The sequence below is a fragment of the Agrobacterium sp. CNPSo 2736 genome, assembly GCF_004005385.1.
GTDB lineage: Bacteria > Pseudomonadota > Alphaproteobacteria > Rhizobiales > Rhizobiaceae > Agrobacterium > Agrobacterium leguminum.
In genome coordinates this window covers 113,256-170,926 of record NZ_RZTX01000009.1, presented here as the reverse complement: position 1 = coordinate 170,926, position 57,671 = coordinate 113,256, and the positions used below count along the sequence as shown (strand labels likewise).

At 60.4% G+C, this 57,671-nt stretch carries 52 protein-coding genes and 1 other RNA gene (2 of these 53 cut by a window edge); 40 read left to right on the top strand and 13 right to left on the bottom strand.

The genetic code is table 11. The features are described 5' to 3' along the window. The 5 genes from EM858_RS16540 to EM858_RS16515 form a co-directional block, all read left to right on the top strand. A protein-coding gene (locus tag EM858_RS16540) for an iron-containing alcohol dehydrogenase (protein ID WP_127757286.1) crosses the window boundary here: on the top strand, positions 1-268 show its end. 878 nt of this gene lie to the left of the window's left edge; the window shows 268 of its 1,146 coding nt (coding positions 879-1,146); its start codon lies beyond the left edge, outside the window; the stop codon is at positions 266-268. A 12-nt stretch (positions 269-280) separates the two neighbouring features. Then, positions 281-661 (top strand): hypothetical protein, encoded by a 381-nt coding sequence (locus EM858_RS16535; protein ID WP_127757285.1) that lies wholly within the window; start codon positions 281-283, stop codon positions 659-661. Between the two features lie 166 nt (positions 662-827). Then, on the top strand, positions 828-1,544 hold the full coding sequence (locus tag EM858_RS16525) for a ParA family protein (RefSeq protein ID WP_127757283.1): 717 nt from the start codon (positions 828-830) through the stop codon (positions 1,542-1,544). Positions 1,545-1,689: 145 nt separating this feature from the next. After that, positions 1,690-2,337, top strand: coding sequence for a TetR/AcrR family transcriptional regulator (locus EM858_RS16520; RefSeq protein ID WP_080818665.1), 648 nt, complete (start codon positions 1,690-1,692; stop codon positions 2,335-2,337). Between the two features lie 46 nt (positions 2,338-2,383). After that, positions 2,384-3,589, top strand: a complete 1,206-nt coding sequence (locus EM858_RS16515) for an MFS transporter (RefSeq protein ID WP_020813639.1) — start codon at positions 2,384-2,386, stop codon at positions 3,587-3,589. Between the two features lie 70 nt (positions 3,590-3,659). Here the strand turns inward: EM858_RS16515 and EM858_RS16510 are convergent, their stop codons facing one another. Further along, entirely contained in the window at positions 3,660-5,048 is a 1,389-nt protein-coding gene (locus EM858_RS16510; RefSeq protein WP_080816439.1) for a L,D-transpeptidase, read from the bottom strand. A 155-nt stretch (positions 5,049-5,203) separates the two neighbouring features. Between EM858_RS16510 and EM858_RS16505 the strand changes: the two genes are divergently transcribed. The 3 genes from EM858_RS16505 (at position 5,204) to EM858_RS16495 (ending at position 6,894) form a co-directional block, all read left to right on the top strand. Then, positions 5,204-6,037 (top strand): aldose 1-epimerase family protein, encoded by an 834-nt coding sequence (locus tag EM858_RS16505; RefSeq protein ID WP_127757282.1) that lies wholly within the window; start codon positions 5,204-5,206, stop codon positions 6,035-6,037. Between the two features lie 127 nt (positions 6,038-6,164). Further along, complete coding sequence (locus tag EM858_RS16500) at positions 6,165-6,503, top strand: TIGR01244 family sulfur transferase (RefSeq protein WP_003522797.1); 339 nt, start codon at positions 6,165-6,167, stop codon at positions 6,501-6,503. 49 nt (positions 6,504-6,552) lie between these two features. Further along, positions 6,553-6,894, top strand: coding sequence for a RidA family protein (locus EM858_RS16495; RefSeq protein ID WP_003494829.1), 342 nt, complete (start codon positions 6,553-6,555; stop codon positions 6,892-6,894). A gap of 268 nt (positions 6,895-7,162) precedes the next feature. Here EM858_RS16495 and EM858_RS16490 read toward each other — a convergent pair whose 3' ends face one another. The 4 genes from EM858_RS16490 to EM858_RS16475 all read right to left on the bottom strand — a co-directional run bounded on the left by EM858_RS16490 (position 7,163) and on the right by EM858_RS16475 (position 12,213). Further along, entirely contained in the window at positions 7,163-7,927 is a 765-nt protein-coding gene (locus EM858_RS16490) for a HugZ family protein (protein ID WP_127757281.1), read from the bottom strand. A gap of 189 nt (positions 7,928-8,116) precedes the next feature. Beyond that, positions 8,117-9,784 carry a thiamine pyrophosphate-binding protein gene (locus tag EM858_RS16485; RefSeq protein WP_164865455.1) on the bottom strand — a complete coding sequence of 556 codons (1,668 nt, stop codon included), beginning with the start codon at positions 9,782-9,784 and terminating at the stop codon, positions 8,117-8,119. Next, on the bottom strand, positions 9,781-10,983 hold the full coding sequence (locus EM858_RS16480) for a CaiB/BaiF CoA-transferase family protein (protein WP_127757280.1): 1,203 nt from the start codon (positions 10,981-10,983) through the stop codon (positions 9,781-9,783). The genes EM858_RS16485 and EM858_RS16480 overlap by 4 nt, the downstream gene beginning before the upstream one ends. A gap of 252 nt (positions 10,984-11,235) precedes the next feature. Further along, positions 11,236-12,213: an alpha/beta hydrolase gene (locus tag EM858_RS16475; protein WP_164865457.1), complete on the bottom strand. Its 978-nt coding sequence runs from the start codon at positions 12,211-12,213 to the stop codon at positions 11,236-11,238. Between the two features lie 147 nt (positions 12,214-12,360). Here EM858_RS16475 and ettA point away from each other — a divergent pair, with 147 nt between their 5' ends. From ettA to metF, 3 genes are all read left to right on the top strand, one after another. Continuing rightward, the gene (gene ettA, locus EM858_RS16470) at positions 12,361-14,010 is read left to right on the top strand and encodes an energy-dependent translational throttle protein EttA (RefSeq protein ID WP_127757278.1); all 1,650 of its coding nucleotides are present in this window, start codon (positions 12,361-12,363) and stop codon (positions 14,008-14,010) included. Positions 14,011-14,170: 160 nt separating this feature from the next. After that, positions 14,171-15,184 (top strand): metalloregulator ArsR/SmtB family transcription factor, encoded by a 1,014-nt coding sequence (locus EM858_RS16465; protein ID WP_127757277.1) that lies wholly within the window; start codon positions 14,171-14,173, stop codon positions 15,182-15,184. Position 15,185: 1 nt separating this feature from the next. Further along, positions 15,186-16,079: a methylenetetrahydrofolate reductase [NAD(P)H] gene (metF, locus tag EM858_RS16460; protein WP_164865454.1), complete on the top strand. Its 894-nt coding sequence runs from the start codon at positions 15,186-15,188 to the stop codon at positions 16,077-16,079. Between the two features lie 465 nt (positions 16,080-16,544). On the opposite strand, the gene EM858_RS16455 is transcribed toward metF, so the two are convergent. From EM858_RS16455 to EM858_RS16425, 7 genes are all read right to left on the bottom strand, one after another. After that, on the bottom strand, positions 16,545-17,771 hold the full coding sequence (locus tag EM858_RS16455) for a lytic murein transglycosylase (protein ID WP_127757276.1): 1,227 nt from the start codon (positions 17,769-17,771) through the stop codon (positions 16,545-16,547). A gap of 122 nt (positions 17,772-17,893) precedes the next feature. Continuing rightward, the gene (locus EM858_RS16450) at positions 17,894-18,673 is read right to left on the bottom strand and encodes a GH25 family lysozyme (RefSeq protein WP_035239183.1); all 780 of its coding nucleotides are present in this window, start codon (positions 18,671-18,673) and stop codon (positions 17,894-17,896) included. A 215-nt stretch (positions 18,674-18,888) separates the two neighbouring features. Continuing rightward, positions 18,889-19,608 (bottom strand): class I SAM-dependent methyltransferase, encoded by a 720-nt coding sequence (locus tag EM858_RS16445; RefSeq protein ID WP_164865453.1) that lies wholly within the window; start codon positions 19,606-19,608, stop codon positions 18,889-18,891. After that, a complete protein-coding gene (locus EM858_RS16440; protein ID WP_127757275.1) occupies positions 19,605-20,855 on the bottom strand; it encodes a DUF3419 family protein in 1,251 nt (416 codons plus the stop codon). Before EM858_RS16440 ends, EM858_RS16445 begins: the two co-directional genes overlap by 4 nt. A 199-nt stretch (positions 20,856-21,054) precedes the next feature. Next, positions 21,055-22,140 carry a lytic transglycosylase domain-containing protein gene (locus EM858_RS16435; protein WP_127757274.1) on the bottom strand — a complete coding sequence of 362 codons (1,086 nt, stop codon included), beginning with the start codon at positions 22,138-22,140 and terminating at the stop codon, positions 21,055-21,057. A gap of 136 nt (positions 22,141-22,276) precedes the next feature. Next, positions 22,277-22,912 carry a LysE family translocator gene (locus EM858_RS16430; protein WP_127757273.1) on the bottom strand — a complete coding sequence of 212 codons (636 nt, stop codon included), beginning with the start codon at positions 22,910-22,912 and terminating at the stop codon, positions 22,277-22,279. A gap of 52 nt (positions 22,913-22,964) precedes the next feature. Beyond that, a complete protein-coding gene (locus EM858_RS16425) occupies positions 22,965-24,176 on the bottom strand; it encodes a pyrophosphate--fructose-6-phosphate 1-phosphotransferase (protein ID WP_065655955.1) in 1,212 nt (403 codons plus the stop codon). Between the two features lie 327 nt (positions 24,177-24,503). On the opposite strand from EM858_RS16425, the gene EM858_RS16420 reads away from it, so the two are divergent. The 21 genes from EM858_RS16420 (at position 24,504) to EM858_RS16320 (ending at position 46,011) form a co-directional block, all read left to right on the top strand. After that, positions 24,504-25,244 carry a DnaJ family molecular chaperone gene (locus EM858_RS16420; protein WP_003522185.1) on the top strand — a complete coding sequence of 247 codons (741 nt, stop codon included), beginning with the start codon at positions 24,504-24,506 and terminating at the stop codon, positions 25,242-25,244. Continuing rightward, the gene (locus EM858_RS16415) at positions 25,241-26,020 is read left to right on the top strand and encodes an N-acetylmuramoyl-L-alanine amidase (RefSeq protein ID WP_127757272.1); all 780 of its coding nucleotides are present in this window, start codon (positions 25,241-25,243) and stop codon (positions 26,018-26,020) included. Before EM858_RS16420 ends, EM858_RS16415 begins: the two co-directional genes overlap by 4 nt. Before the next feature lie 248 nt (positions 26,021-26,268). Then, complete coding sequence (locus EM858_RS16410; protein ID WP_127757271.1) at positions 26,269-26,808, top strand: transglycosylase SLT domain-containing protein; 540 nt, start codon at positions 26,269-26,271, stop codon at positions 26,806-26,808. A 92-nt stretch (positions 26,809-26,900) separates the two neighbouring features. Continuing rightward, positions 26,901-28,088: an FAD-dependent oxidoreductase gene (locus tag EM858_RS16405; protein WP_127757270.1), complete on the top strand. Its 1,188-nt coding sequence runs from the start codon at positions 26,901-26,903 to the stop codon at positions 28,086-28,088. Positions 28,089-28,147: 59 nt separating this feature from the next. After that, on the top strand, positions 28,148-29,338 hold the full coding sequence (locus tag EM858_RS16400; RefSeq protein WP_127757269.1) for an FAD-binding oxidoreductase: 1,191 nt from the start codon (positions 28,148-28,150) through the stop codon (positions 29,336-29,338). 56 nt (positions 29,339-29,394) lie between these two features. Next, positions 29,395-29,796, top strand: an RNA gene (gene rnpB, locus EM858_RS16395) — RNase P RNA component class A. Between the two features lie 111 nt (positions 29,797-29,907). Further along, a complete protein-coding gene (locus tag EM858_RS16390) occupies positions 29,908-30,186 on the top strand; it encodes a type II toxin-antitoxin system ParD family antitoxin (RefSeq protein ID WP_127757268.1) in 279 nt (92 codons plus the stop codon). Between the two features lie 89 nt (positions 30,187-30,275). Continuing rightward, the gene (locus EM858_RS16385) at positions 30,276-30,629 is read left to right on the top strand and encodes a type II toxin-antitoxin system RelE/ParE family toxin (RefSeq protein ID WP_080816468.1); all 354 of its coding nucleotides are present in this window, start codon (positions 30,276-30,278) and stop codon (positions 30,627-30,629) included. Positions 30,630-31,059: 430 nt separating this feature from the next. Next, complete coding sequence (gene mraZ / locus EM858_RS16380; protein ID WP_003522190.1) at positions 31,060-31,500, top strand: division/cell wall cluster transcriptional repressor MraZ; 441 nt, start codon at positions 31,060-31,062, stop codon at positions 31,498-31,500. 14 nt (positions 31,501-31,514) lie between these two features. After that, entirely contained in the window at positions 31,515-32,540 is a 1,026-nt protein-coding gene (gene rsmH / locus EM858_RS16375) for a 16S rRNA (cytosine(1402)-N(4))-methyltransferase RsmH (protein WP_003522191.1), read from the top strand. Between the two features lies 1 nt (position 32,541). After that, positions 32,542-33,096, top strand: coding sequence for a hypothetical protein (locus tag EM858_RS16370; protein WP_020811527.1), 555 nt, complete (start codon positions 32,542-32,544; stop codon positions 33,094-33,096). Continuing rightward, positions 33,096-34,838 (top strand): penicillin-binding protein 2, encoded by a 1,743-nt coding sequence (locus EM858_RS16365; RefSeq protein WP_003522193.1) that lies wholly within the window; start codon positions 33,096-33,098, stop codon positions 34,836-34,838. Before EM858_RS16370 ends, EM858_RS16365 begins: the two co-directional genes overlap by 1 nt. Positions 34,839-34,895: 57 nt before the next feature. Continuing rightward, positions 34,896-36,365, top strand: coding sequence for a UDP-N-acetylmuramoyl-L-alanyl-D-glutamate--2,6-diaminopimelate ligase (locus tag EM858_RS16360; protein WP_127757267.1), 1,470 nt, complete (start codon positions 34,896-34,898; stop codon positions 36,363-36,365). Further along, positions 36,362-37,795, top strand: coding sequence for a UDP-N-acetylmuramoylalanyl-D-glutamyl-2,6-diaminopimelate--D-alanyl-D-alanine ligase (locus tag EM858_RS16355; protein WP_127757266.1), 1,434 nt, complete (start codon positions 36,362-36,364; stop codon positions 37,793-37,795). Before EM858_RS16360 ends, EM858_RS16355 begins: the two co-directional genes overlap by 4 nt. Positions 37,796-37,818: 23 nt before the next feature. Next, the gene (gene mraY / locus EM858_RS16350; protein ID WP_127757265.1) at positions 37,819-38,919 is read left to right on the top strand and encodes a phospho-N-acetylmuramoyl-pentapeptide-transferase; all 1,101 of its coding nucleotides are present in this window, start codon (positions 37,819-37,821) and stop codon (positions 38,917-38,919) included. A gap of 3 nt (positions 38,920-38,922) precedes the next feature. Beyond that, complete coding sequence (gene murD, locus EM858_RS16345) at positions 38,923-40,332, top strand: UDP-N-acetylmuramoyl-L-alanine--D-glutamate ligase (RefSeq protein WP_127757264.1); 1,410 nt, start codon at positions 38,923-38,925, stop codon at positions 40,330-40,332. Positions 40,333-40,337: 5 nt separating this feature from the next. Beyond that, the gene (gene ftsW, locus EM858_RS16340) at positions 40,338-41,492 is read left to right on the top strand and encodes a putative lipid II flippase FtsW (protein ID WP_003522198.1); all 1,155 of its coding nucleotides are present in this window, start codon (positions 40,338-40,340) and stop codon (positions 41,490-41,492) included. Between the two features lie 6 nt (positions 41,493-41,498). Beyond that, entirely contained in the window at positions 41,499-42,635 is a 1,137-nt protein-coding gene (gene murG, locus EM858_RS16335) for an undecaprenyldiphospho-muramoylpentapeptide beta-N-acetylglucosaminyltransferase (RefSeq protein ID WP_127757263.1), read from the top strand. Continuing rightward, positions 42,632-44,047 carry a UDP-N-acetylmuramate--L-alanine ligase gene (gene murC, locus EM858_RS16330; protein WP_003522200.1) on the top strand — a complete coding sequence of 472 codons (1,416 nt, stop codon included), beginning with the start codon at positions 42,632-42,634 and terminating at the stop codon, positions 44,045-44,047. Before murG ends, murC begins: the two co-directional genes overlap by 4 nt. Next, positions 44,044-45,009 carry a UDP-N-acetylmuramate dehydrogenase gene (gene murB, locus EM858_RS16325; RefSeq protein ID WP_020810676.1) on the top strand — a complete coding sequence of 322 codons (966 nt, stop codon included), beginning with the start codon at positions 44,044-44,046 and terminating at the stop codon, positions 45,007-45,009. Before murC ends, murB begins: the two co-directional genes overlap by 4 nt. Before the next feature lie 192 nt (positions 45,010-45,201). Continuing rightward, a complete protein-coding gene (locus EM858_RS16320; RefSeq protein WP_031233977.1) occupies positions 45,202-46,011 on the top strand; it encodes a GGDEF domain-containing protein in 810 nt (269 codons plus the stop codon). 116 nt (positions 46,012-46,127) lie between these two features. On the opposite strand, the gene EM858_RS16315 is transcribed toward EM858_RS16320, so the two are convergent. Beyond that, positions 46,128-47,432, bottom strand: coding sequence for an MFS transporter (locus tag EM858_RS16315; protein WP_003522203.1), 1,305 nt, complete (start codon positions 47,430-47,432; stop codon positions 46,128-46,130). 543 nt (positions 47,433-47,975) lie between these two features. On the opposite strand from EM858_RS16315, the gene EM858_RS16310 reads away from it, so the two are divergent. The 8 genes from EM858_RS16310 to ligA all read left to right on the top strand — a co-directional run. Then, complete coding sequence (locus tag EM858_RS16310; protein WP_127757262.1) at positions 47,976-48,902, top strand: D-alanine--D-alanine ligase; 927 nt, start codon at positions 47,976-47,978, stop codon at positions 48,900-48,902. Further along, positions 48,899-49,822: a cell division protein FtsQ/DivIB gene (locus EM858_RS16305; RefSeq protein WP_271040151.1), complete on the top strand. Its 924-nt coding sequence runs from the start codon at positions 48,899-48,901 to the stop codon at positions 49,820-49,822. Before EM858_RS16310 ends, EM858_RS16305 begins: the two co-directional genes overlap by 4 nt. After that, on the top strand, positions 49,819-51,150 hold the full coding sequence (gene ftsA / locus EM858_RS16300) for a cell division protein FtsA (protein ID WP_003522206.1): 1,332 nt from the start codon (positions 49,819-49,821) through the stop codon (positions 51,148-51,150). Before EM858_RS16305 ends, ftsA begins: the two co-directional genes overlap by 4 nt. 92 nt (positions 51,151-51,242) lie before the next feature. Continuing rightward, positions 51,243-53,003, top strand: coding sequence for a cell division protein FtsZ (gene ftsZ, locus EM858_RS16295; protein ID WP_127757261.1), 1,761 nt, complete (start codon positions 51,243-51,245; stop codon positions 53,001-53,003). A gap of 265 nt (positions 53,004-53,268) precedes the next feature. Then, positions 53,269-54,228: a UDP-3-O-acyl-N-acetylglucosamine deacetylase gene (gene lpxC, locus EM858_RS16290; protein WP_127757260.1), complete on the top strand. Its 960-nt coding sequence runs from the start codon at positions 53,269-53,271 to the stop codon at positions 54,226-54,228. A 233-nt stretch (positions 54,229-54,461) separates the two neighbouring features. Next, on the top strand, positions 54,462-55,328 hold the full coding sequence (locus EM858_RS16285; protein WP_127757259.1) for an outer membrane protein assembly factor BamD: 867 nt from the start codon (positions 54,462-54,464) through the stop codon (positions 55,326-55,328). Positions 55,329-55,343: 15 nt separating this feature from the next. Continuing rightward, the gene (gene recN / locus EM858_RS16280; protein ID WP_020810274.1) at positions 55,344-57,017 is read left to right on the top strand and encodes a DNA repair protein RecN; all 1,674 of its coding nucleotides are present in this window, start codon (positions 55,344-55,346) and stop codon (positions 57,015-57,017) included. Positions 57,018-57,131: 114 nt separating this feature from the next. After that, positions 57,132-57,671 carry the 5' portion of an NAD-dependent DNA ligase LigA gene (gene ligA / locus EM858_RS16275; RefSeq protein ID WP_127757258.1) on the top strand. Its footprint extends 1,635 nt past the window's final position, so the window shows 540 of its 2,175 coding nt (coding positions 1-540); its start codon is at positions 57,132-57,134; its stop codon lies beyond the right edge, outside the window.

Sequence of the window (57,671 nt, the reverse complement as noted above, 5' to 3'; positions counted from 1 at the left end):
GCTGCGCTTCAATCGTCCGGCCATCGAAGACAAGATTGCCCGCGCGGCCGCCTATCTCGGTATCTCCGGCGGTTTCGACGGTTTTTATGATTACGTGCTGGAGCTTCGCAAGGAACTCGGCGTACCGGAAAACCTGACCGCCATGGGCATCAAGCCGGATCGTATCGACGAACTGGCGGCGGAAGCGATCAAGGATCCGAGCTGCGGTGGTAATCCGGTGCCGATGACGCTGGAAAATACCAGAAAGTTGTTCGAGGATTGCTTTTAAAGGGTGGCCAGGGTGACCGCGAGATTCTCACTTTTTTCGTTACTGATCGCGGTGGCGTTGTTGGGGGCGCCTGTCGTTGCGCAGGCTGCTTCTTTTAAGGAACTTTCAGGGCAGGGCTACAAAGTTGGAGCCCTCTCGAGCAACAAGGCGGGAATTCGAGGCTGGAACCTTTCTAAAGGTTCTGACCGCTATTTTTGCGAGATGCGCGCGACCATGGCCTATTCCGGAAAAAATGGCATGGTGTCCTTCACCAGTGCCGGGCGCATGATTTCGCTTGATCGCAATACCGTTGAGAAAAGGCTGGGCGGTTCGCTAAATCTGCCCAAATATGAAGATCTTAAAGCCGGCCGGTTGCGTACGGACGATGTGGGCTCCTGCCGCAAGCTGATGTAATCCACTGAACTGAGAAGCCCGCGACGACCCGGTCGCGGGCTTTTCGGTGCGCGGCATAACCGTTCTTAGCCTTTTATTAACCCTGTTCGTTAAGATTGTGGAAAGCACCATGAATTGCTTCGGTGCGTGAATGAGCATGAAACGGCTCTGACCAACAGGGGGTATCATGTCAGTCATCACTTTCGCCAATACCAAGGGCGGTGCCGGAAAAACCACGGCCGTGCTGCTTCTGGCAACCGAACTGGCCCGCAGCGGCCATCGCGTGACGGTTCTGGATGCCGATCCGCAATTGTGGATTTCCCGCTGGTACGAATTATCAGGCGATATCGAAAATCTTTCGGTGATTTCGCATGTGACGATGGCGTCGCTTGAGGGCCATATTCGCGAGAATAAAACCAGCACCGACTGTTTCATCATCGATCTGCCGGGAGCGAAGACCCCGCTTCTGACCATGGCTCTCGGCATTTCCGATCATGTGCTGATCCCGGTTCAGGGCTGCGCCATGGATGCCCGCGGGGCCGCCGAGGTTCTGGACCATATCGAATTTCTGAACCGCAAGATGGGCAAGGAGATTGCCCATTCCATCGTGCTGACGCGGGTCAACGCCATGGTGGCGACGCGTTCGCTGCTGCTGGTCAAGATGCTGCTGGCCGAGAAAAATGTCTCGGTTCTCAACACACCGATCGTTGAGAGAGCCGCCTATCGCGATATTTTCGACCTTGGCGGCACGCTTCTCTGTCTCGATAAGACCAAGGTGAGCAATATCGACAAGGCGGTCGAGAATGCCAGAGCATTCGCGGGCGAAGTGCTTGACCTGCTGCCGAAACGCCTGTTGCGGCTCGGTACGCCACCCGCGCGCCTTTTCACCCGTAAAGCCGCCTGAAATATTGCTTTCAACTTTCGATCCGTCTGCGGCGGTCATAACCGCAGACGGATGATGCTGCCTCGGACCATCGGCGGCCATCAGGCTTGCCGGCGTGTCAGTCGTCGCTTTTCAGCGATGGCTTCATTATTTGCTTGATTTGGAAATGATCGTTTCCTATATTCCGGCCATGAGCAATATCAACCAGACCCTTTCACCGGAGCAGCGCCATCGCGGCAGGCCGCGCGAGTTTGACGTCGACCGTGCGCTCGATGGGGCGATCCGTGTTTTTTCGCGACGCGGTTATCATGCCACCTCCGTCGGTGATCTTACCGATGCGATGGAACTGGCGCAGGGCAGTCTTTACAAGGCTTTCAAGGACAAGAAAGCCATCTTCATCGCCACGATGGAACGCTACAGGATCGTGCAGACCGAGCGTTTCGAGGCGGCGGTGGCCGGTTGTGACACCGGTTATGAGCGTCTGAGGGCGGGCCTGATGTTCTATGCGGAACGGTCGCATGGCGGTGTCGGCTCTGACGGATGTCTGGTGGTTGGTGCTGCTGCCGATCTGGCGGCTCTGGATGACGATATTGCAATCGTGGTGGAGCGGGCGGTGAAGGCGAGGGAGCGAATTGTCGCCCGCCTCGTTGCCGAAGGGCAGAAGGATGGTTCCGTGCGTTCGAAGGCCGATCCCGATGATCTCGCCCGGGCGATGCTGTGCATGATGTACGGCATGCGCGTGGTGGGAAAGACGGGGCGCAGCCTCAAAGACATGGTGGCCGTGGTGGATATCGCCATGAAGCTTGCCGATTGATTTTGTGACTATTTAGGAAACGATTGTTTCCATATTGGAGAAAATGATGACGACGCGTGTAATTGAAGGGGATGATGTCGAGGCAACATCCATTTCCCCGGCCTTGACGTTCCTCTTGGCGACAGCCTGCGGACTGATTGCCGCCAATCTTTATTATGGCCAGCCGCTGGCCGGCATCATCGGGGCGGAACTTGGTCTTTCTGCCGGCGCGACCGGACTGATCGTGACCCTGACCCAGATCGGTTACGGTATCGGTCTGCTGTTTGTCGTGCCGCTCGGCGATCTCGTTGAAAACCGCAAGCTGGTGGTCAGCGCTGTCGCTATGGCGGTGCTTTCCCTTGTGGCGGCGGCATTCGCGCCGCATGCGGCCCCGTTTCTGATTGCGGCCTTTCTGGTCGGCGTCAGTTCGGTCGCGGTGCAGGTCATCGTTCCCTATGCCGCCCATATGGCGCCGCACGCCATTCGCGGCCGGGTGGTCGGCAATGTCATGAGCGGGCTGATGGCCGGCATCATGCTGGCGCGGCCGGTTTCCAGCCTGTTATCGGAAGTGGTCTCCTGGCGGGGTGTGTTTCTGACCTCGGCGGCCGTCATGGCGCTTCTTGCCGTGGTGCTTTTCCGGCTTCTGCCTGCCCGTATGCCCGATGCGCGGCTCAGCTATGGGGCCTTGATGGCTTCGATGGGCCGGCTGGCGCTTCACACGCCGATCCTGCGGCGGCGGGCGATCTATCACGCCTTCCTGTTTGCGGCTTTCAGCCTGTTCTGGACCACGACGCCGCTTTATCTGAGCGGACCGCATTTCAATCTGAGTCAGGGTGAGATCGCGCTCTTCGCACTGGCCGGTGCGGCCGGCACCGTGGCCGCGCCGATTGCCGGGCGGATGGCTGATCGTGGCTGGACGCGTGCGGCCACCTTTTTTGCCCTGGTGGCGGTGGCGCTCTCCTTCGCCGTTACGCATCTTGCACCGGAAGGCTCACATCTGGCGCTCGCCATTCTGGTCGTCGCCGCCATCGTTCTGGATTTCGGCGTCACCACCAATCTGGTGCTTGGCCAGCGTGCCATCTTCACGCTCGGAGCGGAATTCCGCAGCCGCCTGAACGGTATCTATATGGCGACATTCTTCATGGGCGGCGCAATCGGTTCCGCCGTTGGCGGCTGGGCCTATGCCGTCGGCGAATGGCAAGCCGCCTCGTGGATCGGCTTCGCCTTGCCGGTGGCAGCCCTGCTTTATTTCCTCACGGAAAAACGCGACTGAAAAGCCTTTAGATGAAAAAAAGCCCGGCGGACCAAACCGCCGGGCTTTTTCTCTTTTCTTTCGGTCGATCCTATTCCGCGAATTCGACCACCACGCCGGGGCGGACCATTTTCGCCAGTTCGGTCGCATCCCAGTTGGTCAGGCGGATACAGCCGTGGCTGTTGGTCTTGCCGATCTTCGAGGGTTCCGGCGTGCCGTGAATGCCATAGGTCGGCTTCGACAGCGCAATCCAGACCGTGCCGACCGGGCCGTTCGGACCCGGCGGAATCTGCAGGATCTTGTCGTTCTGGCCCTGCTTGAAGTTGATCTTCGGATTATAGGTATAGCCGGGATTGAGCGCGATGCGCTCCACCGTGTGCGTGCCGCTTGGCGAGGGCGTGTCCGTGGAACCGATGGTGGCGGGATAGGCGGCGATCAGATTGCCGTCCTGACCGTAAGCGAAGACCTGCTTGATGCCCTTATGTGCGACGATGCGGGCAACCTGTCCCTTTTTCGTCTCGCCCGGATTGACGACCTTGATGATGGTGCCGGGCACGGAGAAATCGATGCCGGGGTTCAGTTCCTTCAGATAGTTCTCATCCATGTGGAAGCGTTCGGCGAGCGCTTCCGAAGTCGAGGTGAAGGAGAGGGCAGGCAGCTGCGATTTCTCGGCATAGTCGTCCGGGATGGAGGCGACATAGGGGCCGGCGGCGTCGGCGGCGGTGATGGTGTAGTCGACGATCGGCATACCGCCGGAAGCGCGCAGACGCTCCAGAATGTCATCGGAATTGTTGGGGTCGAGCTTCTCGCCGGTCATGTCCTGCCAGGCGGCAATCGCCTTGTTGACGTTGTCGCCCATCTTGCCGTCGATAACGCCGGGCGAAATGCCTTCACGGTCGAGGAATGTCTGGAGCGCAACGATTTCCTGGCGCGAGCGATTGACCGGCGTTGTCACCGGTGTATGGCGCTCGATCAGGTGGTCCGGCTGCGGCACGGCGGCCGTGGTGCTTTCGCCCGGCATCGGCTGGCCGAGCGGACCGCTTTCCACCGCACCGGGTGCGGGAACGGAGCCGGTGTAGAAATTCTCGTCGGAACCGTCGCCGCGATATTCGCGGTAATCGCGCACGCTGCCATTGTCCTGATAGCCGTAATCGCGCTGCGGCTCACGATACTGGCCGCCGGGGGCGGGCGGATAATAGGTGGTGTCGCGCTGGCGCGCCTGCTGCCGCTGCTGGTAGCCGGAGGGCATTTCGGTGGCGAGGAGATTGCCGTACTGGTCGTAAAACACCGTGCGTCCCATCGCATCGCGGCTGATGACGATATCGCCGCGCTCCGGCATGAAGTCGAGCACGCGACCGTCCGGGGTCACCAGCATCGTCTGCTGATCGCCATAACGCTGCTGCGCGCCAGCCTGTAGCGGGGCGATAGCTGCCACCAGCGCGACTGTCAGACCCAGAGCTGCGTTAAGAAACTGTTTCACGATTCTGCTATCCCTTGCTTGTTCACCGATAAACACACCGCAATCTTGACCCTATTGTGAAAAAGGTGAATTCGCGGTTAATGCAATCTTAATTTCCGTCACGACTAGTAGCGTTTCCGTGATTCATGCGTTTTTACTGCCACAGGGAGGTTGTCTTGCGTTCGTTTCAGGCCGGCAGATCGCCACGCATTTTCCTCGATGAAACCTCCGTTTTCGATATCGGCGCCTGTGTTGTCGATGGCATCGACATCGCGCCCGGCCGCGCCATCCCCGATGATGGCGATGCGCGCATCGACCATTCGCTGGAAGGCTTTCTGTTCACCTGCGGCCCCGACCATATCCGCCATCCCGAGCCGATCCATGGCGACGGTGAGGGGCGTCGATATCCGCTGCATGGATCCTTTTCCTCCCATCCCGCGACGATCATCGCGTTCGATGTTCATGAGTCCAATGCACTGGCGCGCGTCGAGGTTCCCGTGAAGCTTGCCGATGGTGGCACCGCACTTCTGGAACGGACATGGCGTATCGACGGGGAAAGCGGCGAAGTCAGCCTCGATGACCGGATCGTTAACACGTCCGAGCGGCCGATCCCGGTGTTCCTGATGTATCACATGAATATCGGTGCTCGTCTGTTTGACGATGCCGTGCGGCTTAAGGGTGTGATGCTGGATGGCGGCGGCCATGGCTGGCGTTTCGGCGAGGAGCCGGGCAATGTTTTCTGTGTTCCCGCCGGCAATGATGATTGGGCGGAATTGAAGCTTGGTCCCGTCGCGGCCATTGGCGGGAAGACGCTGACCGTGCGTTTTCGCACGGAGACGCTGCCCTATCTGCAGATGTGGCGTAACCAGCAGGAGCCGGCCAATGTGCTCGGAATCGAGCCGGTTTCGCATCGCTGGGTGGGGCGGAGCGAACTTGAGGCTGCAGGCGAATTCAACATTATCCAGCCCGGTGAAAGCCGCTCCTTCGGCCTGCGTTTTTCCATCGTCTGAATGCCGTACCGAATGAGGACACCGCATCATTGACGCATGGGTTTTGAGCCCTTACATCGGATGCGGATTTCTAAGGGTGGCGAGAGCGTGCCAGCGGCGCGGATGCCGATTTCAGCGGAGGCATAAGATGGATATCAGGCGCATAGACGACGAATATTCGGTAACGGGACAGATCAGCGTCGCCGATCTCGACGAGATCAAGGCGCTCGGCTTCAAGTCGATCGTCTGCCACCGCCCTGACGGCGAAGAAGACGGCCAGCCGCTTTTCGCCGATATTGCCGAGCGTGCCGAACAGCTTGGCCTCACCATCATGCATGTGCCGGTCGGTCGCTATGGCGTCGACGCCGACGCCGTTGCCGGCATGGTGGATGCGCTGGACGAATTGCAGCGCCCGATGCTCGGCTATTGCCGTTCCGGCGCGCGCTCCACGGCGATTTACGAAAAGACCCATCACCTGCGCGGCTGATTTTTCGCGCTTCATTTTGTTTTCAAATGCCAATCAACAGGAGTTTTCCATGACCATCAAGCGTATCGAGCCGGGCAAGCGCATGAGCGGCGCCGTCGTTCACGGCAACACCGTTTATCTGGCCGGCCAGGTTGGCGAAGGCACGAGCGTTACGGAACAGAGCAAGTCCGCTCTCGCTGAAGTCGACCGCCTGCTGGCCGCTGCCGGTTCCGACAAGTCGAAGATCCTGCAGACGATCATCTACCTCTCCGACATGTCCACCTTCGGCGAAATGAACGCCGTCTGGGAAGGCTGGATCGACCCGGCAAACCCGCCGGCCCGCGCCACCAGCGGCGCACCATTGGCAACGCCGGACTACAAGGTTGAATTCATCGTGACCGCTGCTCTCTGAGCATCCGTCTGAGTTTTTAAGAAAGGGCCGGGTCGCGGAAAGCGGCCCGGCCTTTTTGATGGGATGGGGTCAAAAACGCTCCCCGTCATGCCGGGCTTGACCCGGCATCCAGCCACGGCGCGTCTGCGCCTTGAAAAGAGTCTTTCGCGATCAAGCACTTGATCGCGCTGGACCCGGATCTAGTCCGGGGTGACGGCGCGGCGTGGCGACATGGCCACAAAATGCCAAGTAGAAGCAATTTTCATGTTTTTTGAATCGCTTGCGTCCGTCACCTCACCGGCGAAGCAAGCGCGTTCTCAAACTGCTTCAACGTCGTCACCCGCTCCGTAAACCAAAGCCGGGCCAGATCGCTGGCCGAGGCGAGATCGATACCATCCGGGTCGATGGAGGTGATCGTCCAGCGGCCAGCCTTTGCGCCGGCGAGAACGGCAAGCCGGGATGCTTCGCCCTTGATGGCGTTAAGGCGGATCGATTCGCTTTCTGCCGCCGCCATCAGTTCGTCTGCGCCTGAGAGATCGGTGCGCAGATCGGCCGGGCTGATGTTGCTGGCGTTGCGGGCAGGGCCGCCATTGATCTGCACACCTTCCGTCCGCAGCCGATAAAGCCTCGTGTCGGGAAGGGAGAGATAAAGTTTCGCTTTGGGGTAGCGGGCAATGTAGCGCGCGATGGCGAGCGGCGCTTCATCCGGGCCGATTTGCTCCGCCTTGCCCACCAGTGTCAGGCGCGGCAGCGTCAGTGCATCGCCTTTGCCGAAGGGGGCGAGCGTCAGCGAGATGCGCGCGTCCGCCTCCATGTTGCGGGCATGCAGCGTCAGCCCCGCCGCGAAGAAGAACGGCGTGCCATCCGGTTCGATGCCGATATTGGTGGCGGTCGTGTAGGGATAGCCGCTGACGGGATCGAGGGTCGCAAGCGCTGCCGTGCGGGAAGTGTGCAGCACATCCCGGGCCACGCGCACGGCCTCGAAAGGCGCGCCCGCCGAGGGCTCGATTTTTGCGCCGCGCGGGGTGATGACGGGAGAGGCTGCATCCGGCATGTCGTTTCCTGATCCAAAGGGCTGCTGAAAGAAGTATGAGACCCCTCCTTCGTCATGCTCGGGCCTGTCCCGAGCATCTGCAACCGATGAACTTTACGATACGTGATTGGATCCTCGGGACAGGCCCGAGGATGACGTCGTGCGAGCGTCAGGATTTACACCATGCCGGAGCCGTGTCCATGCGTAATATCAGCTTCCGGTCCTGATCTGCGTCAGGGTACGCGTCGGCGTGATGGCTTCCGCATCCAGCTTCACCTCGATGATGGCCGGCTTGCCGCTGGCCCGCGCCCGTTCGAAGGCGGCGGCGAAGTCTTCGGTCTTCTCCACCGTTTCGCCGTGGCCGCCATAGGCTTTGGCAAAGGCGTTGAAATCCGGATTGACAAGATCGGTGCCGCTGACACGGCCGGGATATTCCCGCTCCTGATGCATGCGGATCGTGCCATAGGTGCCGTTATTGACCAGTACCGTGATGATCGGCAGGCCGTAACGGACCGCGGTGATGAATTCCTGTCCGTGCATCATGAAACAGCCGTCGCCGGCAAAGCAGATCACCTCACGCTCGGGGAAAAGGTGCTTCGCGGCGACCGCCGCCGGCAGACCGTAACCCATCGAGCCTGATGTCGGGGCCGATTGCGTGTTGAAGCGGCGGAAGCGGTGGAAGCGGTGCACCCAGGTGGCATAATTACCCGCTCCATTGGTGAAGATCGCATCCTCGGGCACATTGGTCTCGATCCAGTCCATGATCGGACCCATCTGCACCGCACCGGGGCCGGACTGCGGCGGGGTGGACCAGCTGAGATAAGCAGCGTGCATGGCGGCCGTGCGCTCGGCCCATGCTGTTTTTGCCGGAAGCGAGATGGAGGAGAGGGCAGCGACGAAATTTTCCGGTGCGGCGCAGATTGCGAGATCGGGACGGTAAACGCGGCCAAGCTCTTCGGCTTCCGGATAGATATGGACGAGTTTCTGCGACGGGTAGGGGATGTCGAGCAGCGTATAACCGGAGGAGGGCATTTCGGAGAGGCGGCCGCCGAGCAGCACCACGAGATCGGCCTCCTTGATCTCCTTGGCCAGCGCCGGATTGATGCCGATGCCGACATCGCCGGCATAGGAGGGGCTGAAGTGATCGAACAGCATCTGGCGGCGGAAGGAGCAGCCGACGGGCAGCTTGTTGTTTTCGGCAAAAACCTTGAAGCCCGCCACGCTTTCCTCAGACCAGCGTGTGCCACCGATGATGAAGACCGGGCGCTTCGCCTCGCCCAGCATTTTTGCGAAGGCGGCCATCTGCGACGGGCCGGGATGTGCCTCGACCGGAGTATAGGGCTTTGCCTCAGGCGCTTCGACCTCCTCGACCAGCATGTCCTCGGGCAGCGTCAGCACCACCGGGCCGGGACGGCCGGAGGTGGCAACAGTGAAGGCGCGGGTGACGAATTCGGGAATGCGGCGGGCATCGTCGATCTCGCCCACCCATTTGGCGAATTCGGTGAAGGCGCGGCGATATTCCACTTCCTGAAACGCCTCGCGCTCACGCGCTTCGCGCTGCACCTGGCCTATGAACAGGATCATCGGAATGGAATCCTGCCTTGCGATGTGCAGGCCCGCCGAGGCGTTGGTGGCACCCGGTCCACGGGTCACCATGCAGATGCCGGGTTCGCCCGTCAGCCGGCCCCATGTGTCGGCCATCATCGCAGCGCCGCCTTCCTGGCGGCAGACAACGGTTTCGATGCCGCTTTCATAAAGCGCATCCAGCACGGCGAGATAGCTTTCGCCCGGAACGCAGGAAACGCGGGAGACGCCATTGGCCTTCAGCGCTTCGACGATCAATTGCCCGCCTGTTCTTTTCATTCCGGCTGCAGTCATGGCGTCGTGGTCCTTTCGATGTTTTCCAGTTCGGCCAGCACCTGCGCCTGATGTTCGCCGAGCTTGGGGCTGGGGCGTTCATAACGCAGCGGCGTTTGCGACATGATAATGGGTGTGCGGACACCGGGGATGACGGTGCCGTCTTCCGCCTCCAGATCGACGCGGAGGCCGCGCGCCTTCACCTGCGGATCGGCGAACATTTCCTCGATGGAATTGATCGGCCCGGCGGGGACGGCATTCTTTTCGCAGGCGGTCAGAAGATCGCGCTTCTGCCATTTCAGCGTTTCGGTGGAAACGATCTGCCGCACCTCGACCTTATGGGCTACGCGGGCCTTGTTGGTCGCGTAACGTTCGTCATCGGCAATCGCGCCGATGCCGAGAATGGTGCAGAGGCGGCGGAACTGGCCGTCATTACCGACCGCGAGGATCAGGAAACCATCGGCCGTCGGCACCACCTCATAGGGGGAGATATTCGGATGGGCGTTGCCGAGCCGAACGGGAGGCTTGCCGGAAATCAGGTAATTCATGTTCTGGTTGGCAAGCACGGCCGATTGCACATCGAGAAGCGCCATGTCGATATGCTGGCCTTCGCCAGTGCGGATGGCATGGATCAGCGCCGCCTGAATGGCTGACACGGAATAGATGCCGGTGAAGATATCGGCAACCGCCACACCCGCCTTCATCGGCTGGCCGTCGGCTTCGCCGGTAATCGACATGAAGCCGGACATGCCCTGCACGATATAGTCGTATCCGGCGAGATCGGCATAAGGCCCGGTCTGGCCGAAGCCAGTGATGGAGCAATAGATCAGCTTCGGATTGAGCGCCTTCAGGCTTTCGTAGTCGAGGCCATATTTGGCAAGCCCGCCGCGCTTGAAATTTTCGATGACGACATCGGCGGTGCGCACCAGCCGGCGCACCAGCTCACAGCCTTCCGGTGTCTTCAGATCGGCGACGATGGAGCGCTTGCCGCGATTGGTGGCGTGATAATAGGCGGCGGAGAGGTTTTCTCCATCATCGCTTTCGACGAAGGGCGGTCCCCATGCGCGGGTATCGTCGCCGCCCTCGGGGTTTTCCACCTTGATGACGTCAGCCCCCATATCGGCCAGCATCTGCCCCGCCCAGGGACCGGCCAGAACACGCGCGAGTTCAATGACGCGGATGCCTGATAGCGGCGGTTTCCTGTTCGGCATGTCGGTCATCGGTCCCCCGGTCTTTTGTGCCTGCCGGTTATAGACCGGGCCTTGCCCCGCCGCATGTGATTTTATCTCATGGACTTATTCCGTTTTGGAACGGCACTAAACTGGGTCTGACACGGCAGCTTCGACATTCGTTGTGTTTTGAGAGTCGCCTAATTCCGTCATTCCGGCCTTGAGCCGGAATCCAGCCAGCCCAAGTCATTGGGCTGAAAAGACTCTTCTCGCCGCGCAGACGCGCGTCGGCTGGATTCCGGCTCAAGGCCGGAATGACGGGGAGGGCGTTTTACTGTCATCCACGACGCGGCCGCACCAGGCGGCGAAATCCGCTGCTACCGCCTGCCAGCCGATCTCGTTGAGGGTCTCGTGCCGCATGCCCTTGTAGATCGTGTGCTCGACATGGCTGAAACCTGCCTCCCGGAAACGTTCTGCCAGCCAGACGATCTCCCTGCCGTCATTGGTGGCGGCATCCTGATCGCCGCTGACCAGCAAAAGCGGCAATGTCTTCGGCAGGCGCTCGATGAGTTTCGGCGCGCGGTAGGAGAGTTCGAAGACGTCCTGCCACAGGGAAACGCTTGCCTCAAACTGGCAGAGCGGGTCTTCCACATACGCGTCCACCGCCGCCCGGTCATGGCTCAGCCAGTCCGCATGGGTGCGCCTTTCCGGCATTTTTGCGTTCCAGGCGCGGAATGTCGCCTTCGGCAGGATGGCGCTCGGCACATCCGAGCCCTTCAGCATCTTTTCGAGCCGCAACACCACCTGCGCGATACGGCCCATGAGGCCGGGATTGAGATTGGAATTCCAGATCGACAGGCCATCAAAGGCATCCGGATGGCTGACGGCGGTGTTAAGCGCGACGAGGCCGCCCATGGAATGGCCGAACAGGATCACCGGCAGGCCGGGATGTCTTTCACCGACCATCACGCGCATCGCCATGACGTCGGCCACGACTTTTTCAGCACCGTTCCTCCAGGCAAAACGGCCAAGAGGCGCATCCGCCGCTTTTGTGCGACCGTGGCCGCGATGGTCGTGGGCATAGACCTCGAAACCCTGCTGCGACATGACGTCGGCAAAACGGCGGTAACGGCCGGCATGTTCCACAAGACCGTGGCAGATCATGAGCACGCCGCGGGTGGGGAGGGCGGAAGGCTGATGACGGAAGGCGATGGAGGCGCCGGAAGGGGCCTCCAGTCTCTGGATCTGGCTGAACGCGAGGTTATCGGTCGTCTCATTCATCATCGCACCCATCGTCTCATCGCGCAGCTTGTCATAATCATGGGGTCATAATCGTGCCAGAGGTTGCCCCAAGGTCCTATTTACCCTACATAGCGGCAAATTTCCCGATACGTACTCTTAAAAATCCGATGTGGAGCATTCGCTACAATGGCACGTCAATTCATCTATCACATGGCCGGGCTGAACAAGGCCTACGGTGCGAAGAAGGTTCTGGAGAATGTGCATCTCTCCTTCTACCCCGACGCCAAGATCGGTATCCTCGGCCCGAACGGTGCCGGTAAGTCGACTGTTCTGAAAATCATGGCCGGCCTCGACAAGGAATATACCGGCGAGGCCTGGCTGGCCGAAGGCGCGACGCTTGGTTATCTCGAGCAGGAGCCGAAGCTCGACGAAAACAAGACCGTGATGGAAAACGTCATGGAAGGCGTGGCGAGCAAGACGGCCATCGTCGACCGCTACAACGAACTGATGATGAACTATTCCGACGAAACGGCGGATGAAGGCGCGAAGCTTCAGGACATCATCGACAGCCAGAATCTCTGGGACCTCGAAAACCAGGTCGAGATGGCCATGGACGCGCTGCGTTGCCCGCCCGGCGACTCGGCCGTAACGGGTCTTTCTGGTGGTGAACGCCGCCGTGTGGCGCTCTGCCGTCTGCTGCTGTCTCAGCCGGACCTGCTGCTGCTCGACGAACCGACCAACCACCTCGATGCGGAAACCATTGCGTGGCTTGAAAAGCACCTGCGCGACTATCCCGGCGCCGTGATGATGATCACCCACGACCGCTACTTCCTCGACAACGTCACGGGCTGGATTCTCGAACTCGACCGTGGCCGCGGCATTCCTTACGAAGGCAACTACTCCGCTTACCTGCAAGCGAAAGCCAAGCGCATGCAGCAGGAAGCCCGTGAAGACGCATCGCGCCAGAAGGCCATCAGCCGCGAAAGCGAGTGGATCGCCTCCAGCCCGAAGGCACGCCAGACGAAATCCAAGGCGCGTATCAAGGCCTATGACGAGCTGGTGGAAGCAGCGGAAAACCGTCGTCCCGGCGATGCGCAGATCGTCATTCCGGTTGCCGAGCGTCTCGGCCGCGTCGTCATCGAAGCCGACAATCTGACGAAGTCCTTCGGCGACCGCGTGCTGATCGAAAACCTCTCCTTCAAGCTGCCGCCCGGTGGCATCGTCGGCGTCATCGGTCCAAACGGTGCGGGTAAGTCCACGCTGTTCAAGATGATCACCGGTCAGGAAAAGCCGGATAACGGTTCTGTGACTGTCGGTGAGACGGTTCAGCTCGGTTATGTCGACCAGAGCCGCGATACGCTGGCGGGTGACAAGACCGTCTGGGAGGAAATCTCCGGCGGCAACGACATCATCAAGCTCGGCAAGTTTGAAGTGAACTCGCGCGCCTATTGCGGCGCCTTCAACTTCAAGGGCGGCGATCAGCAGCAGAAGGTCGGCAATCTCTCGGGCGGTCAGCGTAACCGCGTGCACCTCGCCAAGATGCTGAAGGCCGGCGGCAACGTGCTGCTGCTCGACGAACCGACCAACGACCTTGATACGGAAACGCTCGCAGCGCTCGAAGAAGCGCTGGAAGCCTTCGCCGGCTGCGCCGTTATCATCAGCCACGACCGCATGTTCCTCGACCGTCTGGCCACCCACATCCTCGCTTTCGAGGGTGACAGCCATGTGGAATGGTTCGAAGGCAACTTCGAAGACTACGAAAAGGACAAGGTCCGCCGCCTCGGCCCGGAAAGCATCAAGCCCGGCCGGGTGAGCTACAAGCGCCTGACGCGCTGATCCTTTTCCGCATCGCTTCAGAAAGGCCCGCCGCAAAGCGGGCCTTTTTCCGTGTAATAAGTTGACATGATCGTGTCACTGAACACTTTGCGCTTGCATCGAATGCTACATCGACATAAAGATATCTTTATATCTTGATTAGCTTGCGAGGCGCGGCAGAGTGGCGTTCGGTCTGGACAAATTGGTGGATCTTCTGAAGGCGGCGGGTGAGCCGACGCGCTTCCGTTTGCTGGCGCTTCTTTCGGCTGGCGATCTGACGGTTACCGATCTTACTGAAATCCTCGGCCAGTCGCAGCCGCGCATCTCCCGTCACCTCAAGCTTTTGACGGAAGAGGGGCTGATCGAGCGTTATCAGGAAGGCGCCTGGGCCTATTTCCGCTTGCGGCAGGATGGCGAGCCTGCGGGCGTTGTGCGGCAGCTGCTTGCCGCTGCATCGCCCTCCGACGCGGTTCTCCAGCGCGACAGCGAGCGGCTTGCCACCGTCAAGCGGGTGCGGGCTGAACGTGCGCAGGATTATTTCAGCCGCAACGCTTCCGCCTGGGACGAGCTGCGCCGCCTGCATGTCAGCGACGAAGCCGTGGAAGGTGCGCTCCTGAAGCTGGTGGGCACCACGCCGGTCGATTCACTGCTCGATCTCGGCACCGGCACCGGCCGCATCCTGCAGCTGCTGAGCGGTATCTATCGCCGCGCGATCGGCGTCGATGCCAGCCGTGACATGCTCTCGGTGGCGCGTGCCAATCTCGACAAGGCGGGGGTGGTCAATGCATCCGTCCGCCATGGCGATATTCTGAATTTGCCGCTGGAAGGCCAGGATTTCGATCTGATCGTCATCCATCAGGTCCTGCATTTTCTCGACCAGCCGGAAATCGCGCTGTCCGAGGCTGCGCGCATGCTGCGCCCCGGTGGGCGGCTGATCGTCATCGATCTTGCGCCGCATTCCTTCGAATATCTGCGCGACGAGCATGCGCATGTGCGGCTCGGTTTTTCGCATCCGCTGATGGAAGAATGGGTGAAGAAGACCGGGCTTTCTCTGGAGCGCGCCGTCGATCTTCATTCTGAAAAAGCGTCCGACGAAGCGCTGGACGTGACGATATGGGTTGCCCGAGACCAGCGGCTGCTGATGGCAGACGATGTGGTGCAAGAGGTGGTTTTACTTGGCTCCGGGAGGGCATGATATGTTGAGGTCGGAAACCGCGCGCCGTGATGGCGATATCCGGTTGTCTTTCGAATTTTTCCCGCCCAAGAATCCCGAGATGGAAACCCAGCTCTGGGAAACGGTTGCCGAACTGAAGAAATGGAACCCGGATTTCGTGTCCGTCACCTATGGCGCCGGCGGTTCCACCAAGGCGCCGACGCTGGATGCGGTGCGCCGCATGATCGGCGACAGCCATCTGGCGACCGCCGCGCATCTGACCTGCGTGGATGCCAGCCGTGAGGACGTGCATCAGGTCATTGACGAATTTCGTAATGCCGGCGTTCGTCATTTCGTGGCGCTGCGCGGCGATCCCTCCACGGGCATCGGCACGGCCTACAAGCCACATCCGGAAGGCTATGAGAACGCCGCCGCTCTGGTGAAGGGGCTGCGTGAAATTGCCGATTTCGAGATTTCCGTGTCGGCCTATCCGGAAAAACATCCGGAAAGCGCAAGCGAAGCGGTCGATATCGATATGCTGAAGCGCAAGGCGGATAATGGCGCGACGCGGGCGCTGACGCAGTTCTTCTTCGATAATGACGTGTTCGAGCGCTATATGGAGCGGGTGACAGCGGCGGGCATCACCATTCCGGTGGTTCCGGGCATCATGCCGATCCAGAACCTCACCCAGCTCAAGCGTTTCGCCGGTCGCTGCGGCACCAGCATTCCCGGTTTTCTGGATGAGCGTTTCGAGGGTTATGACGACGATCTGGAAGGTCGCGCCCGCGTGGCCGCGGAGGTTGCCGCCGAGCAGATCGCCGATCTGCAGCGGCGTGGCGTCAATGAGTTCCACCTCTACACCATGAACCGCGCGCCGCTGGTCGATTCGGTGCTTGAAAATCTCGGGCTGGAGCGTCTGCGCCGCAGCGCCGCCTGATTTTACACAGCGGATTACCGACATGAAAAAAGCGCAGGTCCCTCAGGGCCTGCGCTTTTTAAACTCGTGTCATCTACGGTTCTTATCTGCGTTTGGTCTTCACGTCTCGTCAGATGAAAAGCATCATCGCTACGAACAAAAACGCCAAACCGACTGCCAAGGCATTGAGAGATTTTGTAAGTCCCATGGGTGCCTCCTGTTGTTGACAGGTTCGATAATATGACCGTTTTGTGGCAGTTGAAAAGCGGTTTTTGTGATGCAGTGCAGCACGTCTCCGAACGACATAAAAAAGAAATTTCTGTAATTATTTGAAAATAAAAGATTATTTTCTTATCACGCAGTGCTTCATATGTTTAAAAAAAGTAAATGACCGGGGTGTTATCCCCAGTCATCAGGTCGAGATTAACACTTTATGCCTTGATTCCGTCCGACAGATTAAGGGCCGGAAGGCGCTGTTAAGATTGCTTAAAGCGCCTGCAGAAGTGCCGTCGAAGGCCAGCCATCGGCGGGCAGCCCGAGACGCTGCTGCTCCTTCTGGATGGCGACGCGAGTGCCGGAACCGAGAATGCCATCCACCTTGCCGACATTGTGTCCGCGCGCTTCAAGCTTGGTCTGAAGCTCCTTCATGGTCGCATCATCGAAACCGGGCTCCGGGTTGCCCTTGTTGTAGACGGGAGAGCCCATGAGGCGGGTGGCGAAATAGGCGGCCGAGGTCGTGTAGATGAACGACTGGTTCCATTCCAGATAGATGTTGAAGTTCGGATAGGTGATGAAGGTCGGTCCCTTGCGTCCCTGCGGCATGATGAGGGCTGCGGGCAGGGTGGCGAAATTCCTGTTGCCGTCGCGCGGGGTCACGCCCAGTGCGAACCAGTCACCGGCTGTCAGCGGGCCGCCAAGGCCGGATTTTTCCCAGGGCAGGTTTTCCGGCAGCGAGACTTCCTGAATCCAGGGTTCGCCCTTCTTGAAACCGAGATGCTGGATGAATTTCGCAGCCGTCAGGATCGCATCCGGGGCGCTGCTCTTGACGTTGATATGGCCGTCGCCATCGCCGTCGACGCCGAAGGCGATGATGTCCTTGGGAAGCATCTGCACCTGACCGATTTCACCGGCCCATGCGCCGGTATTGGCGGCGGGATCGAGATCGCCGTGCTGGACCATTTCGATCAGCGCCAGCAGCTGCGGGCGGAAGAGTTCCGGGCGGCGGCAATCATGCGAGAGGGTCACCAGCGCGTTGCGGGTGTTGAAATCGCCCTGAACCGCGCCGAAATCCGTTTCCATGGCCCAGAAGGCGGCGATGACGCCGGCGGGCACACCGAATTCGTTTTCGGCACGGGCGAAGGTGGAGGAGAGTTCCTGAAGTTTCTTGCGGCCGATATCCAGACGGGCCTGGCTGACCGTGCGCTGGGAGAATTCCAGGAAGGTCTGGCGGAAGACGCCCTGTGCACGGTCACGCGAGAGTACCTTCGGGTCGATCTGCGCGCCGGCAAGCGCCTTCTGGATCGCATCGGCCGGAATGCCCTTGGCAAGCGCATCGGCTTTCACACCTTCGAGGAATGCACCGAGATCGCCGCCGCAGGCAACCTGCTTGGGATCGTCAGGCGAAGCCACTGGCGGTGTGGCGAGGGCGGAGCCGGTGGAAAGAAGCGACAAAGCGGCGGCAAAAATGATGCTGCGCGACCGGAACGTGGGCATGGGAATTTCCTCGATAGGTTGTTAGCCCGCTTTACCCATATGTTTGCGACAAAAAAACGGACCGAATGATCTGGCGTTGCAGAACAACGCCGATTTTTCAAAAGTGTTGCTTCTTGGCCGTGTTATTTGGCGGAAGCAATCCATTTCCGCCAGTTTTTCTCCGTTCCGGCAAAGACATTGATGTCGGTCGGACCGTTCACGCCGGGCACGACGCCGGTTGCGGTATATTGCCAGAAGGCCCATTTGCGATCTTCGTAAATCTTGGCCGGATGGGCGGCGACGGAGCGGACCCAGAAATGGTAATCCTTGAACTGACCGACGAGGTTGTCGCGGTGGAAGTCCACCGAGGTATAGATGATCGGACGCTTGCCATAGTGGGCTTCGATGCGGTCGAGGAAACGCTGCATCTCGGCGCGAACGATGCCGGGTGCCGGGCGCGTCTTGCAGGTGGGCGAGGCCGGGTTCCATTCCACGTCGAGAACCGGGGGCAGGGTGACGGCTTCCTTCGGCACGTTGCGAATGAACCAGTCGGCCTGGGCGTCTGCTGTCGAACAGAAATAATAGAAGTGGTAGGGCGCGTGCAGAACATCTGCCGCCGCCGCGCTGCGCCAATGGTCGCCGAATTTCGGATCGATGCGGTCCGATCCCTCCGTCGCCTTGATGAAGACGAAGGACACGCCTGATTTGCGCACGGTCGGCCAGTCGACATCGCCATTCCATTTGGACACGTCGATGCCGTGCACCTCATGACGGTGCGGGTTGTTCGTGCCGAAATCCTGCGGATCGGTATCGGAAAATTTCGGCCTGGAAACGGATGCGGTTTCCAGCAGGTCATAGCTGGTGGAGGTGCAGCCGCCGATCAACAGCAAAGCCGACAATAGTGCCGATAAACGCAGCCGCATTGGAATCCTGATGAAAATGTTGCCCATCCCACGGCCGCAAAATGGCGCGCCGTATCTCCCGATTTACACATAACATGGTAAACAAACTGATATAGCAAGTGGCAACGTGCTTTTGCACCCGGCAAGTCGCTGGATTCGAAGCGATTTGCGGTTTCAGCGACGAAATCCGGCGTGGCAGGAGCCTCGAACGCGACGCCCCTTAGTACCGCCGTGAATCAGGCGTCGGCCAAGATGCGGTGGATTTTCGGCTGCTGCGCTTCGGCCGCCGGAAGCGTGATGACAGCCCGCCAGGCATAACCCCGGGCGATTTCCTCGAATTCGAGATTACCGTCAAAACGGCCGGCCATATTGGCCAGAACATAGCGGAGATTGGCGCGGGGCGTGACGTGGAAACGGGTAAGCCAGGCTTGCAGAAGGGTGCGGAACCACTTCGGCAATTGTTCCTGCTGGCCGAAATCGACGATGTGCAGCGAGCCGCCGGGTTTCAGCGCCGTGAGCGCCTGTTCGATCGCCTTTTCCCAGTCCGGTATCATCGACAGCGCATAGGGGATCATGACGCGGTCGAAGCCGTCGGGCTGGCCGAATTCGGAGGCGCGAAAAGCAGTGGCATCGGCCACGCGCAAAATGGGGCGCTCCGTCTTGCCGGCAAAATTTTCGGCGGCGGTCAGCAGCATTTCGGCGGAGATGTCGAGGCCGAACAGCCTTGCCTGGGGAAATTTGCGACTGGCCAGCAGCAGGTTGCGGCCGGTGCCGCAGCCGACTTCCAGGAGCGTGCCGCCCTTCGGCACGTCGAGGCCGGAAATGGTCCGGTCACGGCCGAGAAGGTAATATTTGCGGGTGATATCGTAGATATGCCGCTGGTGGCGATACATGCGGTCCATCAGGCTCGCATGCGTGCTATCTGCAAGGCCCACATTCTCGCCGATGGTTTTCATGCCATAGCCCTCTGATAGATATGGAAGCCGCCGTAGATAGCCGAGCGGTCCATGGCGTTGAGCTCGCTGGAGCGCTCTTCGAGATAGACCCACTGGTTGCGGATATCGGGCGAAAGCCGGCCTTCGATGACGCTCTTTTCGGCCGCGGTGCGGAAGATGACGCGCGCACTGGGCGCGGCGGTGCGGCTGATCTGCGACCACAATTCGTTGAGCTGCGTGTCCGTCATCCAGTCCTGCGCATCGAGGAGGATATAACGGTCGACGGCGCTCGCCGGCTTGCGCGAGAGAAGCTCGGTATAGGTGGCGTGGTGCACGGCGACGCGGGCGGTGTTGTTGCGGATCGTCTCGTAATATTCCGGCTTGAGATAGGCGGGCAGCGCGCCCTCGTGCGGCTCGGGATAACGGCGTGCAAAGGCCTGCCACGCGAAATAGTTGTCGCTGAGCGGAAAGTTGCAGGCGAGCTTTTCCAGACGCTCCTTGAGTACGGATGCAACTGTGCCATTGGCGGAAAGGCTGGCCAGCTCGTCATATTGCCGAGGCGGAATGCCAAGGCCGAAGAGCGAGCTTTTGCGCTTCGTCAGCCAGCGCACCACCGGCTTGTCGAACAGCGGCGCCACCTTGCTGTCGAAAAACTGGCGCTGTTCGTCCAGCGTGCGGGTATTGGCCATTTCGGTGAGCTTCACGCCGTGCAGCCGGGCCATGAGATGGCCGGCGCCGATGAAGCGGCCGAGCAGGCCGGTGCGATAGATGTTCCTGTCGAAGACAGAGATGCGGCGGCGACCGGAAAGGGTGCGCTTCGACCAGTAAGCCTTGGTCGTGGCGTCGAGATGCTCGGCGATGAAGCGGTCGTAACCGTGGCTGTTGCTGCGCGTATTGGCGCGGCCGAAGTGGCGCACCACGTCCTGATGGGCGGGCAGATGGCGGAAGGCGGCGAGCTTCAGCTTGTTCAGCGCGATGTGGTGCGGGTTGAGGTCCACGACATCGATGCTGGCCGGATTGCGGGAGAGATAGGCCAGCATGTTGCAGCCGCCCGAGCCGATGGTGACGATGCGGTGACCTTCGCCGAGCTCCATCGCTTCCATGTCGATTTCCGGGTCTTCCCATATCTGCGGATAGACGAGGCCGGAAAAGAGGACGCCGAAGAAGCGCTCGGACAGACCGCTTTTGGAGAGTGCCTTGTGCTGGAGCAATGCGGACTTCAGTTTCGTGTTCTTGCTGAAGCCGGTCTTGGGTGCCGCACTCGTCATATGTTCACCTCTCAGTCGATTGAGAGGCGTCTACAGCCGTGACACTACAATTTGATGACAGAGGCTGTGGGCAAAGCCGGGGAATAGGGGTGTCGGTGGAAAACCAGCGTGCGCCGCCCAATCAGGATGACGAAATGAAAACACCCGGCGGCTTAAGAAAAGCCGCGCGGTTGCATTCGCATAACAGAGCCTGAGGCAATCACTTGCGCAAAACGTGCAGCATGCCCTTGCGCTTGGCGTCGTAATAATAGCCGCGCGCATAAAGCCGGACCGCGTTGTCGCGGTCGTTGCCGGCCACAACCCATGCGCCGCGCAGATATTTGACGGCGTATTTGAGGTTGGTTTCGGCATCGAAAAGGCCGGAGGCGGGGCCATCGAAGCCCATGGAGCGTGCCGTGGCGTGCCGGATCTGCATCAGGCCGAAATTGCCGCTGCTATAGGCGCCGGGGTTATATCGGCTCTCGCGCTGCACGACGCGGTGAACCAGATCTTCCGGCACATCATACATGGTGGCGTATTTGGTAATAAGGCCGCTCAGCTTTTCGCGTCCGGCCGGCGCGGAATTGAGCGGCGCCGTCATCGATTCGTTCTGGCGGATGGCGGCCAGCGCGGCATTGGTGGGGCCGGCGGCATAGGCCAGAACCGTGCTGTCCGGCTTCGGCAGCGGAATGACTTTGCGTTCCGCCGTCAGTTCGGTGCCGATGGAGGGCGAGCCGGGCGGCGGCGGTGCGGGCGGGAAGCTGCCCTTGACGGCAACCACCTGCGGCAGATCGGCAGCGGCATTATGGGCAGCCGGCTTGGCCGCCACGTCAGCCGTTTCGATGGCTGCGGCCGCCGGAGTGGCGCTTGTCGGTGCGAGCGCCGTGGCCGTGGTCGGCGCAGATGTCGTCACACCAGCTTGGGCGACTTCGTTCTGCTGCGGCTGCATCTGGGCGGCGATGGCTGCGGCTGCAGCAATTTCAGAAGCCGGCGGCAGCGCCACGCGTCCGCCCTTGACGGCGACTGCGGTGGGAAGTGCTGCAGGCTGGGAAGAGGTTGCGGTTTCGGCGGTCTGCACCGTTGCTGCTGCTGCCGGGGTCGCGCCCGCTGCTGCTTCGGCCGTTGCCGGCTGCGCCGATGTTTGCGCAGGAGTGGTCGCGGGATTGACCGTTGCGATCTTCGGGCCGTTCGGCCCTTCCTTTGCGGTATATTCAACGCTGGTGCATGCGCTCAATGCCAGTGCCAGACCCACGGTGGAAGACAGAAGAAGTGCACTTCTTCCGCGGAATTTTCCCGAATTTCGCATGTTGCCGCCTTCGTTATGCCTGTCTTTCGATACCCCCGCGTCGAGCGAAGCAGGCAGTGTCCCGTCGAGCCTTCATTAACCTATTGTAAGGATAGCGGCAAGCCGGGACGTTTCTCCCCGGCTTTCGGGCGGTTTTTCAGGCCGCGATGCGCCTGTATCCAGCGCTGACGGCGCGGCCGGAAATGAAGTGGGTGCGGTATTTCGGCCGGATTTTCTTATCGCCCGACATGCGGCGCACCATCGCCAGAGTCGTGCCGGCAAACAACGCCTGCGCGGTCAGAATCACCAGCGCCAGAAGCAGGATGGCGGCCTGCGCCATGGCAAGCGTTTCAATTGCATTACCGTAGGTGGACACGAATTGCGGCAGCAACGCCAGAAAGAAAGCGAAGTAGCGCGGGCGCAGGGCGGCAATGGCGTAACAATCGCGGAAAATGCCGCTCCAGGATTTGCCCGGCAGGTTGTCATTATCTGCATTGGCCGCCTGTGCGGCAGGCGTGGCGAAGGTCCACAGGAGGAACAGCATCAGCCAGCCGATGCCGGCCCATTGCACGATTTCGACGAAGGATTGCGGCAGCCAGGCAAGACCGGCCACCGGAATGGCGGAAATCGTCATGGCCGTGACGATGCCGAGCGCGCCGCCGCCGACGGAGGCGAAGACCGTCTTTTTGCCGCGAATGGCGGCATATGAGGCGACAGAGAATACAAGGGGAGAGGGGAGTGCGAACACAACGGCACATGCTGCACAAAAAATCAGCCAGGCCTGTCCAGACATTCTCTTCCTCCTTGCCCTCCCTGTCGCCGTATTATTTTAGCCTATCGTAAAATCAGGCCGCTGTGAACGGCTGACCGACGTGTTCCATCACTTCGGTAAACCATTTTGCAGAGAGGTCGAAATGCTTTCCGCCCTTGATACGCGGAAACTCGATGGTCCGCAATTTGCCATTCTGGTCTTCGTCATGGCCGGTTACGCCGGATACCTTGTTGAGCGCGCTTTCGACGGCGAGATCGACCATGCCCTGAATGAGGCGCAGGTCGTCGCCATTAGCGGCGGCGGAGCGGGCGAAATAGCCTGATTTCTGCACCATGGAGCGTTCCGCACCGATGAGGCTGGCAAACTGCTTCTGGAACCAGCCACCGACATTGATGGTGTCGATCTTCACATGGCCGAAAGCGTCGCGCTTCACAGCCTCGCCGGAGGCTTCGCGTTCGGCGACGATGGAATCGAGGCCCGCACCTTCGGAAACGAACAGCGTGACATAGCCGTTCCTGTCCATGATTTCCTTCAGGCGCTCGGCTTCCGCCTCGATGTCGAAGGCCATTTCCGGCAGGTAGATGCCGTCGATGTTCTTCATCTGCGTGTTCATCATCAGGCCTTCGACATATTCGTTGCCGCTGGTCTTCTGGATATAGGCACGGGCGGTGGCGGCCGTCAGCCAGCCGCAATGGCGGCCCATGACTTCGTGAATGACGAAGGTTTTTGGCGCTGCGCTCTGTTCGTTGCTGACATTGTCGAAGAAGGAGGCGCCGACTTCGGCTGCCGTCCAGGCGCCGAGCGACTGCTTGATCGGCACAACGTCGTTATCCACCGTCTTCGGCAGGCCGACAACGGTGAGATTGTAGCCGTTGGCGCCGAGATAGGCGGCAAGGTCCGCAGCCGTCGTGTTGGTGTCGTCACCGCCGATGGTGTGGAGAATGGTGATGCCGTCGGCCGCCAGCCGGTCAGCCGCGACGCGCAGCGGATTGTCGCCTTCCTTGACCAGACCGCGCTTGGCGCAATCGGCTGCGTTGGTGAGCTTGACGCGGCTGTTGCCGATCGGCGAACCGCCGTAACGGTGCAGCAGATGCGCCTTTTCCCGCATATCCCTGGTGATCTCGATACGGTCACCCAGAAGCACGCCCTGATAACCCGAGCGGTAAGCGATGATGTCGATCTCGGGCGCGATGTCGCTGTAACGCTCGATCAGACCGCCCACGGCCGAAGAGAGACAGGGCGCAAGGCCACCCGCGGTCAGCATTGCGACTTTCTGTTTGGCCATCATGGCTCTCCTTTTGCGTATACTCAAACACATGTCTGGACATGTCTGGCAAATGGATGCGACAGCCGCGTGTAGGTGTAAAGTGAATTTATCAAGAAAAACGCCGATTTCTCGCGCTTTTTCAGCGGCTTGACCTGACCGGGCGAATATAATCGTTTCAATAGGCCCATTGCGGACACGGGCCCAGTGCCCTGTGGAAAACCCGGAGTTCCGTTCACCCCGCTATCTTGTTCCTGAAGCAAAACTGTCGCAAAGATGAATAAAAGTTAATGCCGCCGGCCCGCTGGACATATTGCATTCGCGGCAATATCCCGTCATGCTTGTCGCATGATGTTCGATTTCGCCTGTCTGCAAATTTCATCCCTGTGGGAACGGCTGCTCGGCGCAATCGGCGACGCGGCAGGCGGTGCGCTCGGGCGCGTGGTGGAAGCCATCCGCACCCTTTTCGAGGGTGATCCGGAGACACGCCGCAAGGTTTCCTTTTCCGTGGCCATCATCGCGCTTTCCGCCAAGATGGCGAAGGCCGACGGTGTCGTCAACGATGCCGAAGTGCGCGCCTTCCGGCAAATCTTCGATTTTCCGGAAGAAGAAGCCAAGAACGTTGCCCGTCTTTATAATCTCGCCCGTCAGGACGTTGCCGGTTACGAGGCCTATGCCGAGCGGCTTGCCGGTCTGTGCGGTTCCGGACATGCCAATTGCGAGATGCTGGAAAGCGTCATTGACGGCCTGTTCCACATCGCCAAGGCCGATGGGCTGATCCATGAGCGGGAACTGGCCTTCCTCGGCCGGATCGCGGAAATCTTCCGTATCACCGAAGATCACTTCGAAACGATCATGGCGCGGCATGTCCATATGGACGGGCGCGACCCCTATCGCGTGCTCGGCGTTTCGCCTTCCGACGATTTTTCCGATATTCGCCGGCGTTATCGTTCGCTGGTTGCCGAACACCATCCTGACAAGCTCATCGCACGCGGCGTTCCCATGGAATTGCATGCGGCCGCGAACGAGCGTATGGCGGCTCTTAACGCCGCCTATGCGGCCATCGAGAAAGAACGCCGCGTCGCATGAGTGAATGTCTGCCGGATTTTACCCCGGATTTCGGGGGCGCAGCCGTTGCGCCTTCGCCTAACCATGGCGAAAGGCTGGGTGTGGCCGGCCCCGATATTATCCTGCTGCATTACACTGGCATGACGACGGCCGACGGCGCGCTGTCGTGGCTCTGCAATCCGGAAAGCCAGGTTTCCAGCCATTATTTCGTCTTCGAAGACGGGCGCGTCATCCAGATGGTTCCTGAAACCCGCCGTGCCTGGCACGCGGGCAAAAGCATCTGGGCGGGGGATCAAGACATCAATTCCCGCTCCATCGGCATCGAGATCGCCAATCAGGGCCATCCCGGCGGCCTGCCGGAATTTCCGAAGAAACAGGTGCAAGCCGTCATCGAATTGTGTCGCGATTGCGGCCAGCGCTGGTCTATCGCCCCTGAAAGGGTGCTGGCGCACTCGGATGTCGCGCCGATCCGCAAGGTCGATCCGGGTGAAAAATTCCCGTGGGACATCCTGTCGCAGCACGGTGTCGGCCATTGGGTGGAGCCTGCGCCGATCCGTGGCGGGCGTTTTTTCCAGCGCGGCGATCATGGCCAACCGGTCGAAGCGCTGCAGTCGATGCTGTCCATTTATGGTTATGGCGTTGAAATAACGGGCAATTATTGTGAAAAAACCGAGGGCGCCGTGGCGGCGTTCCAGAGGCATTTCCGGCCCGCACTGGTGGATGGCATTGCGGATTTTTCCACCATTGACACCCTGCACCGGCTGATTGCCAGCCTGCCGAAATTTTCGGTCGCCTGAACGCAGTTTCTGGAAAACGAATCCCGGTTTGCCGCGCTCCGCAAGTCGCTTTTTTTGGGTTGCCACAGTTAATCCGCATTGAGGAAGTTTAAGAACAGCACTGTATGCGGTGACGTTCTTCAGGGGAACCTGCCGTCAATATCAATCAAGGAGACCGGACAGCGGAGAGTCGCGATCGACTTTCCGGGCGTTGACTAATTGTGCCGATTCATTGTTCCGGTCCTCCGATCTGGAGACTTTTTCTACATATGAACAGGGTTGTTGTTGCTGTCGTAGTGGGTATTGCTGTACTCGCTTCGCAGGCGGGGATTGCTTTTGCCAAAGATGAAGACGTGAAGACCAAGACCGTGACGCTGGAGAATTTCTTCCGCAAGCCCGGTTATCCCATTCCCGAAAAAAGCCTGCCTTCCTCGCTCAGGAACGACTATTCCGATCTGATCGTCAAATATGCCAAGCGTTACGGCGTTCCCACCAATCTGGCGCATGCCGTGGTTTCGGTGGAAAGCAAGTTCAATCCGAAAGCCCGCGGCAGCGCAGGCGAGGTTGGGCTGATGCAGATCAAGCCGGCGACGGCGCGGATGATGGGATATCGCGGTACGACCAAGGCGCTCTACGATCCCGAGACCAATATTCGCTGGGGCATGCAATATCTGGCGACGGCGCATCAGCTTGGTGGCGGTCAGGTGTGCAGCACGATCCTGCGTTACAATGCAGGCCATGGCGCCACCCGGATGAACCCGGTCTCCAAGCGTTATTGCGGCAAGGTGCAGGCGCTGCTGGCCGGCTGAGGCCGCCATCGTTCGTCTGCGAAATTGCGAAAAGCGATTCCGGTTCGGCCCGGCATGCTGTAGTCAGAAGCAAATCTGATACGGAGCATGGCATGCCGGATTTCAAATATATCGTCGTCGGGGCCGGAATGATGGGAGCGGCTGCGGCACGGCATCTTTCAGCGCAAACGGATGGCGTGGCGCTGATCGGCCCGGACGAACCCGCCGATCGCAAGACCCGTCAGGGTGTGTTTTCGAGCCATTACGACGAAGCGCGCATTACCCGCGGTTTTGATGGCGATCCGGTCTGGGCGGAACTGGCGCAGCGCTCCATCCGCCGTTATGCGGAGATCGAGGCCAAAAGCGGCATCCGCTTTTTCACGGAAGCGGGCTGCCTGTTCACCGGAAACGGCAAGGGGCTTGCGGGGGACTATGTCTCGCGCGCGCTTGCCTCGGCCGACCGTCTCGGTCTCGGTGTCGAGACACTCGGCACTGATGCGCTGGCTGGCCGATTTCCGATGTTCTCCCTGCCGACCGATCACAGCGGTTATTTCGAGGCGCAATATGCCGGCCACGTCAATCCGCGCGCCTTGGTGAAGGCGCAATGCACGATTGCCGTCGCACAGGGCGCGCGGCTTGTGCGCCAGACGGCGGCGCATATTCGCGATACTTCCGATGGCGTCGAGGTTTCTACACGAGAAGGGGCGGTTCATACGGCTGAAAAGGTCATCGTAGCGGCCGGCGGTTTCACCAACATGGCCGAGCTTCTGCCTTCTCGCGTCGATATGGCGGCCACGGGCCGCACCATCGTCTTTTTCGAACTGGATGAGGCGCGGCAGGCGCTGTTCGGTGCCATGCCTTCCACGATTGTGCTGGCGGAGACTGAGGACGACATCGTCTATATCCTGCCGCCGGTGCGTTATCCCGATGGCAAGGTCTATCTGAAGATCGGCGGCGAGAGCGAAAAGGGCAGGCTTGAAACGCTCGCGGAAGCGGTTGACTGGTTCCATTCGGACGGCACGCCGGGTGAGGTGGAGTTTCTGAAAAAGCGGGCGCTCTCCTTGATGCCGGAGCTTTCCGGCTGCCCGGTCACCTCAGGCTCCTGTGTCGCCTCTATCACCCGCAGCAGCTATCCCTATATCGGCTATACGCAATCCTCCAATATCGCGGTTCTGACCGGCGGCAATTTCGTCTCCGCCAAGTCTTCGGACGAAATCGGCCGGCTGGGCGCCATGCTGCTTTTGAACGGCCAGCTGACCGAGGATGAATTCGCCGCCGAAATGTCGCCGGTTTTCGTCTGACATTCAGGGACGAAGCAGCTACAAGGTTGCGACGGAAGTGAGCGGGTGAAGAGGGCGGCATGTCGGGACATTTCAGATACATCGTTGTGGGCCGCGGCATGATGGGTGCCGCCGCCGCCCGCCATCTGGCCGAAACGGTGGATGGCGTCGCGCTGATCGGTCCCGGCGAACCTGCCGACATCAAATCGCATCGGGGCGTCTTCGCCAGTCACTATGACGAGGCGCGGATTACCCGCACCATTGATGGCGATGCCGACTGGGCGCTGCTCGCCAACCGCTCGATAGCGCGTTACGCCGACATTGCCGCACGAAGCGGCGTTGAATTTTATGCACCCGTCGGCTGCCTGATGGTGGGGCCTGAACGGGGCGGCGATAATCCTTTTGTCGACGATGTCCGCAAGGCGGCGGCGCGGCTCGGCGTGTCCACGGAACTGCTGGGCGGGGAACACCTCGAAAGCCGCTTCCCCTATTTCTCCTTCGAGCCGGGTTGCGAGGGGGTATTCGAGAGAGACAATGCCGGATACGTCAATCCGCGTGGGCTGGTGAAGGCGCAGGCCATTCTGGCGGAAAAGGCGGGCGTTACGCTTATCGACGATATCGTCGTTTCGACTCGGGAAGAGGATGGTCGCGCACGGGTGGAGACGGCCTCGGGCGCGGTTTATACCGCAGACCGGGTGCTGGTGGCGGCCGGCGGCTTCTCGATCACGAAAGATCTGCTGCCGCAGCCGGTGGCCCTCGATGTCTATGGGCGCACCGTCGCTTTCTTCGAGGTGGATGAGGGCGATCTGGATCAATATGCGGACATGCCGTCGCTGATCTATGAGCCGCGCGACACGACGAAACATATCTATCTTCTGCCGCCGGTGCTTTATCCCGATGGCAAATTCTACCTGAAGATCGGTGGCGATCCCGACGACAAGAGGCTCGGCAGCGACCCGGAAATCCGGGAATGGTTCCGCTCCGGCGGACGCGAAAGCGTGCGTGATCATCTCTCCGAGATCGTCGGATCGCTGGTGCCTTCCATTGATCTTTCGCGTGTCTCGATGGCCGCCTGCGTCGTCTCCAAAACGCAAAGCGGTTATCCGGCCATCGGCTTCAGCGCCTCGCCGAAGATTGCGGTTCTGACCGGCGGCAACGGCACGGCGGCCAAGAGTTCCGATGAGATCGGACGGCTCGGCGCTGTGCTGCTGCGGGACGGAAAGATCGCCGACGGCGCCTTCGCGACGGATTTCAAGCCGGCATTTCTTTGATCCTCGCATGCGCTTTTCGGTGGCTTTCGCCTCGGAACATGGTTATGCAGCCCATGCCAGTTGGCCGGGCAGCCGCGCTTTACCAATGTCGAAAGACGGTAAGGTGAGGAAAGTCCGGGCTCCACGGAAATACGGTGCCGGATAACGTCCGGCGGGGGCGACCCCAGGGAAAGTGCCACAGAGAGCAAACCGCCATGCATCGCATGGTAAGGGTGAAAGGGTGGGGTAAGAGCCCACCGCGCTTCTGGTAACAGCGGCGGCAAGGTAAACCCCACCGGGAGCAAGACCGAATAGGGATGACACGGGATGGGCGAAAGCCCGTTCACAGCCGGTTTCCGGGCCCGTCATCCGGGTGGGTTGCGCGAGGCGGCATGCAAATGCCGTCCCAGATGAATGGCTGCCACGTTCCGGGTCAAACCGGGGCCATACAGAACCCGGCTTACAGGCCAACTGGCGAATTTTCCTCGATCTTGCAGCGGCTCGTACATGCCGCTTCCCCCATGGATGATCAGGAATATGTATGATTAAATCATACCGTGTGATACAAGGGTGAATGAAAGGCGAAAACCATGCGCACCACCCAAGCTTTCAGCATCACACTTCCCCTGGAAATGGCGGAAATGGTCAAGGCAAAGGTCGCTTCCGGCGAATATGCGACCGAGAGCGAGGTTATCCGTGATGGCCTTCGCACCCTGGCGGCCCGCGATGCGGCCGTGGAGCGCTGGTTGCAGGAAGAAGTAACATCCGCATACGATGCTCACAAAGCAGACCCGGGCAGGGCCAAGCCCCTCAATGAAGGTTTGGCCGAGGTCAGGGCGCGGATTGCCAGGGGTGAGGGGCGCACATAGCTCCCACCTGTCGGAAGCCCTTTACCTATTTATATTTATGCAATTCGTAATGCCAAGTTGCCGCATGTTTTTGCTGGAAACGCTTTTAAATGAAGTATTACGTTGTGCGCCTGTCACCCGAAGCGCAGACCGATCTGGTGCATATCCACCAAAATATCGTCGGCAAATCAGGGTCGTCTGCTGTCGCAGATCGATACATTGATCGCATCGGCATATTTCTTTCAACTTTGAATGTCTTTCCCGAACGGGGCACGGTGCGTAACGAATTGCGTATGGGACTCCGCATAATCGGTTTTGAACGTAGCGCCAGTGTCGCTTTTGTGGTGGAGCAGGATGATGTGGTCGTTCTGCGTCTTCTGGCTAAAGGCCAGGAGTTCGATGAGGAAGCGCTGCGCCCTGAGAATGCGGATACAGAGCGCAGCGATGGAAGCCATCGTGACTGAGCTTGTCATCGATTCCATTATTTTCTGACGTTGACGGCCTGACCCATCTGCCCGTGAAGCCGGATAATGTGGCCATTTCCTTGTTTTTACAAAGAAAAACAGCGCTTTCACCGCATCTTCCTGTGCCGTGAAAGCGCATCGTCGCGCGGCCCGGTAAACCATTCGTTAAACTTAACGGCTTATGAATTTCCGATGCGAAGTCGGTATCGTGCCGGCTTCTCCCATTGACGCCCATAGTGTCCCATGATATCCCAAATGCACACCACATTGGGTCGTGTTTTTGACCCGCAATCGCTGAAACGAGTGAGGAGCCTACGAGGGGCTGCTGCAGGGCACGTCGCCCTGGCGCTTGGCGATGTGTCGTGCGTACCGGTGTCTTCTGTGAAGTGGATGGTTCGCTTTGCGGAATGCGGTTTTGGCGAGTTGAGTAATGGACCGCTTTTTATCGAACGTGACGAACAGGATCGACGCCAAGGGGCGCGTTTCGGTTCCGTCTCCGTTTCGTTCGGTGCTGGTCAGGCGCGGCATTCAGGAGCTTTATTGTCTTCAGGATTTCGCCTTTCCGGCCATCAGTGTCGGCGGTCCGGATTTGCTGGAGCGCTACGAGCGGCAGATTGCGTCGATGGATGCCTTCTCGCCGGAGGCGAACGCGATGTCGCTGCTGGTTCACGGCGGCGGCGTTTTCATGAAGCTCGACCAGGAAGGTCGATTGATGGTGACGGATTTCGTGCGGGAATTCACCGGCATATCCACCGAAGTCACCTTCGTCGGACGGGCGGATCATTTTCAGCTTTGGCAACCGAATGCGTTTTTGGCGGCGCAGGCGGAAGCAAGAGCGGGGCGCGGTTTTTCGGCTGCTCGCCCCGCCTAGGACGGGGACACGGAATGGCGGCGAATTCTGGCGGACGATCTTCTGATGCCGATGGCGGACCTCAGCGTCACATCCCGGTCCTGCTTCGCGAAGTCATTGCCGCGCTGGAGCCATCATCCGGCAAGATCATTCTCGACGGCACGTTCGGCGCCGGCGGCTACACCCAGGCCATTCTCGATCAGGGCGCCGACGTCATCGCGCTCGACCGCGATCCGACCGCTATCGCCGGCGGTCAGGCGATGGTTGCCGCCAATGGCGGTCGGTTGAGTCTCATCCAGTCGCAATTCTCCGATCTCGCGAAGCATGCCCCGCAAGGCGGGCTCGATGGCGTCGTTCTGGATATCGGCGTTTCCTCCATGCAGATCGACGAGGCCGAGCGCGGTTTTTCCTTCCAGAAAAACGGCCCCCTCGACATGCGCATGTCGGGTTCCGGCGTTTCGGCGGCCGATGTCGTCAATCGTGCGAAGGTCAGCGATCTGATCCGCATCTTCGGTTTTCTCGGTGAAGAAAAGCAGCCGGGCCGCATCGCCCGCGCCATCGAGAAGAAGAGGGCGGAAGAGCCTTTCCGCACCACCCGCGATCTGGCGGGCCTCATCGAAATCGTCACGCCGCGTAAGGCCAAAGACAAGATTCATCCCGCAACGCGCGTTTTTCAGGCGCTGCGCGTTTTCGTCAATGACGAGCTGGGCGAGCTGGCGCAGGCGCTTTTTGCCGCCGAGCAGGTTTTGAAACCCGGCGGCCGGCTGGTCGTCGTCACGTTCCATTCGCTGGAAGACCGTATCGTCAAGAAATTCTTCTCCGACCGTTCGGGCAAGGCCGCCGGTTCCCGGCACCTGCCGATGGTGGAGGACAAGCCCGCCATTTTCGATAATATCGGCAAGCCGATGATCGCCGCCAGCGATGAGGAGGCGGAACTCAATCCGCGTGCCCGATCCGCCAAACTGCGGGCTGGTCTGCGCACGACCGCACCGGCGCGCGCGGCGGATTATTCGATCTTCGAGCTTCCCGATCTTGCCAGCCTTGAAAAGATGGGAGGCTGATATGCTGCGCACTTTCGATGTCATCTTGATGGGTGTGATGGTCGCCGCGGCCGTCGTGACCTATTCGATCAAGCACAAGGCCGATCTGAAGCTTGAGGAGGTCCGCAAGCTGGAGGCCGAAATCAAGCTTGAGAAGGATACGATCGATCTTTTGAGGGCCGACTGGGCGCTCTTGACGCAGCCGAACCGTCTGCACCGGCTCGTGAATGCCTATCAGGACGAGCTTGGCCTTTCTCCGACGCTACCGACGCAACTGGCGCAGCCGCGCGAGTTGCCCATGCTGCGCTCGCAACTGCCGCAGCCGCCCGAGCCGGAAGGCATGAGCGTCGAGGATGTCATTGCCGCCGCCGTCAACGGTTCCAAGCCGGGTGCGACGCTTGGCGCGGCCACCAAAAAGAAATCACCGCCGGCGGGCCAGATTGCCGTCAACGGCACTCCGGTTCCGACACCCCGGGCGCGTGTTTCCCGTCCCACAGCGGCTCCGGCCGTCTCCGCCGTCGCGGGCGATGAAACCGACGACATGGATGACACGATAACAGGATCGGTGAACCGCTGATGTCTTTTCTCTCCCGCGTCATGGTTTTGAAGAGCAAGGCTCATTTTTCCGCCAGCACCACCGGCGTCTATACCGATCATGCGGCCTTTGAAGGCGCACGCAAGAAGCGCGCCGCCCAGGCGAAAAGCCGCGTCGGCCTGATCATTTTCGGTTTTGTCGCCTTTTACGCCGTCGTTGGCGGGCGTCTCGTGCAATATGGCATGGCGGAGCAGGAAACGGTGTCGAGCATCGCACCCGCCGACCGCTTGATGGCCTCGCGCCCCGATCTTCTCGACCGCAATGGCGAGGTTCTGGCCACCGATATTCGCACCGTCTCGCTTTTCGCCGAACCGCACCGCATCGTCGATATCGATGAGGCTATCGAGAAGCTGCGGACGGTTCTGCCGGATCTCGACCAGCGCAGCACCTATCAGAAACTCTCCTCCAATTCGCGCTTCCAGTGGCTGCGCCGCCAGCTGACGCCGAAGCAGCAGAGCCAGATTCTGGCGCTCGGCATTCCCGGTGTCGGCTTCCGCCCGGAAAAGCGCCGCTTTTATCCCGGCGGGCCGACCGCCGCGCATGTCGTCGGTCACGTCAATATCGACAATCGCGGCGTTGCCGGCATGGAACGTTACGTCGACAGCCAGGGCCTTGCCGATCTGACGGCGCTCGGCATGACCAGCGACCAGCCGCTGGAGCCGGTGAAGCTTTCCATCGATCTGCGCGTGCAGTCCATTGTCCGCGAAGTCGTGACCTCGGCCATCACCAAGTTCCAGGCGATCGGCGCCGGCGCGGTGGTTCTGGATGTGCATACCGGCGAAGTCCTCGCAATGGCCTCCGTGCCGGATTACGATCCGAACAACCCGGCCGAAGGCGCCAAGGAAGGCTGGCTCAACCGCATGTCGAACGGCACGTTCGAAATGGGGTCCACCTTCAAGTCCTTCACCATCGCCATGGGTCTCGATTCGGGCCGCGTCCGTCTCGGCGATACCTTCGATGCGCGCTATCCGATCCGCATCGGCGGTTTCACCATCAAGGACTTCCACGGCAAGGGCCGGATGCTTTCGGTACCGGAAATCTTCCAGTATTCCTCCAACATCGGTACGGCCAAGATTGCCGACACGGTGGGAACGGAAGGCCACAAGGAATTCCTCACCCGGCTTGGCCTTTTGACCCGCATGCAGACCGAACTGCCGGAAGTGGCGCTGCCGTCGCAGCCGCGCGAATGGAAGAAGATCAACTCGATTACCATTTCCTTCGGCCACGGCGTTTCCACGACACCGCTGCAGACGGCGGTTGCCGGCGCTGCACTCGTCAATGGCGGCAAACTGATCGAACCGACTTTCCTGCCGCGTACCCGCGAACAGGCCGATCAGGTGGCCAAACAGGTTCTGAAACCGGGCGCCAGCAAGGACATGCGTTTCCTGTTCGAGTGGAACGGTGTCAACGGTTCGGGCCGCAACGCGCGCGTCGATGGTTTCAACGTCGGCGGCAAGACCGGCACGGCCGACAAGGTCGTCAACGGCCGTTACGTGCATGACAAGAACTTCAACGCCTTCCTCTCGGCCTTTCCAATGGACGATCCGCAATATGTCGTGCTGTCCTTCATCGACGAGCCGAAGACGGACAAGGGCAATGGCGCGGCACTCGCCGGCACATCCGCAGCGCCGATGGTGCGCGATATCATCACCCGCACGGCGGCGGTGCTGGGCGTGAAGCCGAAGTTCGGCAAGGATGGCTCGGCCTTGCTCGTGTCTTATTGATTGTTAGCTTATGATGTTCCGGCGATTCGCGCCGGGGGGACAAGACGGACACAGTCGATGAATTTGCGAGATATATCCGGAAATGCGTTTCCGGAATTGAAAGAATTGCTCCTGTCTGAGATCGGGGCGATCGAAATCGGGGGGATCACCGCAGACAGCCGCAAGGCTGCGCCCGGCAGCCTGTTCGTGGCGGTTGCGGGCGGCAGGGCGGACGGCGCGGCCTATGTGAAGGACGCGGTTGCCAAGGGCGCGGTCGCTGTTGTTTCCGGACACGCGCTGGATGCCGATGTGCCGGTGCTTTCGGTCACCGATCCACGCCTTTATCTCTCCCTTGCCGCTTCCCGTTTTTACGGAAAACAGCCGGAAACCATGGTCGCCGTCACCGGCACTGCGGGAAAGACGTCCGTTGCTTCCTTCGTGCGGCAGATCTGGGCTTTCGCCGGCCATGCCGCAGCGCAGATCGGCACGACAGGTGTGATTGCACCCGGCCGCGAGGATTACGGCGCGCTCACCACGCCCGATCCGGTGACGCTGCATGCGCTTCTGGCCGAACTTGCGGCCGAGGGCGTGACGCATGCGGCGATGGAGGCGTCCAGCCATGGTCTCGACCAACGCCGTCTCGATGGAGTGAGGCTGGCGGCGGCCGGTTTCACCAATCTCGGCCGCGACCACATGGATTATCACCCCACCGTCGAGGACTACATGGCCGCGAAGATGCGGCTCTTCGATACGCTGATGGAAAAGGGCGCTCCCGCCGTGATCTTCGCCGACGATCCATGGTCGCAACAGGCGATCCGCGCGGCGGGCGAAGCCGGTCTCGATGTGCGCACGGTCGGTCGCAAGGGCGAATATCTGGCCCTGAAGCGGGTGGAGCACTTCCGTCACAAGCAGATGATCGAAGTGCATCATGACGGCGAGATTTATGAAGTCGACATCCCATTGGCGGGCGATTTTCAGGTTGCGAACGCTCTCGTCGCAGCCGGTCTTGCCATGTCCACCGGCGTTCCCGCGGCAACCGCGCTGAAGGCGCTCGAAAAGCTGATCGGTGCTGCCGGCCGTCTGGAACTCGTGGGCCAGACGAAGAACGGTGCGCTTGCCTATGTGGATTACGCCCACAAGCCGGATGCGCTGGAAAATGTGCTGACCTCGGTCCGGCCCTTCACCTCGGGCCGCATCATCACCGTCTTCGGCTGCGGCGGCGACCGCGACAAGGGCAAGCGCCCGATCATGGGCGAGGTTGCGACGCGGCTTTCCGACATCGTCATCGTCACTGACGACAATCCGCGTTCGGAAGATGCTGCAACGATCCGTTCCGAAGTCATGGCGGCAGCACCCGGCGCATTGGAAATCGGCGACAGGGCGGAGGCTATCCGCCATGCGGTGTCGCTGCTTTCGCATGGCGATACGCTGATCGTCGCGGGCAAGGGGCATGAAGAGGGGCAGATCGTCGCTTCGGTAACGCTGCCGTTTTCCGATCATGAACAGGTGCGCGCTGCACTGGCAGGGCTGGAAGGATCGAAGATTTGAGCTGGTTATGGACAGTCGCCGACATGATCGCCATCACGGCAGGACGCCCCGTGGGCAACCTGCCGACCGGAATCACCGGCATTTCCATCGACAGCCGGACGGTCAAGCCGGGCGAAGCGTTCTTCGCCATCAAGGGCGACCGGGTGGACGGTCATGATTACACCAGCTTCGCCGTTGCGAACGGGGCGGGACTTCTGGTCGTTGCCGAGGCCAAGCTGCCGGCGCTCGGCCGCCTGACCGTGCCGATGATCGTGGTGGAAGACGTGCTTGCCGCACTTGGCAAGCTCGCCATCGCGGCGCGTGAAAGAACGTCGGCGCGTATCATTGCGGTGACCGGTTCGGTCGGCAAGACGACGACCAAGGAAATGCTGCGGCAGGCGCTCGCCCCTTCGGGCCGGGTGCATGCGGCTGTGGCTTCCTTCAACAACCATTGGGGCGTGCCGCTGACGCTGGCGCGCATGCCGGCGGACACGGAATTCGGCGTGTTCGAAATCGGCATGAACCATTCCGGCGAAATCCGGCCGCTGGTGAAGCTGGTGCGCCCGCATGTGGCGATCATCACGACCATCGCACCGGCCCATCTCGGCAATTTCAAGAACATCGAGGAGATCGCTAGCGCCAAGGCGGAGATTTTCGAGGGTCTGGAGGAGGGCGGTTCCGTCATTCTCAACCGCGATAACGCCCAGTTCGAACAGCTTGAAGAAGCGGCGCAGGAACAGGGTATCGAGCATATCCTCACCTTCGGGCAGCACGCCAAGGCGGATTTCCGCCTCGCGGATTTCGAGAGCACGACGACGGGCTCGACGATCTGGGCGATCCTGAACGGCGAAACCAGCGAGTTGCACATCAATATTCCCGGCCGGCACATTGCCGATAACGCCATGGCCGTGCTGGGCGCCGTTGCCGTCACTGGCGCCAATCTCGACCGCGCGTTCGAGGCGCTGGGAACGCTCGAGGCCGTAAAGGGGCGCGGCCAGCGCCATCAGCTGGCAATCAACGGCGGCACCTTCCTGCTGATCGATGAAAGCTACAACGCCAATCCGGCCTCCATGCGTGCGGCGATTGCCGTGCTGGCGGAAACGGAAACGCAGGGTCACGGTCGGCGCGTCGCCGTTCTCGGCGACATGCTGGAGATGGGCGAGTTTTCCGCGCAGTTGCATGAAGAGTTGGCGGGCCCACTGCTCGCGGCCGGTATCGAACATGTCTGGCTGGCGGGGGAGGCGATGGCCGCATTGCGCGATGCGTTGCCGGACAGCGTCACCGTGATCTGGTTCCCGACGACGGCGGAACTGACCGATTTTGCCCTGCAATGGGTGCAACCGGGAGACGCGCTGATGGTAAAATCGTCACTTGGCCTCGGTTTCGGCAAGATTGTCGCCGCCCTGCTTGACAAGTATCCGGCATTCCCCGAGACGGAACGCCAAGTCTGAAATAGCCTTTTGAAAGGGCAATTATGCTGATCTGGCTCGTCGAACTGTCGGATAAAATTCAAATCTTCAACCTGTTCCGGTACATCACCTTCCGGGCGGGTGCCGCGATGTTCACCTCTGCGTTGATCGTCTTCCTGTTCGGACCGGCGATCATCAATTCGCTGCGCGTGCGCCAGGGCAAGGGCCAGCCGATCCGCGCCGATGGTCCGCAGACGCATTTCAAGAAGGCCGGCACGCCGACCATGGGCGGGCTGATGATCCTTGCCGGCATTCTCGGCGGTTCGCTGCTCTGGGGCGATCTGTCGAATGTCTATGTCGTCGCCGTTTTGATGGTGACGCTCGGTTTCGGAGCCATCGGCTTCTACGATGATTATCTGAAAGTGACGAAGCAGAGCGACAAGGGCTTTTCCGGCAAGGCCCGTCTCGGCATCGAATTCCTGATCGCGGCGATTGCCGTGTTCTTCATGATGAAGATGGCGCTCGCTTCCGCCCCGCATGGCGGCACGCTCGGCAGTTCCATCGCCTTTCCTTTCTTCAAGGAATTCGTGATCAATCTGAGTTACTTCTTCGTACTCTTCGGTGCTTTCGTCATCGTCGGCGCCGGCAATGCGGTGAACCTGACGGATGGTCTCGATGGTCTCGCCATCGTGCCGGTCATGATCGCCGCCGCCACCTTCGGCGTGATTGCCTATCTCGCCGGTAACGCGGTGTTTGCCAACTACCTGCAGATCAATTTCGTGCCCGGCACGGGCGAACTCGCCGTTATCGTCGGCGCGGTTATCGGCGCGGGCCTCGGCTTCCTCTGGTTCAACGCGCCGCCCGCCGCCATCTTCATGGGCGATACGGGTTCGCTGGCGCTCGGCGGTCTCATCGGCTCCATCGCTGTCGCGACCAAGCACGAGATCGTCATGGTCATCGTCGGCGGTCTCTTCGTCATGGAAACGCTGTCGGTCATCATCCAGGTCTTCTGGTTCAAGCGCACTGGCAGGCGCGTTTTCCTGATGGCGCCGATCCATCACCATTTCGAGAAAAAAGGCTGGACGGAAAGCCAGGTGGTTATCCGTTTCTGGATCATCTCCGTTGGCCTCGCCCTGCTCGGCCTCGCCACCCTGAAGCTGAGGTGAGCGATGATCCCGGTCACGTCGTTCAAAGGTAAGAAGGTCGCTCTCTTCGGGCTCGGCGGTTCGGGTCTCGTCACAGCCCGGGCGCTGGTGGCCGGCGGGGCGGATGTCGTTGCTTTCGACGACAATCCCGACAGTGTCGCCAAGGCCGAGGCGGAAGGCATCAAGACGGCGGATCTTCGGACGATTGACTGGCCGAGCTTCTCTTCCTTCGTATTGGCGCCCGGCGTGCCGCTGACGCATCCGAAACCGCATTGGTCGGTGGACCTTGCGAAAGCTGCGGGCGTCGAAATCATCGGCGATATCGAGCTTTTCATCCGCGAGCGCCGTGCGCACGCGCCGGATTGCCCTTTCATCGCGATTACCGGCACTAACGGCAAGTCGACAACGACGGCGCTGATTGCGCATATTCTTAAGGCGTCCGGCCGCGATACGCAGCTCGGCGGCAATATCGGAACGGCGGTGCTGAGCCTCGATCCGCCGAAGGCACAGCGCTTCTATGTTGTGGAATGCTCGTCCTACCAGATCGATCTCGCACCGACGATCAATCCGACCGCCGGAATTCTTCTCAACCTGACGCCCGATCATCTCGACCGGCACGGCACGATGCAGCACTATGCCGATGTCAAGGAACGGCTGGTGGCCGGCAGCGGAACCGCAATCGTCGGCGTCGATGACAGCCATTCGACGCTGATTGCCGACCGTATCGAACGCGCTGGTGTGAAGGTGGAGCGCATTTCCAAACGCAATGTCGTTTCCGAAGGTCTCTATGCCGAAGGCAGCCGCATTTTCCGTGCGCATGGCGGCACTTCTTCGCTGCTCACCGATCTCGACGGTATCCAGACCCTGCGCGGCAGCCACAATGCGCAGAATGCTGCGGCGGCAATCGCCGCCTGCCTTGCCGTCGGGGTTTCCGAAGACGAGGTTCGCGCAGGCCTGAAGTCTTTCCCCGGCCTCAAGCACCGTATGCAGCCGGTCGGCCGACGTGGCAACGTCACCTTCGTCAACGACAGCAAGGCGACCAATGCCGATGCTGCGGCACCGGCGCTTTCAAGTTTCGACCGCATCTACTGGATCGCCGGCGGTCTGCCCAAGGCGGGCGGCATCACCAGCCTTTCGCCGCTTTTCCCGCGCATCGCCAAGGCCTATCTGATCGGCGAGGCGGCGGCGGAATTTGCCGCGACGCTTGGCGAAGCCGTGCCTTACGAAATATCCGGCACGCTGGACAAGGCCGTGCAACATGCGGCGGCGGATGCGGAAAAAGATGCGACGGCCGGCAATATCGTGATGTTATCCCCGGCTTGCGCAAGCTTCGACCAATATAAGAACTTTGAGATCAGAGGTGATTCGTTCGTCGCGCAGGTCGCGGCGCTCGATGGCATGACGATGCTGGTTGACTCTGGAAAAGGGGGCTGAAGGCCATGGTAAGCCGAGTTGATCGCGGTCCGGTCGCGGAGTGGTTCTGGACCATCGACCGTTTCTTTCTGGCGGCGTTCATCGCGCTGATGGGCATCGGCCTGATGCTGTCGTTCGCGGCCTCGCCTGCGGTTGCCGAGCGCATTGGCCTTAACAGTTTCTTCTTCGTCGAGCGTCAGGCGATGTTCATGGTGCCGTCGCTGGCGATCATGGTCGGCCTGTCCTTCCTGTCGCCGCGTCAGGTGCGCCGCGTCGCGGTCATCATGCTCATCGCTTCGCTGCTGATGATGATCTTTGCGCTGTTTTTCGGCATCGAGGTCAAGGGTGCACGGCGCTGGATTTCCATCGGCACCTTCTCGATCCAGCCGTCGGAATTCATGAAGCCGGCCTTCGTCATCGTCTGCGCCTGGCTGTTTGCCGAACGGGCGCGCCATCCTGAAATTCCCGGCAATCTCTTCGCCATCATCACCTTCGGCATCGTGGCGGCGCTCCTGATAGCCCAGCCGGACTTCGGCCAGACGATCCTGACCTCCGTGGTCTGGGGCGGCATGTTCTTCATGGCCGGCGTGCCGTGGTTCTGGATCATCATGCTCGGCGGCGTCGGCGTCGGCGGCATCATCTCCGCCTATCTGATGCTGCCGCACGTTGCCGGTCGTATCGACCGTTTCTGGACCGGCGAGGGCGATACGTTCCAGGTGGACACGGCGCGCGAGGCTATCATTCGCGGCGACTGGTTCGGTCGCGGACCGGGCGAGGGCATCGTCAAGCGCATCATTCCCGATAGCCATACCGACTTCATCTTCTCGGTGGCGGCGGAAGAATTCGGCATCGTTTTCTGCATGTTCCTGGTGGCGATCTTCGCCTTCATCGTGTTGCGCGGCCTCTCGCACGCCTTCAAGGAAAAGGACGATTTCTGCCGTTTCGCCGTGGCCGGCCTCGTGCTGCAGATCGGCATGCAGTCGATGATCAATATCGGCGTCAATCTGGAGCTGATGCCCGCCAAGGGCATGACGCTGCCGCTGATTTCCTATGGCGGTTCGTCGATGATGGCGATCTGCGTCACCGCCGGTTTCCTTCTGGCGCTGACACGCCACAGACCCGAAAAGCGGGCGCAGGAGCGGAGTTTCTTCCGCGTCGGTTCCGGCGTTCCCGCGGAGTAAACGATCATGAGCAAGGGTATTGTTCTTCTTGCCGCTGGGGGAACCGGCGGTCATGTCTTTCCAGCCGAGGCGCTCGCGCATACGCTGAAAGCGCGCGGTTATCAGGTGCACCTCGTCACTGACAGCCGCGCCGAGCGTTATGCGGGCAAGTTCCCGGCGGATGAAATCCATGTGGTGCCGTCCGCCACCATCGGCTCGAAAAACCCGATTTCCGTGGCGCGTTCGCTCTGGAAGCTCTGGGTTGGCCTGCGCGCGGCGCGCCGGCTGGTGGCGAAACTTAAGCCTGTCGCTGTTGTCGGTTTCGGCGGTTATCCCACCGTGCCGCCGCTTCTGGCATCCACCGGGCTTGGCGTTCCCTCCATCATTCATGAGCAGAATGCGGTGATGGGCCGCGCCAACAAGGCGCTGGCTGCCCGCGTGAAAGCGATTGCCGGCGGTTTCTTGCCGCCCGTCAACGGTCAATATTCCGACAAGACGGTGGCGACCGGCAATCCCGTACGCCCGGCGGTGCTGGCGGCGTCGGAGATACCCTATACGCCCTCGCAGACGGGTGAGGCATTCCAGCTTGTCGTGTTCGGCGGCAGCCAGGGTGCGCAGTTCTTCTCGAGCGCGGTGCCTGCGGCGATCTGCCTGCTGAAGGATGAGCAGCGCAAGCGCATCGTCGTCACCCAGCAGGCGCGGCCGGAAGACAAGGACAGCGTGATCGCCTCCTATCAGAAGCTCGGCGTGAAAGCGGATGTTTCACCCTTCTTCGGCGATATGGCGTCGCGCATCGGCGAGGCCGATCTGGTCATCAGCCGCTCGGGCGCTTCGACGGTATCGGAGCTTTCGGTGATCGGCCGCCCGTCGATCCTCGTGCCTTATCCGCATGCGCTCGATCACGATCAGGCCGCCAATGCGGCAGCGCTTTCGGCGGCTGGCGGGGCAAGCGTCATCAAGCAGGCGGAATTGTCACCGCAGAAGCTCTCCGGCCTGCTGTCCTCAGCGCTTTCTGAGCCGGATCGTCTTTCGGCAACGGCAGCGGCGGCAAAGGCGACGGGCAAACCGCATGCGGCGGATGTGCTGGCCGATCTGGTGGAGGCGATTGCTTCCGGCCGGTCCGTACAGGAATTCAAGAAAAAGAATGAAGGAGTTGGGGCATGAAGATGCCGAAAGCCATAGGCCTTGTGCATTTCATCGGCATAGGCGGGATCGGCATGAGCGGCATTGCCGAAGTGCTTCACAATCTCGGCCACCGCGTTCAGGGGTCGGATCAGGCCGACAGCGCCAATGTGCAGCGCCTGCGCGACAAGGGCATCGAGGTTTTCGTCGGTCATACGGCGGATAATATCGGCGATGCCGAGGTCGTGGTCGTTTCCACCGCCATCAAGAAGAACAATCCGGAACTCATCGCGGCGCGTGAAAAGCACCTGCCGATCGTTCGCCGGGCCGAAATGCTGGCCGAGCTGATGCGTTTCCGTAACGCGATCGCCATTGGCGGCACCCATGGCAAGACCACGACCACCTCCATGGTCGCGACGCTGCTGGAAGCCGGCAATCTCGACCCGACCGTCATCAATGGCGGCATCATCAATGCTTACGGCACCAACGCCCGCATGGGCGAGGGCGAATGGATGGTGGTGGAGGCCGACGAATCCGACGGCACCTTCCTGAAGCTGCCGGCCGATGTGGCCGTCATTACCAATATCGATCCGGAACATCTCGACCATTACGGCAATTTCGATGCCGTGCGTGCTGCCTTCCGTCAGTTCGTCGAGAACGTGCCTTTCTACGGTTTCGGCGTCATGTGCCTCGATCATCCGGAAGTGCAGGCACTGGTCGGCCGCATCGAGGACCGCAAGGTCATCACCTATGGCGAGAACCCGCAGGCCGACGTGCGTTTTTCGAATGTGCGCATCGACGGCACGCGCTCGGTGTTCGATGTGGAAATCCGCCGTCGCCGCACTGGCAAGATATTCTCCTTCAAGGACCTCGTCCTGCCGATGCCCGGCCGCCACAACGTCTCGAATGCGACGGCGGCGATTGCGGTTGCCAATCGTCTCGGCATTTCTGAAGCCGACATCAAGAAGGGCCTTGCCTCCTTCGGCGGCGTCAAGCGACGCTTCACGCTGACGGGCGAAGCCAATGGGGTGCAGGTCTTCGATGACTATGGCCACCATCCGGTGGAGATCAAGGCCGTGCTGAAGGCGGCGCGGGAGGCCTGCAAGGGCCGCATCATCGCCGTGCACCAGCCGCACCGCTATAGCCGCCTTTCCAGCCTGTTCGACGATTTCGCGCATTGTTTTAACGATGCCGACACGATTATCCTTGCTCCGGTCTATGCCGCGGGCGAAGATCCGATCGAGGGCGCAAGCTCGGAAGCGCTGGTTTCGGCCATCAAGGCCGCCGGCCACCGGGACGCCCGTTTTCTCGAGAAACGGGAAGATCTCGCCTCAGTGGTTGCAGGCATTGCGAATCCGGGTGATTTCGTGGTTCTCTTGGGGGCTGGAAATATCACGCAATGGGCAGCAGTACTGCCTTCGGAATTGAAGAGCATATCAGGAAAGTCTGAATGAGACAGGTCGATGGGGTTAAATTGCTGGGGAGGCTCGGCGACGGGGTAAATGAATTGCGGGGACGTCTGACACCGGATGCGCCCATGGACCGCGTGACGTGGTTCAGAGCCGGCGGTCTTGCGGAAGTCATGTTCCAGCCGCACGATACCGACGATCTGATTGCCTTTCTGAAAATTCTGCCGGAAGACGTGCCGTTGACCGTGGTTGGTGTCGGCTCGAACCTTCTGGTGCGCGATGGCGGCATTCCGGGCGTTGTCGTCCGTCTGTCGGCCAAGGGCTTCGGCCAGGTGGAGCTTGCCGGCGAAAACCGCATCAAGGCGGGCGCGATCTGCCCGGACAAGCATATTGCCGCTATGGCCATGGATAATGGCATCGGCGGTTTCCATTTCTATTACGGCATTCCCGGCTCCATCGGCGGTGCGCTGCGCATGAATGCGGGCGCCAATGGCGGCGAAACGCGCGAGCGTGTCGTGGAGGTCTATGCGGTCGACCGTCAGGGCAACCAGCATGTGCTTTCCAATGCCGATATGGGCTACAGCTATCGCCATTCCGGCGCCGATGCAGGTCTGATCTTTACCGGCGCGCTGTTTGAGGGTTATCCCGAAGACAAGGCGAAAATCCGTGCCGATATGGATGCCGTGCGCCACCACCGCGAAACCGTGCAGCCTATCCGTGAGCAGACGGGCGGTTCCACCTTCAAGAATCCCGAAGGTCATTCCGCCTGGGAACTGATCGATGAGGCGGGCGGTCGCGGTCTGGTCATCGGCGGCGCGCAGATGTCATCGCTGCATTGCAATTTCATGATCAATACCGGCCATGCGACCGGTTACGATCTGGAATATCTGGGCGAGACCATCCGCAAGCGCGTGTTCGAAAAGTCGGGCATCCGGCTGGAATGGGAAATCAAGCGACTTGGCCTTTTTATGCCGGGCCGTGAGGTGGAGCCTTTCCTCGGAAGCTGAAATCCGGTGCAGGCCGGTATGGTTGGCGACAAAACCTTGCGTTGATGCGGCCGTTGGCGTTTATCGTAACGGTCGATCAATGGTTATGCTCTATAGCAACAGGGAAGTGGAGAGGGTGTCGGCCCTCTCCAATATTTTAGACGATTTATATTAGAGTTTTCGACGACGTTAGATGATTGGGCGCTGCTGGGGATGGTGTTGGGTCTCTGGAAAAAACTGATCGAGATGATGAGTTTTTCGATTGCGACGTCGGAGCGCCGCCGGCGGCTTGAACCGCTGGAATTTGCAATCCGGGTCGCCTGTGTCGTCACGGTTATAGCTGTTCTTATCTGTTTCTTCGGTCTGCTTCTGCTGGCGGAGTTCGGGCTGGTAACGGATCTCGTCAACGGGCTTATCCTTGGCATTACCCTGTCCGCCGCAATCTCGTTTACGATAACGCTGCTGGTTTGCTGGCTGAATGCCAGGGAAGTGAAGCTTCTGGCGCAATCGCATGAGCGATTTCTGTATCTGAGCCATACGGACGCCTTGACGGGCCTCAGCAATCGCCTTGGGCTCTATGCCGGGTGTATCGATCTCGGCCCGCATTATTGCGTCGCCTTCCTCGATATCGATCATTTCAAGTCCGTGAACGACAGGTTCAGCCATCTGGCAGGCGATGCGGTGATTTCCAGTGTCGCACAGCGGATACGCGCCGCCTTCGCTGCCTCCGCCAGCGTTGCCAGAATGGGCGGCGAGGAGTTCGTTGTCGTGCAGGAAACCGGGCTGCAATCGTTCCTGGACGTTTGTGAAAGGCTGCGTGCGAGTATCGAGGCCGTGCCGGTCGATTATCAGGAGATGCGGATCGGTGTCACCATATCGATTGGCGTGGCCGTCCGGAAGGATGCCGAAGTCTTCGAAAAAGTCCTGCACAATGCCGATCTGGCGCTCTATCAGGCAAAGGGAACGGGGCGTAACCGCATCTGCGTGTCAGGCCAGCGCGACATCCGCCAATCCGTCGCCTAGCTTATTTCCAACAAAGCCGGGAAGAGATGCGCTGTTGCGCTGTCGGGCGCAGATATGAAAAGGCCCGCGAAACCTAAGGTTCCGCGGGCCTTCTTGTATTTCGAACCCTGCGTGGCTCAGACTTCGTCCTTGCGGGACAGAAGAATACAGGCGAGCGTGATGAGCGCCGATACGCAGAGATAATAGCCGACATAACCCATGCCGTAATTCACCTGCAGCCATGTGGCGATGTAAGGCGCCAGCGATGCGCCGAAGATGCCGGCCATGTTGAAGGTGATCGACGAGCCGGTGTAGCGCACGCGGGTCGGGAAGGGGGCGGCGAGCGCCGTTCCGATCAGGCCGTAGGTCATGCCCATCAGCATCATGGCAAGGGCCGCGAAGACGAAGATCGAGCCTTCGCCACCGGACATCAGGCCGGGCAGCAGGAAGGAGAACAGGCCGATCAGCACCGTCGTCAAGATCAGGATTTCACGGCGACCGAATTTTTCGGCGAGCTTGCCGGCGATCGGAATGAAGATGCCGAAAACGATGGAGCCGAGGATCTGCACTTCCAGCGCGTCGAGGAACGGGATTTTCAGGACCTTGACATTGTAGGACAGAAGATAGGCAGTGCCGATGTAGAAGAGCACGAAGGTGGCCAGCGCCACGAAGGTGCCGAGCACGAGGCTGCGCTTGTGGTTGCGGAACAGTTCCGCGACCGGCACGGCTACACGCTCTTCCTTTTCGATTGCCTTCTGGAAGTCGGGCGTTTCGGTGATTGACAGGCGAACCCACATGCCGACCGCGATCAGGATGATCGAAGCGACGAAGGGAATGCGCCAGCCCCAGCTCAAAAGCGCTTCCTGAGACATGAAGTGCAGCAGGATCCAGAACACGCCGGACGAAAGGAACAGGCCAACGGGGGCACCGAGCTGCGGGAACATGCCGTACCAGCTGCGCTTGCCCGGAGGTGCGTTTTCCGTAGCGAGCAGGACGGCGCCGCCCCATTCGCCACCGAGGCCGAAACCCTGACCGAAGCGGCAAAGCGCGAGCAGCAGCGGGGCCAGAACGCCGGCGGTCTCATAGGAGGGCAGGAGGCCGATCACGACCGTCGAGACGCCCATCGTGAGCAGGGCGGCGACAAGGGTAGTCTTGCGGCCGACGCGGTCGCCATAGTGGCCGAAGACCACAGCGCCCAGCGGGCGGGCGAAAAAGGCGATGGAGAAGGTGGCGAAGGACGCCAGAAGCGCCGTCATCGGGTCATTGTTCGGGAAGAACAAAGTGGGGAACACGAGCACTGCGGCCGTGGCGTAAACGTAGAAATCGAAAAACTCGATGGTCGTGCCGACCAGGCTGGCAGTGAGAACTCGTGCAGGCGAATTTGTCTTTACAACGTTCGAAGTGTCAGCGGTCGGCGATACCGGAGATATCGCGTCGGTCATGGTATTGGTTCCATTTTGGATGATTGCAATGTCATGCCTTGGGAGGCGACGACTGCGTTAACGCAATTTTTGTTCTTATGGAATGCTAAAAAAGAAATAATGCAGATAATGTGATCCATCAGTGCGACACGTGTGGTTATGCCTCTCGGGGATGCTTTGGCGATTGAGAGACTGATTCAGGCCGCGGTTTTAAAACGCTGAAACGCCAGATAATTTTCCCTGGGGAATAATCCCGTCTGTTAACGTTTCGACCTTGCCTTTATCGCGGAGCGGCAGACGCGCGAGCGCCGTTTTATTTCCGATCATTGAAAACCTGCATGTTGCAATCCATGCAACTCTCTGATTCCAAGGAGGGAATCCGGATCGGTGCTGATTCTTTAACGAAACTCGGCACGTTGGACGCGGCGGTTAACGAAAGTAAACGATTCATTAACCTTAATGGCGTTTAACTGATCTCAAGGGTCATGTGCCAGAATCACCGTCCGTCAAATTCGGTCGGTTCGGAGCGTGGTTCGTAACGGAGAGTTGGTGTCAGAGGGTTCGATGAGCGGCAAGCACGTAGCTGTTCTTTTGGGTGGATTTTCGTCGGAGCGGCCGGTCAGCCTCTCGTCGGGCAACGCTTGCGCGCAGGCTCTGGAAGACGAGGGCTACAAGGTCACCCGTGTCGATGTGGGGCGCGATGTCGCTGCCGTACTTGCCGAGCTGCGCCCGGATGTGGCTTTCAATGCGCTACACGGTCCCTTTGGCGAAGACGGCACCATTCAGGGCATCCTCGAATATCTCGCCATTCCCTATACGCATTCCGGCGTGCTCGCTTCCGCGCTTGCCATGGACAAGGCGCAGGCCAAGAAGGTTGCCGCTGCTGCCGGCATCCCGGTGGCCGCCGAGCGCGTCATGAACCGCTTCGATTTCACCAGCGAACATCCGCTTGCACCCCCTTATGTCGTGAAGCCGGTGCGCGAAGGTTCGAGCTTCGGTGTCGTGATCGTCAAGGAAGACCAGTCGCATCCGCCGCAAATCCTCACCTCGTCCGATTGGCGTTATGGCGATCAGGTGATGGTCGAGCGCTATATTCACGGCCGCGAACTGACCTGCGGTGTACTCGACGGCGAGGCGTTGGGCGTCACCGAAGTGGTGCCGCTCGGTCACAATTTCTATGATTATGATGCGAAATATGCGGCTGGTGGCTCGAAACATGTCATTCCCGCAGAAATTTCACCGAAAATTTACCAAAAAATTCAAACACTGGCGGTTATGGCGCATCGGGCGATCGGATGCCGTGGCGTAAGCCGTTCAGACTTTCGTTACGACGACCGTTTCTCAGAAGATGGCGAAGTTATCTGGCTTGAAGTGAATACGCAGCCGGGCATGACGCCGACCTCCCTGGTGCCGGAAATGGCGGCCCATGCTGGCCGCTCCTTTGGTAACCTTGTCAGCTGGATGGTGGAGGACGCTTCGTGTTTGCGGTGATCGGCAAAAAGTCGACGGCAAAAAAGCGCGAACAATTCGCGGCGGCGGCCAGCGCCGACGACCGCATGGTGTTGCCGCGTCCTCTGCGTCGCTTCGTGCGTTTCGGTGTCAGCCTTGCGACCGGACGCATTCACATTCCTGCCCATACCGGTACGATTTCGGCGGTTGCCTTTTACGCGGTGACCGGGCTTTACGGCATGTCGCTCGGTGGACACACGAATATCGTTACCCAGACCACGACATCGGCCGCAGGCTTTGCGGTCGAGGATGTGAAGGTTTCCGGCAATCTGCAGACCTCCGAAATCGAAGTGTTCCAGCTTCTCGGCCTCGATGGCAGCACCTCGCTGATCGCGCTCGATATCGATGCGGCACGCCGCAAGCTGGTGCAGCTTCCCTGGGTGGAAGATGTCGATATCCGCAAGGTGTACCCCAAGACCGTGGAAGTCCGGCTGAAGGAGCGTCAGGCCTTCGGTATCTGGCAGCATGGAACGGAACTGTCGCTGATCGAAAAAAGCGGCAGCGTGATTGCGCCGCTGCGGGACAATAAATTCGCTGCCCTGCCGCTCTTCGTCGGCCGCGACGCGGAAACGGGTGCCGCCGGTTTCGTCGAGCAGCTGGCCGACTGGCCGGAAATCCGCAATCGTGTCCGCGCCTATGTCCGCATTGCCGGCCGTCGCTGGGACTTGCATCTCGATAACGGCATCGTGGTCAAGCTGCCGGAAGAAAACCTGCCGCAGGCGCTGCAATTGCTGGCGCGGCTCGATCTCGAGGAAAAGGTGCTGTCGCGCGATGTCGCCGCGGTTGATCTGAGGCTCGCGGACCGCACCACGATCCAGCTGACCGAGGGTGCCACGGAACGCCGCCAGGCCGCCGTCGATGCGCGCACCAAGGCTCTCAAGAAGGCGGAGAAGAACACATGAGCTTATTCGGTTCTTCCCATTTCGGCCTGCCTCGGCTGAAGCCGCTTTCCTCCAAGCGCAGCCACATCGTGTCGGTGCTGGATATCGGCTCGACCAAGGTCGTATGCATGATCGGCCGGCTGACGCCGCGTCAGGAAAGCGAAATTCTGCCGGGCCGCACCCACAAGGTCGAAATCATCGGCATCGGCCACCAGCGCTCGCGCGGCGTGAAGTCAGGCGTGATCGCCGATCTCGATGCGCTGGAGGGCGTCATCCGTCTGTCTGTCGATGCGGCCGAGCGCATGGCGGGTCTCACCGTCGACAGCCTGATCGTCAATGTTTCCGCCGGCCGGCTGGCAAGCGATATCTATACCGCGAGCATCGATCTCGGCGGCCAGGAAGTGGAAGCGAGCGATCTGCGCAAGGTTCTGGTGGCGGCAAGCCAGCAGTCCATGCGTCAGGACCGGGCGATCCTGCACTCGCTGCCGACGGGTTATTCGCTGGATGGTGAGCGTGGCATTCGCGATCCGCTCTCCATGTATGGCGACCTTCTCGGCGTCGACATGCATGTTGTGACGGTCGAGCGCACGGCGCTGAAGAACCTCGAGCTTTGCGTCAACCGCGCCCATCTTTCGGTCGAAGGCATGGTGGCGACGCCCTATGCCAGCGGTCTTGCAGCGCTGGTGGACGATGAAGTCGAACTCGGCTGCGCGGCCATCGACATGGGCGGCGGCACCACGACGATCTCGGTTTTCGCCGAAGGCCGGCTCATTCACACCGACGCGATCGGCCTTGGCGGCCATCACGTGACGACAGATCTTGCACGTGGCCTCTCGACACGAATCGAAGATGCGGAGAGACTGAAGGTGGTGCATGGTTCGGCTTTGCTGAATGGCGCGGATGAGCGCGACATGATTTCGATCCCGCCGATTGGCGAAGATGATCGCGATCAACCATCGCAAGTTTCAAGAGCCCTTGTAACCCGCATCGTGCGGGCGCGTATCGAAGAGACGCTGGAATTGATCCGTGATCGTATCCAGAAGTCCGGCTTCAGCCCCATTGTCGGCAAGCGCGTGGTCCTCACCGGCGGCGCAAGCCAGCTGACGGGACTGCCGGAAACGGCACGGCGCATTCTCGCCCGCAACGTTCGTATCGGCCGCCCCATGGGCGTGGCCGGTCTTCCGGTAGCGGCGAAGGGACCGGCATTCTCAACCGCCTGCGGACTGATGATCTATCCGCAGGTGGCGGACATCGAAATTCATGCGGCGCAAGGCGGAATGTTCTCGCCGTTTGGTACGGGCAGCGGCCGGATAGCCCGGGTTGGGCAATGGCTGAAAGAGAGTTTTTGAGTGGCCTCGTGGCGTAAGCCGGAGGTTTCAGAGTTGAGTTTTCAAGAATCGGCCAGCGGGGCGATGCGGCCAGAGAAAGAAGGAATGCTAAAATGACGATACAGCTGCAAAAGCCTGATATCACCGAGCTGAAGCCACGCATCACCGTTTTCGGTGTTGGCGGCGGCGGCGGTAACGCTGTCAACAACATGATCACGGCTGGCCTCCAGGGTGTCGATTTCGTCGTCGCCAACACGGATGCCCAGGCGCTGACCATGACGAAGGCAGACCGGGTCATCCAGCTCGGCGTCAACGTCACCGAAGGCCTCGGCGCCGGTTCCCAGCCGGAAGTCGGCCGCGCCGCCGCTGAAGAATGCATCGACGAGATCATCGACCACCTGAACGGCACCCACATGTGCTTCGTCACCGCTGGCATGGGCGGCGGCACCGGTACCGGTGCTGCCCCTGTCGTTGCACAGGCTGCCCGCAACAAGGGCATCCTGACGGTCGGCGTCGTCACCAAGCCTTTCCATTTCGAAGGCGGCCGCCGCATGCGTCTTGCCGAACAGGGCATCGAGGAACTGCAGAAGTCCGTTGATACGCTGATCGTCATTCCGAACCAGAACCTCTTCCGTATTGCCAACGACAAGACGACATTTGCCGACGCCTTCGCCATGGCCGACCAGGTTCTCTACTCCGGCGTTGCCTGCATCACCGATCTGATGGTGAAGGAAGGTCTCATCAACCTCGACTTCGCCGACGTTCGCTCGGTCATGCGCGAAATGGGCCGCGCGATGATGGGCACCGGCGAGGCTTCCGGTCCGGGCCGTGCGATGCAGGCTGCGGAAGCGGCAATCGCCAACCCGCTGCTCGACGAAACCTCGATGAAGGGCGCACAGGGCCTGCTGATCTCCATCACCGGCGGTCGCGATCTTACCCTGTTCGAAGTCGACGAAGCGGCCACCCGTATCCGCGAAGAAGTCGATCCGGACGCCAACATCATCCTCGGCGCAACCTTCGACGAAGCCCTGGAAGGTCTCATCCGCGTCTCCGTCGTGGCGACCGGCATCGACCGCGTTGCTGGCGTCGGCGAGCAGAACGTTGCCGATATGCGTGCCGCAGCAGCCGTTGCCAAGCCGCTTATCCGTCCTTCCGCGGCCGTTGCTTCCGCTCCGGCCGCAGTTCAGCCTGCTCCAGCAGTATCGCAGGCACAGAAGGCCGTAGACCCGATCGCCCAGACCATCCGTTCGGCGGAAGCCGAAATGGAACGCGAACTCGGTTTCGCCGCACACCAGCAGCCGGCTCAGGATTTCCGTCCGCAGAGCAAGCTGTTCGCATCTTCTCCGGCTGAAGCGCCGGCGGCTCTCCGTCCGGCTCAGCCGGTTCAGCAGGCCGCTCCGGCACCGGTCACTCCGGCGCCCGTCTACCATGCTCCGGAACAGGTTGCCGCTCCGGCGCCGCGCATGCAGCAGCCGCAGGCTCCTGTTTATCAGGAACCCGCACCGGTTGCCCGCCAGCCCGAGCCGGTACGCATGCCGAAGGTGGAAGACTTCCCGCCGGTCGTGAAGGCCGAGCTGGACCACCGCACCCATGCTGCTCCTGCCGCCCAGGAAGAGCGTGGCCCGATGGGTCTTCTGAAGCGCATCACCAACTCGCTTGGCCGCCGCGAAGAAGAAGAAGTTCCCTCCGACATGATGGATGCGCCGAGCATGGCGCCGCAGCAGCGCCGCGCCCCGCTTTCGCCGGAAGCCAGCCTCTACGCACCGCGTCGTGGCCAGCTTGACGATCACGGCCGTGCAACGCCTTCTTCGGCCAGCCACCACGACGACGACCAGCTGGAAATCCCGGCCTTCCTGCGCCGCCAGTCCAACTAAGGGCGATTCCATCCGCCTCTTCGAACGCCCGGGTTTCACGATCCGGGCGTTTTGTTTATTTTACGTTATTAACACTAAATTAATTCGTATTTTCAAAGGTTTACGCGTGTAACAATCCGAAACGAACAGTGATTTGTCGTGGCACCTACATGTGCGTATGTATGAGGCTGGGTAAAGGAAAACACGGACTTGGCCGGTTGCCAGACCGGCTCGAAAACTTGAACGGCGCTCAAGCGGCGCGGTTTGCAAAACAAGGCATATTCGCATGACTATCGGACTGCTCGGATTTCAGACAACTATCGCAAATGCTGTTCAGCTCAAAGGCATTGGCGTGCATTCCGGCAATCCGGTTTCGATGACCTTCCAGCCCGCAGAAGCCGGGACGGGCATCGTCTTCCACCGCCTTCATGACAATGGCAGCGTTACCGAGTTGAAGGCGGTTTCGGCCAATGTCGGCAATACCGACCTGTGCACCGTGCTCGGCCGTTCGCTTTCCCAGTCGGTGGCGACGATCGAGCACGTCATGGCTGCCATCTACGCCATGGGCCTCGATAACCTCATCGTTGAAGTCGACGGTCCGGAAGCACCGATCATGGACGGCAGCTCCGCACCTTTCATCGAAGCGATCGAATCGGTCGGCATCAAGAGCCTCGGCGTGAAGCGCCGTTATATTCGCGTCACCAAGCCGGTGCGCATCGATTCGGGCGCCTCCTGGGCGGAATTCCGTCCCTATGACGGTACGCGCTTCGAGGTCGACATCGATTTCGACACGCCGCTGATCGGCAAGCAGTCCTGGAAGGGCGACCTGACGGCGGACAGCTTCAAGAACGAACTGTCGCGCGCGCGCACCTTCGGCTTCATGCGTGATGTGGAGCGCCTGTGGGCCGCCGGTTATGCGCTCGGCTCCTCGCTTGAGAACTCGGTCGTCATCTCCGACGACAACAGCGTCATCAACATGGAAGGCCTGCGTTACGCCAAGGACGAATTCGTCCGTCACAAGACGCTGGACGCCGTGGGCGACCTGGCGCTTGCCGGCGCGCAGTTCATCGGCTGCTACCGCTCCTATCGCGGCGGCCACAAGGTCAATGCCAATGCGCTGAAGGCGCTTTTGAGCGACCGCACCGCCTATGAGATCGTCGAAGCGCCGGCTGCCCGCAACCAGATGGTGCGCGCCCGCGAATTCGTTGCGGTCAACATGCCGGAATTCGCACCCTGGTCTGCGTGAATTCCTTCGCAGGCTATCAATTGACAGAAAAAGCCGCTCCCTTTGGGGCGGCTTTTTCGCGATGCGAACAAGAAGTTGCGTAATATCGCCTGATATTCATGCGATTGCACGGGTCGATGCCATAAAAATGCGTTAATGCGTCATCATTGCGTTGCCCTGCGGATGCTTTTATGGCTAGAACGCCAGTGCAAAGCCGATGCTTATGTATTTGCGCGGGAAGTGGGAACTGTCGAATGAAGCATGTAGGGTCTGGTGCAATGAAGGGTACGATGCGGGGGATCGCCGTCTCGTTGATGTTGGTCGGCGCGAGTGTCGCCGTCACGGCCTGCCAGTCCGATCCGGATATCGACATCACCAAGCTCGGCGTCGAGACCGATCCGCCGGATGTTCTGTACAAGCAGGGGCTTGCCAACATGAACGCCGGCAACATGACGGAAGCCTCACGCAAGTTCGAGGCGATCGACAAGCAGTATCCCTTCACCGAATGGGGCCAGAAGGCGCTGGTGATGCAGACCTTCATTGCCACGCGCACCAACAAGAACGATGTGGCCATTACCAAGGGCAGCCGGTTCCTGCGGCAATATCCGCGCTCCAAGGATGCCGCTTACGTTCAATACATGATCGGTCTTGCCTATTCGAAGCAGATTTCCGACGTCACGCAGGACCAGCGCGCCGCGCAGCGCACCGTCGAGGCGATGAACAAGGTCGTCAACGACTATCCCGATTCGGAATATGTCGCCGACGCGCAGGCCAAAATTCGTTTCGCCCGCGACCAGCTCGCCGGCCGCGAAATGCAGGTCGGCCGTTATTATCTTGAGCGCAAGGAATACCTCGCCGCCGTTTCGCGTTTCCGCATCGTCGTCGAGCAGTACCAGAACACCAACCAGATCGAGGAAGCGCTGGCGCGTCTGACTGAAGCCTATTACGCGATGGGCCTGGTGGACGAAGCGCAGACCGCGGCGGCCGTTCTCGGCAACAACTATCCTGACAGCCAATGGTATTCGGATTCCTACAAGCTGCTGAAGGGCAGCGGGCTGGAGCCGCGGGAAAACAAGGGGTCCTGGATTTCGCGCGCCGGCAAGAAGCTCATCGGCGCCTGAGACGGGGCATAGGCCATGCTGGTCCAGCTCTCGATTCGCGATATCGTTCTCATCGAAAGGCTCGACCTCGGTTTCGAGGCGGGCCTTTCCGTGTTGACGGGCGAGACGGGTGCGGGCAAATCCATTCTTCTCGACAGCCTTTCGCTCGCGCTTGGCGGGCGCGGCGATGGCGGCCTTGTGCGGCACGGGGAAGAGAAGGGGCAGGTCACCGCCACCTTCGAAGTCCCGAACAATCACCCGACACGGCTTCTCCTGCGTGAAAACGGTCTCGACGACGATGGCGACCTGATTTTCCGCCGGGTGCAGTCCTCTGACGGTCGCACCAAGGCCTATATCAACGATCAGGCCATCAGCGTGCAGATGATGCGCCAGCTCGGGCAATTGCTGGTCGAAATCCATGGTCAGCATGATGATCGCGCGCTTGTCGATACCGATGCACACCGCACGCTGCTGGACGCCTTTGCCGGGCTGAGCGATGAGGCTCGTGCCGTTCAGGGCTTATACCGCACCTGGAAGGATGCCGAGCGTGCGCTGAAGACGCACCGCGCCAAGGTGGAGGCGGCGGCGCGCGAGGCGGATTACCTTCGCTCTTCCGTCGAGGAACTGGAAACGCTTTCGCCGCGCGACGGTGAAGAGGATGAACTGGCCGAACGCCGGGCGGTGATGCAGAAATCCGAACGCATTGCCGGCGATATCGCCGAGGCCAGCGAGTTCCTGAATGGCAATGCCTCGCCTGTGCCTGTCATCGCCTCGATGATGCGGCGTCTAGAGCGCAAGAGCCATGAAGCGCCGGGCTTGCTGGAAGACACCGTGCAATTGCTGGACGCCGCGCTCGACAGCCTTTCCAATGCGCAGATGGAAGTGGAGGCGGCGCTGCGCCGCACCGAATTCGATCCGCGTGAGCTGGAGCGGGTGGAGGAGCGGCTGTTTGCGCTGCGTGCCGCCGGGCGCAAATATAATGTTGCCGTGCCCGATCTGCCGGCTCTCGCCGAAAAAATGGTGGCCGATCTCGCCGATCTCGATGCCGGCGAAGAAAAGCTCGGCAAGCTCGAGGCCAATCTCGGGGTGGTGAAGGCCGATTTCGACCGTGCCGCGCAATCGCTTTCCGACAAACGCCGCCACGCGGCGGATGCGCTTTCCAATGCGGTGATGGCAGAACTGCCGGCACTGAAGCTGGAGCGGGCGCGGTTTACCGTCGAGGTGACCTCCGATGCCGAACAGGCGACGGCCGACGGCATCGACACGGTGGAATTCCACGTCCAGACAAATCCGGGCACACGGCCGGGACCGATCATGAAGGTGGCCTCGGGTGGTGAATTGTCCCGCTTCCTGCTGGCGCTGAAAGTGGCGCTGGCGGATCGCGGTTCGGCACCGACCTTGGTGTTCGATGAAATCGATACGGGTGTCGGCGGCGCGGTGGCGGATGCCATTGGCCAGCGGTTGCGCCGCCTGTCGAAAACCGTGCAGGTTCTGTCCGTTACCCATGCGCCGCAGGTGGCGGCACGGGCGGCGACCCATCTTCTCATTTCCAAGGGACCATCAGGCGACGGCAGCGAGCGTATCGCCACGCGCGTGGCCACCATGGAGCCGAAACACCGCACCGAAGAGATTGCCCGCATGCTTGCCGGTGCGTCGGTGACGGACGAGGCGAGGGCTGCGGCGGCTCGCCTGCTGGCGGCCAAGGACTGACGGCTGCCCGCTGCGTTGCGCGAGCGGATTCGGCTTGTGAGTCCAGCGGCAAAACTGTTTTTAATGTTTGTTATTTCGGCTAAAAGCGTTCGGTAATTCGCAAAAGAGGCCGTCATGTCGAAAGACCAGAAATCCGTCGAAAACCTCACCGAGCTTGAAGCCTCTTCCGAGCTTGCGTTTCTGGCGGCTGAGCTTGCGCGCCATGATGCGCTTTACCACGGCAAGGACGCGCCGGAGATTTCGGACGCGGATTATGACGCGCTGAAGCGACGCAACGATGCGATCGAGGCGGCTTTTCCGGCGCTGGTACGGGCCGACAGCCCGTCGAGAAAAGTCGGTTTCGCACCGCTTCCGACCTTTGCGCCCATTGTGCATGCGCGGCCGATGCTTTCGCTCGACAATACGTTTTCGGAAGAGGATTTGCGGGATTTCGTGAGTTCCGTCTATCGCTTCCTCGGGCATCTGCCGGACGATTCCATCGCCTTCACCGCCGAGCCGAAGATCGACGGGCTTTCCATGTCCATCCGCTATGAGAACCGCAGGCTGAAGACGGCGGCGACGCGCGGTGACGGCACGACGGGCGAGAATGTCACCGCCAATATCAGGACCATCAAGGAAATTCCGAACGAGCTGCCCGCCGATGCGCCCGATGTG

Coding starts and splice junctions, on each gene's coding strand:
- EM858_RS16525 (WP_127757283.1), top strand. CDS start 828: ATGTCAGTCATCACTTTCGCCAATACCAAGGGCGGTGCCGGAAAAACC.
- EM858_RS16520 (WP_080818665.1), top strand. CDS start 1,690: ATGATCGTTTCCTATATTCCGGCCATGAGCAATATCAACCAGACCCTT.
- EM858_RS16515 (WP_020813639.1), top strand. CDS start 2,384: ATGACGACGCGTGTAATTGAAGGGGATGATGTCGAGGCAACATCCATT.
- EM858_RS16500 (WP_003522797.1), top strand. CDS start 6,165: ATGGATATCAGGCGCATAGACGACGAATATTCGGTAACGGGACAGATC.
- EM858_RS16495 (WP_003494829.1), top strand. CDS start 6,553: ATGACCATCAAGCGTATCGAGCCGGGCAAGCGCATGAGCGGCGCCGTC.
- EM858_RS16490 (WP_127757281.1), bottom strand. CDS start 7,927: ATGCCGGATGCAGCCTCTCCCGTCATCACCCCGCGCGGCGCAAAAATC.
- EM858_RS16485 (WP_164865455.1), bottom strand. CDS start 9,784: ATGACTGCAGCCGGAATGAAAAGAACAGGCGGGCAATTGATCGTCGAA.
- EM858_RS16480 (WP_127757280.1), bottom strand. CDS start 10,983: ATGACCGACATGCCGAACAGGAAACCGCCGCTATCAGGCATCCGCGTC.
- EM858_RS16475 (WP_164865457.1), bottom strand. CDS start 12,213: ATGAATGAGACGACCGATAACCTCGCGTTCAGCCAGATCCAGAGACTG.
- ettA (WP_127757278.1), top strand. CDS start 12,361: ATGGCACGTCAATTCATCTATCACATGGCCGGGCTGAACAAGGCCTAC.
- metF (WP_164865454.1), top strand. CDS start 15,186: ATGTTGAGGTCGGAAACCGCGCGCCGTGATGGCGATATCCGGTTGTCT.
- EM858_RS16455 (WP_127757276.1), bottom strand. CDS start 17,771: ATGCCCACGTTCCGGTCGCGCAGCATCATTTTTGCCGCCGCTTTGTCG.
- EM858_RS16450 (WP_035239183.1), bottom strand. CDS start 18,673: ATGCGGCTGCGTTTATCGGCACTATTGTCGGCTTTGCTGTTGATCGGC.
- EM858_RS16445 (WP_164865453.1), bottom strand. CDS start 19,608: ATGAAAACCATCGGCGAGAATGTGGGCCTTGCAGATAGCACGCATGCG.
- EM858_RS16440 (WP_127757275.1), bottom strand. CDS start 20,855: ATGACGAGTGCGGCACCCAAGACCGGCTTCAGCAAGAACACGAAACTG.
- EM858_RS16435 (WP_127757274.1), bottom strand. CDS start 22,140: ATGCGAAATTCGGGAAAATTCCGCGGAAGAAGTGCACTTCTTCTGTCT.
- EM858_RS16430 (WP_127757273.1), bottom strand. CDS start 22,912: ATGTCTGGACAGGCCTGGCTGATTTTTTGTGCAGCATGTGCCGTTGTG.
- EM858_RS16425 (WP_065655955.1), bottom strand. CDS start 24,176: ATGGCCAAACAGAAAGTCGCAATGCTGACCGCGGGTGGCCTTGCGCCC.
- EM858_RS16420 (WP_003522185.1), top strand. CDS start 24,504: ATGATGTTCGATTTCGCCTGTCTGCAAATTTCATCCCTGTGGGAACGG.
- EM858_RS16415 (WP_127757272.1), top strand. CDS start 25,241: ATGAGTGAATGTCTGCCGGATTTTACCCCGGATTTCGGGGGCGCAGCC.
- EM858_RS16410 (WP_127757271.1), top strand. CDS start 26,269: ATGAACAGGGTTGTTGTTGCTGTCGTAGTGGGTATTGCTGTACTCGCT.
- EM858_RS16405 (WP_127757270.1), top strand. CDS start 26,901: ATGCCGGATTTCAAATATATCGTCGTCGGGGCCGGAATGATGGGAGCG.
- EM858_RS16400 (WP_127757269.1), top strand. CDS start 28,148: ATGTCGGGACATTTCAGATACATCGTTGTGGGCCGCGGCATGATGGGT.
- EM858_RS16390 (WP_127757268.1), top strand. CDS start 29,908: ATGCGCACCACCCAAGCTTTCAGCATCACACTTCCCCTGGAAATGGCG.
- EM858_RS16385 (WP_080816468.1), top strand. CDS start 30,276: ATGAAGTATTACGTTGTGCGCCTGTCACCCGAAGCGCAGACCGATCTG.
- mraZ (WP_003522190.1), top strand. CDS start 31,060: ATGGACCGCTTTTTATCGAACGTGACGAACAGGATCGACGCCAAGGGG.
- rsmH (WP_003522191.1), top strand. CDS start 31,515: ATGGCGGCGAATTCTGGCGGACGATCTTCTGATGCCGATGGCGGACCT.
- EM858_RS16370 (WP_020811527.1), top strand. CDS start 32,542: ATGCTGCGCACTTTCGATGTCATCTTGATGGGTGTGATGGTCGCCGCG.
- EM858_RS16365 (WP_003522193.1), top strand. CDS start 33,096: ATGTCTTTTCTCTCCCGCGTCATGGTTTTGAAGAGCAAGGCTCATTTT.
- EM858_RS16360 (WP_127757267.1), top strand. CDS start 34,896: ATGAATTTGCGAGATATATCCGGAAATGCGTTTCCGGAATTGAAAGAA.
- mraY (WP_127757265.1), top strand. CDS start 37,819: ATGCTGATCTGGCTCGTCGAACTGTCGGATAAAATTCAAATCTTCAAC.
- murD (WP_127757264.1), top strand. CDS start 38,923: ATGATCCCGGTCACGTCGTTCAAAGGTAAGAAGGTCGCTCTCTTCGGG.
- ftsW (WP_003522198.1), top strand. CDS start 40,338: ATGGTAAGCCGAGTTGATCGCGGTCCGGTCGCGGAGTGGTTCTGGACC.
- murG (WP_127757263.1), top strand. CDS start 41,499: ATGAGCAAGGGTATTGTTCTTCTTGCCGCTGGGGGAACCGGCGGTCAT.
- murC (WP_003522200.1), top strand. CDS start 42,632: ATGAAGATGCCGAAAGCCATAGGCCTTGTGCATTTCATCGGCATAGGC.
- murB (WP_020810676.1), top strand. CDS start 44,044: ATGAGACAGGTCGATGGGGTTAAATTGCTGGGGAGGCTCGGCGACGGG.
- EM858_RS16320 (WP_031233977.1), top strand. CDS start 45,202: ATGGTGTTGGGTCTCTGGAAAAAACTGATCGAGATGATGAGTTTTTCG.
- EM858_RS16315 (WP_003522203.1), bottom strand. CDS start 47,432: ATGACCGACGCGATATCTCCGGTATCGCCGACCGCTGACACTTCGAAC.
- EM858_RS16310 (WP_127757262.1), top strand. CDS start 47,976: ATGAGCGGCAAGCACGTAGCTGTTCTTTTGGGTGGATTTTCGTCGGAG.
- ftsA (WP_003522206.1), top strand. CDS start 49,819: ATGAGCTTATTCGGTTCTTCCCATTTCGGCCTGCCTCGGCTGAAGCCG.
- ftsZ (WP_127757261.1), top strand. CDS start 51,243: ATGACGATACAGCTGCAAAAGCCTGATATCACCGAGCTGAAGCCACGC.
- lpxC (WP_127757260.1), top strand. CDS start 53,269: ATGACTATCGGACTGCTCGGATTTCAGACAACTATCGCAAATGCTGTT.
- EM858_RS16285 (WP_127757259.1), top strand. CDS start 54,462: ATGAAGCATGTAGGGTCTGGTGCAATGAAGGGTACGATGCGGGGGATC.
- recN (WP_020810274.1), top strand. CDS start 55,344: ATGCTGGTCCAGCTCTCGATTCGCGATATCGTTCTCATCGAAAGGCTC.